The sequence below is a fragment of the Rhodococcus sp. MPR-R1B genome, from assembly GCF_058793255.1.
This window is the reverse complement of sequence record NZ_JBXAFO010000029.1, coordinates 1-55954: the sequence shown is the minus strand read 5'-3', so window position 1 is coordinate 55954 and position 55954 is coordinate 1. Positions and strand designations below refer to the sequence as shown.

Below are 55954 nucleotides of genomic sequence, written 5' to 3'. Positions count from 1 at the left end.
CACCGGTGTCGGGTACTCGGAATTGGTGACGACAAACCTGTTGTCGACGCCCAGACGTGCCAACTCGCGTGTGACGAACTTTCCGAAGGGATCGCTGCCTACGCCGGAGATCAGTGCTGCTCGCCGGCCGAGGCGTGCAGCCGCCACCGAGACGTTTGCTGCGCTGCCGCCGAGAAACTTGCCGAAGGTCTCGACGTCTTCGAGTCCGACACCGGTTTGAAGTGGGTAGATGTCCACCCCCGATCGGCCGATGGCAAGCACGTCGAATGGTGCGTCAGGGATGTGTGACCCGCTCTGGTGAGTGTTGATGCTTGTCAAGACTGACTCCCGAGAGTTCGTGGTGGGCTGCCCGCGCAGGGCACCGTTGTATGACTGAAACTGTGCGCCGCGACACAGCGATTGTCAATAGTTTGTCTGGACATTATGACTTGCGGTCAAGTGAATGTTAGTGTTCGCATACACTGCCGAGAGAAGTAGCGTCGATACGGCGCCTTCCCAAGACAGATCGGAGTTGACCGTGGTCGCAGCACTCGCCGTCGAGTTGGACCGCTCGAGCCCGGTGCCGCTGTATTTTCAGCTGGCCCAGGCAATCGAGGGCGCTATTCTCGGTGGCGAACTTGCCCCAGGTGATCGCTTCGAGAACGAACTGGCGTTGGCCAAACGGCTCAATCTCTCACGTCCGACCACTCGACGTGCGATCCAGGAACTGGTGGACAAGGGCCTACTTGTTCGTAAGCGGGGAGTCGGAACTCAGGTGGTGCAAAGTCCGGTGCACCGCCCGGTCGAGCTCACCAGCCTGTTCGACGACCTTGCGAGGGCCGGCCAGGCGCCGACGACCAAGCTGCTCGAGTTCACGGTGGGAGTTCCCGCCGAGGACGTTGCCGCGGAACTCAACCTCGAACCTGACGCCGAAGTGGCCACCATCAGGCGTCTGCGAAGCACCAACGGCGAACCGCTGGCAGTGATGACCAACTACATTCCGGTGGACATCGCACCCGATCCCGAGGAGTTGGAGACGCAAGGGCTGTACCAAACCTTGCGAACTCGCGGAGTTCACATCCGTGTGGCGCGGCAGCGAATCGGCGCTCGGGCGGCGACTCGCGAAGAAGCAGGATTGCTCGACGAGAAAGTGGGTGCTGCCCTCTTGACCATGAGCCGCACTGCATTTGACGATTCAGGTAGTGCCGTCGAGTACGGCAGCCACTGCTACCGAGCGTCGCGTTACTACTTCGACACCACCGTGGTCGACCGCTAGATCTCGATCCCGGTGACACGAGTACCCGCCTGACCGAGTCAGTGGGGGTGATTTGTGATCCCAGCATTTCTGCGATCCTTCGATCATTTGACCCGAACGGAGCCTCATGACAGGCATTTCAGTAGCAGTTGCCGGATTCGGATGGATGGGCCGCGTACACACGCAGGCGTATCTGCGTCTGCGGCAGCACTATCCCCAGCTTCCCGTGATCCGCCTGGCCGCCGTCGCCGACGAGGTGCCGGGCCGAGGGGAGGAAGCGGCGGACCAATTCGGTTTCGAAGCTTTCACCCAGGACTGGCGCGATATCGCAGCCGATCCGGCCATCGACGCGGTGAGCATCACGGCCCCGAACTTCTTGCACCGTGAAATCGGCGTCGCAATGGCAGAAGCCGGCAAACACATCTGGATCGAGAAGCCCGTCGGCTTGTCCACGGAAGACGCCAAAGCTGTTGCCGCAGCGGTCTCGAAGGCCGGTGTGCAGTCGACCGTCGGCTTCAACTACCGAAACGCGCCGGCTGTAGCCCTGGCAAAGAGCCTGATCGACTCAGGGGAGTTGGGCACGATCACGCACTCGAGGTTTCGTTTCCTCAGCGACTATGCGGCCCACCCTGAAGGCGCTTTGAGTTGGCGATACGAGCGTGAGCGCGGCGGCGCCGGCGTCCTGGGCGACTTGGCTTCGCACGGCATCGATCTGATTCGTCATCTTCTCGGTGACGTCGACGCTCTCGTTGCTGATACTGCGATCTTCATCCCGGAGCGTGCGCGTCCGTCCGCCGCTACCAGTGGACATGCCCGAGCCAGCGGCGGGGAGATGGGAGCTGTCGAGAACGAAGACTTCGTCAGCGCACTGCTGCGGCTCGGCTCGGGCGGCCGCTGCACCCTCGAAGCGTGCCGAGTCGCCGTGGGAGAGCAGAACAACTACGGATTCGAGATTCACGGTACGAAGGGTGCCGTGTTCTGGGATTACCGCCGGATGGGTGAACTGGGCACCAGCCTCGGCTCGAAGTATCAGGACCAATCCGTCACGACGGTTTTGGTCGGCCCCGAGTCGGGAGAGTTCGGCCGCTTCCAACCCGGCGCGGCCAACGCCATGGGTTATGACGACCTGAAGGTCATCGAGGCTCGCAATTTCGTCTCCTCGATCGTGGACGGAGCGCCGCAGGGCGCGACCATCGCTGATGCTGTCGCGTCGGCGCAGGCTCTGGACGCGATGGTTGCCTCGGTCTCCTCCGGTGGCTGGATTTCTCTCGGCTGATCGAGAATTGCTCCGAAAGGCTCTGGCGCAGTGACATTTCCCCGCGGACTGGCGTTGCTGGTGGCAGCAGCACTGTTCATGGAGATGCTCGATGCGACGATTCTCGCAACCGCACTGCCGTCGATCGCCCAATCCTTCGGAGTTGACGCCGTCGACGTCAATGTCGCCGTTTCTTCGTACCTCCTGGTGTTGGCCGTCCTGATCCCGGCGAGCGGATGGATGGCCGACAGGTTCGGAACGCGACGTGTCTTCATCTCTGCCATAGCCGTTTTCACGGCGGCGTCGGTGGGATGTGCACTGAGCACCTCCCTCCCGATGCTGGTGGGGATGCGCGCACTACAAGGGGTAGGCGGCGCCATGATGGTGCCGGTAGGGCGGCTCGCAGTATTGCGGGTGACGTCGAAGGCGGAACTCGTACGGGCTATCGCTTACTTGACGTGGCCGGCGCTCACAGCGCCGGTTCTTGCGCCCGCTGTGGGTGGAGCCATCGTGTCGATCGCTTCGTGGCGCTGGATCTTTCTGATCAACGTTCCGATCGGGATCGTCGGGTTTCTGCTGGCATTGCGCATGGTGCCCGACATTCGGCAAACACAGAAACGGAGCCTCGACTGGCTGGGATTGGTGGTGATCGGAGCAGGCGTCGCAGTGCTTGTCGTGGCGCTCGACAGCGTGCACAGTGCCGGAACCGACTGGCTACGAGTGGGCCTCGGGATCATTGCGGCTCTGATCTTGTTGAGCTTGGCCGTCATTCACCTCATCCGGTCGGATCACCCGCTCATCGCGCTCCACGTCCTCCGACTTCGATCGTTTCGGCTCGTCGCGTCGAGCGGCTCGCTGTACCGGCTCGTGATCATGGGCGTGCCGTTTGTGCTGCCGTTGTTGTTCCAAGTGGGATTCGGAATGTCGGCGTTCAAGGCCGGTCTGCTGGTGATGGCTCTGTTCGCGGGGAATATCGCGATCAAACCGCTCACCACTCCGCTCATGCGCAGATTCGGGATCAGACGAGTTCTGGTGGGAAACGGAGTTCTGTCCGTGGTGTGCTTCGGTGCGCTGGTACTGATCTCGTCGACGACACCGGACGTCGTTATCGCTGTCGCACTGTTTGTCAGTGGCGCGTTTCGATCCATCGGGTTCACCGCGTACAACAGCTTGGCGTTCGCCGACGTCGACTCGGATGAGCTGACCGATGCAAATACTCTGCATGCAACGCTGCAAGAGTTGGCATCCGGTCTAGGTATTGCACTGTCCGCGTTGGTGATCACGCTCTGCACACCGTTGGCGGAGTCGGAGGATCTGAGCGCCGGAGTGCCGTTTTCTCTGACGCTGGGTGTTCTCGGGGCCATGCTGGTGCCGACGGTGATCGAGAGTTGGCGGCTCCCACGCGATACGGGTGCTGTGGTGTTGGTGCGCCGATAATGAAGCGTCTTCCGCCACCTTCATCATAACGCGGGACCCGGGGCTTGCGGCAAGGCCCCGGTGATGGTGCACACTCGTCTGCTGCGAGCAAGCAAAAGCCTTGCCCGAAGGAGGGGATCGCATGAGTGACGTCATCATTGTCGGTGCTGGACCAACTGGATTGATGCTGGCAGGTGAGCTCCGGCTACAGGGCGTCGATGTCGTCGTCGTGGACAAGGACGAGGAGCCGACTCAGTTCGTCCGTGCCCTCGGCATCCATGTGCGCAGCATCGAAATCATGGAGCAGCGCGGGTTGCTGGACAAGTTCCTCGCGCACGGCCGCAAGTATCCGCTCGGTGGATTCTTCGCGGGGATCAGCAAGCCGGCACCTGCGCACCTCGATACTGCGCACGGGTACGTACTGGGAATACCTCAGCCCGAGATCGACAGGATTCTTGCCGAACATGCCACCGAAGTCGGCGCGGAAATTCAGCGAGGGAAGCGTGTCGTCGCGATCCGTCAAGACGCCGACAAGGTCACAGCGGAATTATCCGACGGCACAACACTTCACGCGCGTTACCTCGTGGGCTGCGACGGCGGCCGCAGCACTGTTCGGAAGCTGATCGACGTCGGGTTTCCCGGCGAGCCGTCGAGCGCCGACACGTTGATCGGCGAAATGGACGTGACCATGCCGGCTGATGAACTGGCCGCCGTTGTCGCCGAAATCCGGGAAACGCACAAACGATTCGGAGTCGGTCCCGCAGGCAATGGTGCTTTTCGTGTCGTGGTCCCTGCAGCCGAAGTTGCCGACGGTCGCGCAACACCGACCACCCTCGACGACATCAAACAACAGCTACTGGCCATTGCCGGTACCGACTTCGGTGTGCACTCGCCGCGGTGGCTCTCGCGCTTCGGCGACGCCACTCGTCTGGCGGAGCACTACCGGCGCGACCGGGTGTTTCTCGCCGGCGACGCCGCACACATCCACCCACCGATGGGCGGTCAAGGTCTCAATCTCGGTGTGCAGGACGCCTTCAACCTCGGCTGGAAGCTCGCCGCCGAGATCAACGGCTGGGCACCGGAGGGCCTGCTCGACACGTACGAATCGGAACGGCGTCCGGTGGCTGCCGACGTTCTGGACAACACGCGCGCCCAGGCCGAGTTGATCTCCACCGCTGCCGGACCACAAGCGGTGCGGCGCTTGATCTCCGAGCTGATGGAATTCGAAGACGTCAAGCGCTATTTGACCGAGAAGATCACTGCGATCTCGATTCGCTACGATTTCGGCGAAGGCGACGACCTACTCGGTCGGAGGCTGCGTAACATCGCGTTGACCCGCGGCAACCTGTACGACCTGATGCGATCCGGCCGCGGACTTCTTCTCGACCAGGGTGGCCAACTGTCCGTCGATGGTTGGAGCGATCGAGCCGACCACATCGTTGACACAAGCACTGAATTGGAAGTTCCGGCTTTCCTGCTTCGGCCGGACGGTCATGTGGCATGGGTCGGGGATACACAGGCGGAGTTGGATACTCAGCTGTTTAAGTGGTTCGGCCGGCCAACGGCGTAGGGCTATCTGGTTCCACCTCTAAGCCGACTGGTCGCTTAACACGCCGGCCAATGGGCTGTGTATTGATCCGATACTTCGTCGTGGTCGCGATAGAGCTGTTTGCGTTTGCGCGTTGGAAGTCGGTCGCCGAAGACAATGCCGTTGATGTGGTCGGTCTCGTGTTGGAAGCAGCGCCCGAGGGTGCCACCTGCAGTGATTTCGATCGGGTTGCCGTATTGATCGTTTCCGCGACAGGTCGAGAAGTCGGGTCGCGCGAGGTCTGTGTAGGCGCCGGGTAGGGACAGACAGCCTTCGCAGTAGTCGACTAGCTGCCGGTCGACTCCTTCAGGAAGGTCAACGACCGGATTGCAGACGACGCCGGTGCGTTGCGTCCCTACCTCGTCGGTGCAGTCGTAGATGAACACCGCGAGGTCGACGCCGATCTGTTGAGCTGCGAGTCCTGCGCCGTTTGCGGCGGTGTTGGTAGCGAACATGTCTGCCAGCAGATCTTGGAGATCGCTGCCGAATTCAGTCACTGGCCGAGCTGGCGTATGAAGGACAGGGGTGCCCCAGCGAATGATCGGTTGCGCGGTACCTAGGCGGAGAAGTTCGGAGACAGGCATGAGGTTCATGTTCCGCTCTGCTCCTGCCCAACGCAACGAGAGTGTTCGCGTTCGACCGCTACGTTCCTCACCGCCGTGCAGCGCCGGTTTACTCTCCCGCGTCGCGCGGACCGCTGTCTGAACATTGGATCTGGTGCAACTTTCAGTCAGCGTGCTTGACGGTCCCTTCGCCTCCACGCTGTCGAGCCCTACCGGGATTGATGTGGAGCCGAACACCCTCATAGGTGACTGTGTACGGCACATCGTCATCGTTGTCCGGGTCGCCGGAGTCCGCAGGATCCGGCAGTTCCGCGATCTGTTCGATGACCGTCTGTGCTCGCGCCGCACCAGGATCGAACATTTCCTGAAACGGCCCCACGAACGAGCCACCGAGTCCGCGGCGCTTCGCCCGAACAGCCGCCCACCCGAATGTCGCCAACGGGCCGATCATGGCGAACAGCACTAACAAGTCCCACCCCATGCTTCGAGCGTACCGACCGATCGGCATTAAGCGGCACAAGTCTCTTCAGTGCTGCCGTCCCTCAGCTCATTCGTCTCTCGGACTGTGCCTTCAGTAGATCGGCCAGTCGACCAGGTGAGATCCGCTCGCGAACCGCCTCCGTCACGAGTTCGGCCTGCGTCTGAGGCGCGAGGCCGTCGATCGGTTGGTCTCGGTCCAGATTGGTCGGGAAGGCGTAGCCCTCGGCCGAGGCGGCGACGGCGCACCGAACTGCCTCGTCGGACCCCGACTCGCTGAGAGCGAGCAGTGCCGGATAGATCGCGTTGACGAGTGCCTCCCGGTCGATGGTTCCGAGGGCTCGACCGAAGGCCGACGACACCTGGAGAAGATTTGCCATACGCAGGACGTCGGCGGACTTGTTGTGGCCTGCCGCGTGGAACAGCGCTGGGTTGAAGAAGACGGCATCTCCCTTCTTCAAAGGTAATTGGACGTAGTTGGCTTCGAAGAACTCCTTGAACTCGGGACGCTCGAACGCGAGGTATCCGGATTCGAATTGCTGCGAGTACGGCAGATACTTCGTCGGCCCCGTCTCGGCCGGCATATCCACGTGGGCGACTGCACCTTGCAAGGTGAGGGCAGGGGTCAAGCGGTGCACATGCGCCCGAAACTTCGCGGCTACGTCGCTCGACATGAAACCGAGGTGGTAGTCGCGATGTGGATTCTGTGCGGCGCCACCGGGATTGACGACGTTGACGTCCGACGTCACCTGATACATGGGGCCGAGCCACGCTTCCGAAGCCAAAGCGACAATGCTGTTTGCGTAGTAGTCGACGTAAGCCTTGGGATCTTCGAGCGCCAACTTCAGTTGTGCGCCCCAGATTCGGTCATTGGCACCAGGTTTGGCGAAGTGATCTCCGGACGCTGCACCGGATTCGTGTTGGCGCGCAATGAGTTCACGGAAGACCGCGCTGGCGCGATCCAGTATCTCCGCGTCGAATGCGCCTTGAAAGACTGTGATACCGGGGCCGGTGAGTAACGCCCGGGCGATCTCGTCTTGGATCTCGGCCCGGGTTTCAGGATTCGACGATTGCTCTACCAATGCTTCGGAGCGGTACAGAAGAACCCCGTCGGCCACTGAATGGGCGTACGGGTAGTCGGCAAGGGCGGTGTCGTGCGCGACCAAAGCGGCGAAGTCGTCGATGTTGCAGTCTTCTCGGTGCAACCTACCTGCGGACGGCACGGTGTGGTCGGTCAGTGATGGAGTCATTCGGGGCCTTTCCTGCGGTGTTCAAGATGCGCTGTACCTCAAAGACTGCCAAGGAGAACCCATCGAAACTACCCCTGAAATCCATCAAAAAGACATCAGAAACTTTCCCCCACGGGCTCGACCGAGACAGTTGCCCCCGCGGAGTGCATCGACTTGATCACGGCAGCTGCCACGAGATTTGCCCGCAGGCCGTCCGCGGCTGTGGCCAACGTCGAGGGTCTTCCGGTGCTCAATGCGTCGATCCACTCTTGAAGTTGGCGCCGATACGACTCGGCAAAACGCGGAATCCAATCCGCCGCATAGCCGTACGAGTGGGATCGATCCGCGTCGGTGTGGATGACCACCGGTTCGGCGAGACGAGCGGCGCCGATTTCGCCCACGACCTCGCACCGAGTGTCGTAGCCGTACCGCGCGTTGAGAAAGACCTCGACCGTGGTGAGAACGCCGTCGGCGGTGCGCAGCATGATTATCTGCGGATCCTGGCGATCGGTCACCAGCGAACTCGAGCGCCCGCAGTGCCAGCTGGCTGCGACGACGGGGGAGTTCAAGATCCACGGCACGATGTCGAGTTCGTGAATCGCGGAGTTGGTCACCGTGGATTCCGAGCTGCCACCCGGGTAGGCGCTGACAGTGCGACTCGAGCAGTGCACGATCAGTGGGTCACCGATACGGCCGGAATGTGTTTCGGCCTTCAGCGCCACGTATCCCGGATCGAAGCGGCGCATGAATCCGACGCTCACAAGGGGGCTTTCGGGGTTCTCGGCCGCAGCGACGCGTCGGCAGTCCTCTGCTGTCACTGCGAGGGGCTTTTCACACAGAACCGGTATTCCGGCTTCGACAGCAGCAAGCGTGAGGTCGGCATGCGTTGAATCATGGGAAGCGATGACTACGGCGTCCACACCGGCGTCGTTGATCAGTTTCAACGGATCGGTCACCCACCGTGCGCCGACTGCGGACGCTACGGACTTTGCTCGCTCTTGATCGAGGTCTGCAACCACAGAGACCGTTGCCCCGGAGACCGTGGAGTGGAGATTGCGGACGTGGTCGGCGCCCATGACGCCGGTTCCGATCACACCGACACGAATCGACATGAGGTTCCTACTTCCAGAGGATTGAAACGGACAACCTAATGTCCTTACATATTTCGAGATTCGACTCTACAGTTCGAGGCATGACTTCTTCTACAGTTCTGGAACTCCCTCGCACCCGGGTCCCCGATCCGGTCGACGCTCCGACTTTGCGCTGGGGGATCCTCGGGCCTGGCTGGATTGCACAACGCTTCGTGGAGTCACTGCAGAGAAATACAGCGCAGGAAGTCACGGCCGTCGCTTCGCGCGGACTCACCCGCGCTCAGGCCTTCGCGGACAATTGGGGGATCCGACGCGCTCACGGTAGCTACGACGCTTTGCTTGCCTCCGAGGATGTGGACGTCGTCTATGTCGCAACACCGCACACTGCTCATTTCGATTGCGCGATGGCGGCATTGGATCACGGCAAGCATGTCGTGGTCGAAAAGCCGCTGGCTTTGAACGCAGCGCAGGGACGGGCGATTCAGGAGCGGGCGACTGCGCTCGGACTGTTTTGCATGGAGGCGATGTGGACGTCGTTTCTGCCCAAGTTCGACGTGATCGACCAGATCCTCGAGGCGGGGCTGCTGGGAACCATACGTACGGTTCTGGCCGATCACGGCGAACGGTTCGAGACCGATCATCGTATCTACGATCCAGCGCTTGCGGGTGGGCCACTTCTCGACCTCGGGACCTATCCGGTCAGTCTCGCGTATCGGGTATTGGGTGTTCCTACTGCGGTTGCTGCCCTGGGCGAGCCGGCGAATGACATGGTGAACGGCCAGATCTCAGCGGTTCTGTCCTGGGCAGGCATTGCTCAGGCCAGTCTGAACACCACGATCCTTGCTGACACGCCCAACACGGCCTCGATCTGCGGCGACAAGGGGATGATCGTTCTGGACTCGACGTTCTACCGGCCCGGGGCCTTCACTGTCCGGCTAGGTGACGGAAGATCTGCGCGCTACGACGATCCGGTCGACGGATACGTCGGAGGTCTCGCGTTCGAGGCGGCCGAGGCGGCGCGGCGGATCACCGCCGGGGATATCGAGTCGCCGGTCCATCCGCTCGACGCGGCCATTGCGACGCTCGACATCCTCGACGAGATCCGCCGTCAGGTGGGGATCACGTTCCCGGGTGAGGGCTAGAGCGTGAAGGCCTTCCGGAAAGCAGTGAGTGCGGTGTCACTGTCTCCGGATGCCCAGCCCTCCAAACCGATCGTGCCGGTGTAACCCTGGTCGGCGAGCACGCGTGCGATGGCGGGGTAGTTGATCTCGCCGGTTCCGGGTTCGCATCGGCCGGGTACGTCGGCCACCTGAATCTCGCCGATGTTGTCACCACAACGCCGCACGAGTTCGATGAGGTTTCCTTCGCCGATCTGTGCGTGGTAGAGGTCGAGCATCATCTTGAAGTTGGGGTGTGAGACGGATTCCACCAGTGCCAGAGTGTCTTTGGCGCGGGCCATCGGTACGCCGGGGTGATCGACGATCGTATTGAGATTCTCGAGGCAGAAGACGACTCCGGCTTCTTCGCCCAGTCTCGCGATCTTCTCGAGAGCGCGTTGGGCGGTCAGCCACATCGCTCCCGTAGTTCGATACTGCGGGCGCGCAGCCTGTCCGTCGATCAGCTCGCCGGTATGGAAGTTCAGCCGGGGAACGCCGAGTTTCGCTGCCGGAGCGAGGCATAGCGCCGCTGTGCGTACCAGTTCGGCGCTGCCGGCTTCGTCGAACAAATCGCCGTGGAGATAGCCGGTCATCGAGGAGAACCGAGCTCCGGTGGCGACCAGAGCTTCGAGGTCTTTGTCTTGCCAACTCCAGATCTCGGCTGCGAACCCCGCCTCCGAGATCCGCCGAACACGCTCGACGACAGGGAGTTCGGTGAACGTCATCTCGGCAGAGACCGCCAAGTCGAAGGGGCTCACTGCGGCACCGCCAGCAACGAGACGGGCAGTCCGGTTTCCACGGATTCTTTTGCGGCCAGTGCGATTTCCAGGGCGTTGCGAGCATCGAGACCGTCGACCGACGGCGCGCTGCCGGAGCGGATGCAGTCTGCGAAGTGCGCCAGTTGGGCGACATAGGCGTCGTGAAACAGTTCGATGTTCACCCGAGGTGTGTCGGCCAGAACGCCCGGTGAGCTGTAATGACGCATCGCGGTCCGCGTGACCTCGCCTGCACTCACCATTCCACCGGAACCGAAAACTTCGCCGCGAACGTCGTAACCGTAGGTGGCTTGGAAGTTGGCCTCGGCCGACGCGAGGGCGCCGTTGTCGAAGCGCAACTGAACCATCGACGTGTCGAGGTGCCCCTGCTCCTTGTACTGCGGATGGATGAGAGCATCGGCCTGCGCGAACACCTCGACGACGCGTGCCCCGGGGTTGAGCCAGAGCAGAGCGTCGAAGTCGTGAATCAGTGTCTCGTTGAAGATCGTCCACGGCTTGACTCGGGAGGCGACGTCGGCGGTGATTCCTGGGTCGCGGGTCAGAGAACGAAGTAGCTGTGGGGTTCCGATCCCGCCGGCGGTGATCACGTCGTGGGCCGCGGTGAAGTCGGCGGCGAAGCGCCGGTTGAAACCGACTTGCAGCGCAACGTTGTTCGCGGCACACGCGCCGATCGCGCGATCGGCGTCCTCGAGTGTCAAGGCCATCGGCTTTTCGCAAAAGACATGTTTGCCGGCCTCCGCGGCGGCCACCACGAGATCGGTGTGAGTTGATGCGGGCGTACTGATGAGCACCGCTTCGACGGTCGGATCGGCAATCAGCTCAAGGGCGTCGGTGTACGCGCGGGCGTCGGGACTGACACGTTCGATCAACGACGCCGCAGCGCCGGGCGCAGGATCGGCGACGGCGACGAGACGGGTGCCGGGGATACGCAGCGCGACGGACTCGCCGTGGAAGCGGCCGATCCATCCGGCGCCGATGAGACCGACTGCAACAGAGGCAGACATGGGGGCTCCGTTCGGAGTGAGAATGAGGAACTAGATCGTTCTAGTCCATGCCAGTAAAGCGCCGGATGCGGCGCGCGTCAATGCTTCGGTGCTTATTCGCTGGAACGATCTAGTCTGTGGAGGTGAACAGTCGACGCCCCACCTTGCAAGACGTAGCAGACCTGGCTGGTGTGTCACGCGCTCTGGTGTCCATCGTCATTCGTGATGTCCCAGGTGCCAGCGATGCGACGCGGGTACGGGTCAAGGCTGCCGCGGACGAACTCGGCTATCGACCCGACAACGCGGCGCGACTGCTGCGCCAACATCGCAGCCGCCTGATCGGTGTCAGTTACGTTGCGGCGCAAACATTTCACGCGGAGCTGCTAGACGAAATCTATGTGGCCGCCGAACGGTCGCGCTACGACGTCGTCCTCAGTGCGGTCTCGGAGCGACGGCCGGATTCTCGTGCAACGCGGACCCTGCTCGACGACCGGTGTGAGGCGATCTTGCTGTTGGGTTCACAGGCGCCGGAAGCAGAGATCGTCGACCTGGCCGACAAGGTTCCCGTTGTCGTAATCGCGCGGAAGATGTCGTCAGTGCACGTGGATGTTGTCCGAACAGATGACGAGGCGGGCGCGGTGATGGCCGTGAATCACCTTGTCGAACTCGGGCACCGCTCGATCGCCCACGTCGACGGCGGGCGAGGCCCTGGTGCCCAGGAACGGCGTCAGGGCTACCGCAAGGCCATGCGAGCGGCAGGTCTGGAGCCGAGAATTCTTCCCGGCGGTCTCACGGAGGAGTTCGGCGCAGCTGCCGCCAGGTCGATGGTCGAGGGTGGGTTACCCGGGGCGGTCTTCGCTTTCAACGATCGCTGCGCGCTCGGAGTTCTCGACGTCTTCCTGCGTGCCGGGATCTCGGTGCCTGGCGACGTTTCCGTGATCGGATTCGACAACAGTGCATTGGCAGGTTTGGCGCACATCGATCTGACCAGTGTCGGGCAGGACACGGCGTTTCTGGGCGGCGCCGCGGTGGAGCGGATCTCCGAACGCCTCGACGGCGGAAGTGGGCCATTGGGCAAGGACATTGTCGCGCAGCCACAACTGGTGGTTCGAGGTTCAACTGGACCCGCAGGGCATTGACCTGCAGTTTCGACTTCAATCAGTTTGTTCGGTCTTTGATAAGCAGTCCTAATGTCAGAACAAACTATTGACATTCGACTGTGACGGGTATTACATCTTTCACATACAACCGAGCACCATCCGTTCGCGGGCCGTTGGTTGATGTCGAGAGGGAGTTCACATGTCGTTTCTCACGGGACGCAAGAGCGTTGCCGTACTGGCCGGAGCCTCAGTCGTGGTCTTGGGTCTGGCCGCCTGTTCAAGCACCGGCGGAAAGCCGGATTCTTCCGGATCCGGAATGGGCGCGGGTACGGCGGACACGCCCCGCGCCACCATTGCGATGATCACTCACGAAGTTCCCGGTGACACGTTCTGGGATCTGGTGCGCAAGGGAGCCGAAACCGCAGCGGCCAAGGACAACATCGAGCTTCGGTACTCCGCCGATCCCGAGGCGCCGAATCAGGCCAACTTGGTTCAGAGTGCGATCGACAGCAAGGTCGACGGGATTGCCGTGACCCTCGCGAAGCCCGACGCCATGGTTGCCGCGGTCCAAAGTGCCACCGCCGCGGGCATTCCGGTTGTCGCCCTCAACTCGGGCCTCGAGACCTGGAAGGACATGGGCGTCAAGGAGTACTTCGGTCAGGACGAGTCGATTGCCGGTGAAGCTGCCGGCGAGCGACTCAACACCGAAGGTGCCACCAAGGTGTTGTGCGTCATTCAGGAGCAGGGCAACGTGAGCCTCGAATCACGTTGTGCCGGAGTGAAGAAGTCGTTCAAGGGAACGACGGAGATTCTCAACGTCAACGGCAAGGACATGCCGTCGGTGGAATCGACCATCACCGCGAAACTTCAACAGGACCCGGCAATCGATCGAGTTCTCGCACTCGGTGCTCCATTTGCTTTGACGTCCGTGACGTCGGTCGGCAATGCGGGCAGCAAGGCGAAGGTCGTCACCTTCGACACCAACGCGGCGCTCGTCGACGCCATCAAATCCGGTGACGTGCAGTGGGCAGTGGACCAGCAACCCTTCCTGCAGGGCTACCTCGCCATCGATTCGCTGTGGCTTTACCTCAACAACGGCAACGTGATCGGTGGCGGCTTGCCGACCCTGACCGGACCCGCGTTCATCGACAACACCAACATCGACTCGGTCGCCGAGTACGCCAAGAACGGAACTCGCTGATCCAGGCGCACGGAGGGCTGAGAGTCCGCCCTCCGTGCGCCTGTCCAGCACGGAAGGGAAATCATGTCCACTCAGGCAGATCTCGACCTTGCCGCCCACAAAGTCGTGACCGATGAACGGGTGAAGGAGCAAAAGCGCATTCAGCGCCTACTGCTCCGCCCGGAGATGGGTTCACTTGTCGGCGCCATCGCCATCTTCATCTTCTTCTGTATCGTCGCGGCACCGTTCCGTACGCCGGAAGCGCTTGCGACAGTGCTCTACTCCAGCTCCACGATCGGCATCATGGCTTGCGCGGTCGCCCTGCTCATGATCGGCGGCGAGTTCGACCTCTCCGCCGGCGTCGCAGTCACCACGTCCTCGCTCGCCGCGTCGATGATCGCCTACAACCTGCACCTCAATCTGTGGGTGGGTGCGATTCTGGCGCTCGTCGTTTCGCTCGCAGTCGGATTCTTCAACGGCTACCTCGTCATGAAGACGAAGATTCCCAGCTTCCTCATCACCCTGAGCTCGTTCCTGATGTTGACCGGAATCAACCTGGCCGTCACCAAGCTCGTGAGTGGTCAGGTTGCCACACCCAGCGTCTCCGACATGGCCGGATTCGATTCCGCGAAAAAGGTATTCGCGTCGTCGTTCTCGGTCTTCGGGGTGTCCGTCAAGATCACGGTCGTGTGGTGGCTGCTGTTCACCGCGATTGCAACATTTGTTTTGTTCAAGACCAAGATCGGCAACTGGATCTTCGCGGTCGGCGGCAATCAGGACAGTGCCCGCGCGATCGGTGTGCCGGTGACCGCAGTCAAGATCGGTTTGTTCATGACCGTCGGCTTTGCTGCCTGGTTCGTGGGCATGCATCTGCTGTTCTCGTTCAATACCGTTCAGTCCGGTCAGGGTGTCGGTAACGAGTTCCTGTACATCATCGCCGCAGTCATCGGCGGTTGCCTGCTCACCGGTGGTTACGGAACCGCGATCGGTGCTGCGATCGGCGCATTCATCTTCGGTATGACCAACCAGGGCATCGTCTACGCAGGCTGGAACCCGGACTGGTTCAAGTTCTTCCTCGGCGCCATGCTGCTGTTCGCGGTCATCGCCAACAACGCATTCCGCAACTACGCTGCGAAAAGGTGACACATGAGTACCACAGCTGAAGTTCCGGCTCTCTCGAACTCGGGCGGCAACGTGCCACTGATCGAGCTCAAGGACGTCGGTAAGCAATACGGAAACATCATCGCGCTCAAGGGAATCAACCTGCGCGTCGGTGCGGGTGAAGTGACCGGTGTGCTCGGTGACAACGGCGCAGGCAAGTCCACGCTGATCAAGATCATCGCCGGTCTGCACCAGCAGAGCGAAGGCGAACTACTCGTTGACGGCGAACCGACAACGTTCCACTCGCCTAAAGAGGCGCTTGGCAAAGGCATCGCGACGGTCTATCAGGACCTCGCCGTTGTTGCGTTGATGCCGGTGTGGCGCAACTTCTTCCTTGGGCAGGAACTGCGCAAGGGTGGTCTGATCAAGTCGCTCGACGCCAACGCCATGCGCGCGACGACTCTTTCGGAACTGTCGAAGATGGGCATCGAACTGCCTGACGTCGACGCACCGATCGGTAGTCTCTCCGGCGGTCAGCGTCAGTGTGTTGCCATCGCCCGCGCCATCTTCTTCGGTGCCCGCGTGCTGATTCTCGACGAGCCGACAGCAGCGCTCGGCGTCAAGCAGTCGGGAATGGTGTTGCGCTACATCACCGCTGCCAAGGAACAGGGATTCGGCGTCATCTTCATCACGCACAATCCGCACCACGCGTACATGGTCGGCGATCACTTCGTGCTCCTCAACCGAGGCAGGCAGAAGCTCGACGCCAAGTACGACGACATCTCACTCGAAGAACTGACCAAGGAGATGGCGGGCGGTGACGAGCTCGAGACACTGACCCACGAGCTTCGCCGTTAGATCAAAACCTCGCGACTACAGCCTCGGTTCGAATCGAACCGAGGCTGTAGTCGTTTCGTCAGAGGATGGTCGTCGGCCGAACCCCGAGGCCGGAATGCATGTAGGCCTCGTCGATCATCGTCATGTTGGCTACCGCGTCGCCCGGTCCGATCGGCAGCGCCGAGACCCCGGACAGATGATCGGCGAACGCTTCGAGTTGCCAGGTGTACGACGACTTCGTGCCCAGATGCTCGATACTCGTGCGCCCATCGACAGTGACGGAGACACGGTCGTCGACGTCCGGCTGGAGGAAGTTGTGCACCAGGACGTCTCCGTTGGTTCCGAAGACCCGGAAAGTGAAGTGGTACTTCTCGTCCAACATCGTTGTCACAACGGATGCCCGCGCTCCGCCGGGATACTCGAGTTCGATGTCGAACCACGAATCGACCCCCGAAGCGTATTCCTCGTGGCGGGTCCCGGTCACCACCGGCGCACCACCACAGACGTCACTCAGCATCCGGGAAGCATGTAACCCGTAGCAGCCCAGGTCCATCAGTGACCCGCCTGCCAAGGCGAGCTCCCACCGCGGGTCATTCTCGGATGGTTTGGGCATCCGCAGTACGGTTTCCACCCGAGTGACCGCGCCGACTGTGCCGCTCCGAACCACATCCAGCAGGCGCCGGTTCACCGGATGAAAGAGGTAGTGGAACCCCTCGAGCAGCGTCACTCCGCTCACGCGCGCTGCCTCGGCTACAGCACGCGCTTCCACCGCGTTGCTCGAAAACGGTTTCTCCGTCAGCACGTGCTTGCCGGCCTGAACGGCGGCGAGATTCCACGGTCCGTGCAGGCTGTTGGGCAGCGCGTTGTAGACGACGTCCACCTCCGGATCCGAGATCAGCTCGGCGTACGAACCGACCACCCGTTCGATCCCATGCTGGGCCGCATAGGCTCTGGCCCGCTCGGGGCTGCGTGCGGCAACGGCCACCAGGCGGTGCCCGGTGGCCGTTGCAGGTTTGATCATCGCGTTCTCGGCGATGCGTGAGGCTCCCAGAATGCCTATCCGCAGCGGGGTAGGTGTCACAGAACCGACCGCAGATACTCGACGCTCGCTCGCACATCACGCACCGGTCCCTCGTCGGACGGAGCCTCGGTCAGAATGGTGTCCTGCTCGAGCACGTACCATCCGTCGAAACCGTGGCGCTGCAATATGGCTGTGACACCGGCGATGTCGACGTCGCCGCCACCGAGTGGACGGTACATTCCCGCCTTCACGCCGTCGGTGTAGGTGAGCTCACCACTGCGAACGCGTGATGCGAGGGCATCGTCGACGTCCTTGAGATGCACGTGGGTGATGCGCTCGGGAGCTTGACGCGCCAGGTCGACCGGATCGGTGCCGCCGATCAACAGGTGGCCGGTGTCCAGGCACAGTGGGATGGCCGAGCCGTCGAGCACTCGCAGGACCTCGTCGCGCTGCTCGATCATCGTTCCGACGTGAGGGTGGACAACTGCCCTGATTCCACGCTCGGCGGCGGCGTCGGTGAGGCGATCGAGATTGTGCAGCAGGGTTTTCCAACTCTGCTCGTCCAGTTCTCGGCGTGAATCGTAGCCGTCGGAACCCGTCGCGGCGGCCAGAACCAACACCTCGGCACCCGAGGCGACAAAACCGTCGAGGATGGGGGAGATGCCGGGCACCGGATCATGATCGTCATCGTGCAGCAGTACTGGTGCAAACCCGCCGACTGCGCTCAGGTCATGATCCGCGAGCACCTTGGCCATTTCGGCGGGTGCTGTCGGCAGAAAGCCCTCCGGTCCGATTTCCGTTGCCGCCAGACCGACTTCGCGCATTTCCCGGAGGACTTGCGCAGGGTCGAGTTGGTAGCCCCAGCCCGGGACTTCGCACACGCCCCAGGAGATCGGTGCGCCGGCGATGCGAGGAGTGCTCATGTGTGTGCCTCATTCTTGTCGTGAAGGAACAGATCTTTGACTTCGGTGATCGTGACGGGCCGACCCTCGCGCAGAGAGTGCGTTGCAGCTTCGGAGATCCAGGCCGACTCGACCGCATCTGTGGGCGTGCACGGTGATTCCCGACGCCCGGCGACAACGCCGAGGAATGCTTCGAGTTCCGCACGGTAGGCGGACGTGAAGCGGTCCATGAAGAACGTGTACGGCTCCCGCGAGGGGAACGATGTTCCGGGGTCGAGCGAGCGGAGTGGCAAGCGGTCGTCCAGCCCGGCAACGACGGAGTCCGCCGAGCCGAGTACCTCGAGTCGGCAGTCGTAGCCGCGGCCGTTGTAGCGGGTATTTGACACGACCGCGATGGTTCCGCCTTCGAAAGTGAGAACCGTTGCGGCGGTGTCGACGTCACCGGCATCGGCGATCCCGCGATCACCCTGATTCGAGCCGGTGGCAAAAACCGTGGTGACTTCGCGGCCGCTGACCCACCTGACGATGTCGAAATCGTGGATCGAGCAGTCGCGGAAGATGCCGCCGGAGTGTTCGATGTACGAGATCGGCGGGGGAGCGGGGTCGAGGGTGGTCGATCGGAGAGTGTGGATCCAACCGAGTTCTCCGGATCGAACTGCGTCGTACGCCGCCACAAATGACGGGTCGAATCGGCGCTGAAATCCGATCTGGACTGGTACCGACGTCTGCTCGGCAGTCGCGAGTACACGAACCGAGGATTCGATCGAGTCGGCTACCGGCTTTTCGCAGAACGTCGGGATGTCTCGTCGGACAGCGGCTTCGATCAGGTCGGCGTGCGAACTCGACGACGCGGCGATCAGAACACCGTCGATGCCTGACGCTAAAAGCGCGTCGGGATCGGCAGCGGACTCCACGTCGAGTTCGCTTGCCACGTCCGAGGTTCGACGTGCGTCGACGTCGGTGACAACCAGTGCGTCGACGCCGTCCGTCGTCAGCAGGTTTCGGGCGTGGTAGCTGCCGATTCGTCCGAGGCCGATGACTCCGATACGAGCGCCCATCAGTCCAGCCCTCCGAAGACGTTCTGGTCCCAGTCGATGATCGAGCCTGTCACGACTCCGCTGCGATCGGAGAGCAGGAAGACGACGAAGTCGGCGATTTCGTCGACCTGTCCGAGCTTGCCCATGGGGAGGGTGCTGCCCGCACGTTCCTGCCAGTCGTCACCGGCGTCGTGAAAAGCTCTCTGCGTGAGGTCTTCTCCCTCGGTCTGTGTCCACCCGATGTCGAGACCGTTGATCCGGATGCGATCCCAGCGATGCGCATGGGCGGCGTTGCGGGTCAGCCCCGCCAGCCCTGCCTTCGCTGCCACGTACGGCGCGAGATACGGTTGCCCGCCGAGTTCGGACGTAGAGATGATGTTGACGATGGACCCGGGGACCGCACGCTCGCGCATGTCCTTGACGGCTGCCTGCATCGTGAAGAACGGACCACGGAGGTTCACCGCGATGTGCTGGTCGAAGAGTTCCTCGGTGGTGTCGAGCAGCGTGCCGCGCGAGGTGAGTCCGGCAGAATTGACGAGGGCATCCACGCGGCCGAAATGTGAGATCGTCTCGGCCACGCTGGCGAGCGCGGAATCGGTCTGCGCCACATCGGCTTCGATGAAGTGGGTTCCCGGAAGTTCTGCCTCGAGAGCCTTTCCGACGTCCGGGCGTCGGCCGGTGAAAGCCACCTGAGCGCCCTCACGGACTGCGGCGCGTACGACGCCGGCGCCGACGCCTTGCGAGCCGCCACTGACCAGTACGACGGTGTCGGCTAGGAGTGCGGGCCTGGTTACGCCCGGCGGAGAAGTCATGGGTTTAGTCTGGCTGTGACGAAGACCTCGAGCAACAGCGAAAAACCATCAAATATCCATCATCGTGAGGTAGTTGTGGCGCATCGATTCAAAGTACGGGAGATCGCTCAGCAGTCGGGCCTGAGTGAGGCCACCGTCGACCGGGTGCTCAACGACCGTCCTGGAGTTCGCGACGGCACACGATCGGAGGTTCGCCAGGCGATCACGGACCTGGAACGTCAACGCTCGCAACTGAAACTGGTCGGGCGCACGTTCATCGTCGACGTCGTGTTGCAAACTCCCGCAAGGTTTTCCGACGCAGTCCGTGACGCGCTCGAGGCCGAACTGCCCACCCTTGCACCCGCTGTAGTTCGTTCCAGGTTTCACTTTCGTGAAACCGGTTCGGTCGAAGCGATGACGTCGACGCTCGACAAGATTCGCCGACGCGGATCCCACGGAGTCATCGTCAAGGCTCCCGACACTCCGGAAGTCGTGGCGGCGATCGACCGGTTGGTGGCGGCCAAGATTCCGGTCGTCACGTTGGTGACCGATGTTCCCGGTAGCAGGCGAGCCGCCTACATCGGCATCGACAACCGAGCCGCCGGAGCCACCGCCGCGTACTTGATAGATCAGTGGCTGGGGGATCGGGACGGCAACGTGCTGGTCAGCATGAGTAGCGGCTTCTTCCGTGGGGAGGAAGAACGGGAGATGGGATTTCGCTCCGCTATGCGCGTCTCGGCTCCGCATCGCCGTTTGATCGACATTCCGAACAGTGACGGTCTGGATCAGACGAGTAGGAAATTGGTGCGAGCGGCACTCGAATCCGATCCGCAGATCCGTGCCGTGTATTCGATCGGTGGTGGCAACCTGGCCACTGTCGACGCGTTCGAAGAACTGAACCGGGAGTGCAGTGTCTTCATCGCTCACGATCTCGACGGTGACAATCGAAAGTTGCTGGGGGAGAGGCGAATATCAGCGGTGCTCCACCACGATCTGCGGGCGGATGTTCGCACTGCCTGTCAGGTGGTCATGAAGGAACACGGCGCCATGGGCGCTCACTTCGGCTTTACGACGTCACCGGTTCAAGTCGTGACACCGCTCAACATGCCCCCGACATAGCTGTGCGCGGTTAAGGAGTCCGGAGACTCCCTAACCGCGCACAGGGCCGAAGGCCTGACTATCGAGCGAAGAGCAGAGCTCGCTTGACTTCCTGAATAGCCTTTGTCACCTGGATGCCGCGGGGGCATGCGTCGGTGCAGTTGAACGTGGTGCGGCAACGCCACACGCCGTCCTTGTCGTTCAGGATGTCGAGACGCTCGGAAGCGGCCTCGTCACGGCTGTCGAAGATGAACCGGTGTGCGTTGACGATGGCAGCGGGACCGAAGTAGCTGCCGTCGCTCCAGTACACGGGGCACGACGTGGTGCAGCATGCGCAGAGGATGCACTTCGTCGTGTCGTCGAAACGAGCACGGTCGTGCTGGCTCTGGATGCGCTCACGAGTGGGCTCGTTGCCACTGGTGATGAGGAACGGCTTCACGGCGCGGAATGCGTCGAAGAAGGGTTCCATGTCGACAACCAGGTCCTTCTCGACGGGCAGGCCCTTGATGGGCTCGACCGTGATGGTGACCGGCTTGCCGTCCTTGGGCAGCATGTCCTTCATCAGCAGCTTGCAGGCCAGACGGTTCACACCGTTGATCCGCATGGCGTCCGATCCACAGACACCGTGTGCGCAGCTGCGACGGAACGTGAGGGTGCCGTCGAGGTAACCCTTCACGTACAGCAGCAGGTTGAGCAGACGGTCGGTGGGCAGTGCCGGGACCTGGAAACTGTCCCAGTGCTGGCCTTCGCCCGATTCGGGATTCATCCGCGCGATCTTGAGAGTGACCATGACGGCCCCCTCGGGAACAGCGGGGAGTTTGGGTGCATCTACAGCAGGCGCAGACATCAGTACTTACGCTCCATCGGCTCGTAGCGGGTCTGGATCACCGGCTTGTAGTCCAGACGGATGTCGGAGAGCAGGCCGTCACCCTCCTTGTACGCCATCGTGTGCTTCATGTACTCGGCGTCGTTGCGATCCGGGAAGTCCTCACGAGCGTGGCCGCCGCGCGATTCCTTGCGGTTGAGGGCGCCGACGACGGTGACCTCTGCCATTTCGAGGAGGAAGCCCAGCTCGATGGCCTCGAGCAGGTCGCTGTTGTAGCGCTTGCCCTTGTCCTGGACCGTGATGTGGTTGTAGCGCTCCTTGAGAGCACGTACATCCTTGAGTGCCTGGGTGAGGCGCTCTTCGGTGCGGAAGACGGAGGCGTTGTTGTCCATCGACTGCTGCAGCTCGGTGCGGATGTCCGCAACGCGCTCGTGGCCGTGATCGGACAGGATGACGCCGACCCAGTCTTCGACCATCGCAGCCGGGGTTTCCGGCAGGTCGACGAACTCGGTGGAGTTCGCGTACTCGGCGGCAGCGATGCCGGCGCGGCGGCCGAACACGTTGATGTCGAGGAGCGAGTTGGTGCCGAGGCGGTTTGCACCGTGCACGGAAACGCAGGCACATTCGCCGGCGGCGTACAGGCCCTTGACGACCTCGTCGTTGTTGCGCAGAACCTCACCGTTGATCTTGGTGGGGATACCGCCCATGACGTAGTGGCACGTCGGGTAGACGGGCACGGGCTCCTTGACGGGGTCCACGCCGAGGTAGGTGCGCGAGAACTCCATGATGTCGGGGAGCTTCTCGTCGAGAACTTCCTCGGGGATGTGCGTCACGTCGATGTAGACGTAGTCCTTGTTCGGGCCGGCGCCGCGGCCTTCCAGAACCTCGAGGACCATCGAACGGGCCACGATGTCACGCGGAGCGAGGTCCTTGATGGTGGGGGCGTAGCGCTCCATGAAGCGCTCGCCGTCGGCATTACGGAGAATGCCACCTTCACCACGGACGGCTTCCGAGATCAGGATGCCGAGACCGGCGAGTCCTGTCGGGTGGAACTGGTGGAACTCCATGTCCTCGAGGGGCAGGCCCTTGCGGAAGATGATGCCCATGCCGTCACCGGTGAGGGTGTGCGCGTTGGACGTCGTCTTGTACATACGTCCCGAGCCGCCGGTCGCGAAGATGATCGACTTGGCGTGGAAGATGTGCAGCTCGCCGGTCGAGAGCTCGTAGCAGATGACACCGGTGGCAACCGGGCCGTCCTCGGTCTCGGTGATGGCGATGTCGAGCGCGTAGAACTCGTTGAAGAACTCGACGTCGTGCTTGACGCAGTTCTGGTACAGCGTCTGCAGAATCATGTGACCGGTGCGGTCGGCTGCGTAACACGCACGGCGGACGGGTGCCTTGCCGTGGTCACGTGTGTGGCCACCGAATCGACGCTGGTCGATCTTGCCTTCGGGCGTGCGGTTGAACGGCAGACCCATCTTCTCGAGGTCGAGCACCGCGTCGATGGCCTCTTTGGCCATGATCTCGACGGCGTCCTGGTCGGCGAGGTAGTCGCCGCCCTTGACGGTGTCGAAGGTGTGCCACTCCCAGTTGTCTTCCTCCACGTTCGCCAGTGCGGCACACATGCCGCCCTGGGCCGCGCCGGTGTGGCTGCGGGTGGGGTAGAGCTTGGTCAGTACGGCCGTGCGGGCACGGGGGCCAGCTTCGATTGCCGCACGCATGCCTGCGCCGCCGGCGCCGACGATGACCACGTCATAACGATGTTCCTGCATGAAGTCTGTGCTCCCCTAGCTCGCCGAGATATTGGGGTCGAAGGTGAAGATGACGTACGTGCCCAGGCCCATGATCAGGATCATCGAGAGAACGAGGATCGTGGTCAGCCAGAAGCGCGTGGAGTCCTTGCGGGAGTAGTCCGCGATGACCGTGCGCAGGCCGTTACCGCCGTGCAGCTGTGCCAGCCACAACATCGTCAGATCCCAGAACTGCCAGAACGGGCTGGACCAGCGACCTGCGACGAATGCGAAGTTCAGACGGTGAACGCCACCGTCGAGCATCAGCATGATGAACATGTGGCCCAGGACCAGAACGATCAGGGCGACGCCGGAGAAGCGCATGAACAGCCATGCGTACAACTCGAAGTTGTTCCGAGCCTTCGCGCGCGGGGACCGCGGGTTGTCCAGGCTTGCGGGACGGTCGTATGAGGTGCCCAGGCTCTTGGCTTCGGGTCCGTGAGTAGTCGCCATGTCAGTGCTCCGCAAACATGTTGATGAGGATGCGTCCGGCGCCTGGGATCATCACCAGGAACCAGATCGTCAGAATGGTCCAGAGCATGACGCGCTGGTACTTCGGGCCCTTCGACCAGAAGTCCACCAACATCACGCGCACGCCGTTGAGGGCGTGGTAGAGGACTACGCCGACGAGGCCGATCTCCATGAGGCCGACGAGGGGGTTCTTGTACGTGTCGATTACGGCGTCGTACGTATCGGGATTGACCCGAACGAGTGCCGTATCGAGAACGTGTACGAATAGGAAGAAGAAAGTAGCGACGCCTGTGATCCGGTGTAGAACCCAGGACCACATTCCGGGGTCGCCCCGGTAAAGCGACCTCGTGCGCTCCTTCTGAGGAGCGGCTTCAGTCGTAGTACTCATCGAGTGCTGTGCCTCCAACGTCATTGGTGGACGCGTCGAGCCTGCAGAGAGCTTCGATGTACCTCAGCCCGGGCTCGACGGGATCCTGAACCGACTTGACTCAGACTCTAAACCTATGTGAAACCGGGAACTAATCAGATGCGGGATTCGTACGCGTACCAAACTCTTTGTAAGGTTTGCCTTTCCAATCTCACCTAGCCGGTTTCGGCGTGGTTTCTGCATCCATTCAGTCGGCGTGATTGGATAACGAACCATGGGTGACATCGACTGGAAGTTGTTGCGGCACAACGCGCAAGTGGTCATGCGGCAGGCTTATGCACCGTACTCGGGCTATGCAGTGGGTGCAGCTGCCCTGGTAGACGATGGTCGGATCGTCTCAGGATGCAATGTGGAAAATGTCTCATACGGTTTGAGCCTGTGTGCCGAATGTGGACTCGTCGGTAACTTAGCCGCCACCGGGGGCGGGCGGCTGGTTGCCTTCACGTGCTGCGACGCGAAGGGCTCGATTCTGATGCCATGCGGCAGGTGCAGACAGCTTCTTCTCGAGCACGGCGGGGGTGAGATGCTTGTCGACACGAGCAGTGGGTTCAAGCCGCTGAGCGAGCTGTTGCCTGATGCTTTCGGGCCGGAACAAGCAGAGGGGCTCCGCCATGTTTGACGCAGTTTCCATCATCGGCGCCAAGCGTGACGGCCGCGAGTTGTCGGGAACCGAGATCGACTGGATAGTTCAGGCGTTCACCGAGGGGGTCGTCGGCGACGAGCAGATGTCGGCGCTCGCGATGGCGATCTATTTCCGAGGAATGTCACGAGCAGAGACCGGCCGATGGACCGAGGCAATGATCGAATCCGGCGGGAGGATGGACTTTTCGGACTTGCCGCTGCCCACCGTCGACAAGCATTCGACCGGTGGTGTTGGGGACAAGATCACCCTTCCGCTCGCGCCCCTCGTCGCGGCATGTGGTCTTGCAGTCCCGCAGTTGTCGGGACGCGGACTCGGCCACACCGGCGGAACTCTCGACAAGCTCGAGGCCATTCCAGGTTGGCGAGCCGAGCTCACGGCGACGGAGATGGTCGACATTCTCGCGGACCCGAAAATCGGCGCGGTGATCTGCGCTGCCGGAGCGAACCTGGCCCCCGCCGACAAGAAGCTCTACGCGCTGCGCGACGTGACCGGAACGGTGGAATCCATTCCGCTGATCGCAAGTTCGATCATGAGCAAGAAGATTGCCGAGGGAACCGGCGCCCTGGTGCTCGACGTCAAAGTCGGTTCCGGAGCGTTCATGAAGGACCTCGGCGACGCGCGAGAGTTGGCACGCACGATGGTCGAGTTGGGCAACGACGCCGGCGTGCGTACAAGTGCTCTCATCACCGGGATGGACACCCCGCTGGGATTGACGGCTGGCAACGCTCTCGAGGTGCGTGAATCCGTCGAGGTGCTGGCAGGCGGCGGGCCGTCCGACGTCGTCGAGCTGACCCTGGTCCTGGCTCGGGAGATGCTGTCCGCGGCTGGGATCGACGGTATCGACCCCGCAGACAAACTGGCCGACGGCACAGCCATGGACCGGTGGCGCGCGATGATCGCCGCACAAGGTGGGGACCCACACGCGACGCTGCCGGTGGCCCGGCACAGCGACGTCGTCACCGCGGACCGAGACGGCGTACTGACCCGACTCGACGCCATGGCGGTGGGCATCGCGGCCTGGAAGCTCGGAGCCGGACGCGAACGACAGGGCGAAGCCGTTCAGGCCGGTGCCGGTATCGAGATGCACGCGAAGCCCGGCGACGTGGTCCGCGCCGGACAGAAGCTGATGACACTGCACACCGACACTCCCGAGAGATTTGATGCTGCGCGGCGGAGCCTCGGCGGAGGCTGGTCGATCGGGGCCGATTCCGACACCGTTTCGCGACCGTTGCTCATCGAGCGAATTGTGGGTGATTCGCGTTAGCGTTGGCGAATGAACGCACCGGAGTTGACCACGATCCGCAGCGCACCCAAAGTTCTTCTCCACGATCATCTCGACGGAGGACTCCGACCCGAGACTGTCCTCGAACTGGCCGAGCAGTGTGGCTACGACGAGCTGCCGGCGAATACGGCATCCGAACTGGCGCAATGGTTCCGAACTGCCGCTGACAGCGGATCGCTCGAGCTCTACCTTGAAACATTCGCGCACACAGTCGCCGTGATGCAGACTCCCGAAGGGCTCGCGCGGGTCGCGCGCGAGTGCGCCGAGGATCTGGCCGACGACAACGTCGTCTATGCCGAAATCCGTTTTGCGCCCGAGCAGCACCTGGAACAAGGCCTGAGTTTGGACGAGGTCGTCGAGCACGTTCTCGAAGGTTTCCGGGCCGGCGAATCCGCTGCCAGGGTCGCGGGACGGGAGATCCGAATCGGGTGTCTTCTCACGGCGATGAGGCATGCCGCCCGGTCACGAGAGATCGCCGAACTCGCTGTGCGATTCCGGGACCGCGGCGTCGTCGGTTTCGACATCGCCGGTGCCGAGGCCGGTAACCCGCCGAGCCGGCACCTCGACGCTTTCGAATACATGCGTGATGCGAACGCCCACTTCACGATTCACGCGGGTGAGGCGTTCGGGTTGCCGTCGATCCACGAAGCCATCGCCTTCTGTGGAGCGGATCGGTTGGGCCACGGCGTGCGGATCGTGGACGACATCGACGTAGGTGGCCAAGGTGGGGCAGAACTGGGTCGACTCGCGAACTACGTCCGTGACATGCGCATTCCCCTGGAACTGTGCCCGAGTTCGAACGTGCAGACCGGAGCGGTAGCCGCCCTGGCGGACCATCCGTTCGGACTGTTGGCGGACTTGCGCTTCCGCGTGACCGTCAACACTGACAACCGGCTGATGAGCGACACCAGCATGAGCCGGGAAATGGCCGCGTTGGTCGAGACCTTCGGTTACGGCTGGACCGATCTGGAACGCTTCACTATCAACGCGATGAAGTCGGCCTTCATCCCGTTCGACGAGCGCCTCGCGTTGATCGACGACGTCATCAAGCCGGGTTACGCCGTGCTCATCGGCTAGCTGACGTGCACCCGACTACTCAGATCGCAGCCGGGCCTCGAACTCACGCTCGAGTTCGCGCCAGGCCTCGGATTCCTTGGTGAACGGCGCACTCGGAGCCATCCGCGACGGATCGGGGTTGAGGAGGTACGAGACGTACCAACCCAGCTCGTTCGACGCGGACAGAGCCTCCTCGGTGGAGTCGTCGTCGGCGAAATCCGCTGCATCGGTGAACAATTCGACGGCAAGTTCCAGTTGCTCGGCGTCGACGACATCCGGGCCCTGGGCGAGGTCGTCGGCGATGCCGGGCAGAACGTAGACGTTCTCGTCCGTGACCTCGATTTCGAGTGAACCGTCGACGGCAGCATTCTGAATTTCGCCGTACGTGCTGACCTGCGAGAGATCGTGTTCGTGGTTGTCGGCGAGGTAGCGAGCGAGTGCGCGCTCGCTACGGAAAACGGTGATCAGTCCGTCCTTGCCGAGGAAGATCGCCTGATCGCCCATGTAGCAGCGCAGAGTGTAGAACGTCTCGGCTGAGGTGATGATGCGGATCGGGTCGACACCGACCTCGCCCCAGAAGGTCTCGACTTCGTCTTCCTCCTCGTCGAGGTCGTCTTCGTCGAATTCCTCGTCCTCGCCCTCCTCAGCGACATCGTCGGCGTCGACGGTGTTCTCGGCGGCAGCGAGCAGTTCAGCTTCGGCGACCGCGACGGCAGCTGCATCGACCTTCGGGGAGGTGACCACCTTGTCGATGGCGTCGAGAACGGCGTCCCAGTCCTTGACGATCGCAGCGCCGACCTGGTCCCACAGCTCCAGGCCTTCGCGACCTTCGAAGGTGCCGGCGCCGGTCGCAAGCGCGCCGAGAACCGGATGGCCGCTGAAGAAGCGGATGACCGCGTCCAGTTCGCACACCTCGCCGATGTTGCGAGCCATGTTCAAGGTGTCTTCGAGTTCCGAGACCGCCAGTGCCTCAGGATCACCTGCGGCCAGTTCCGGCACGCCGACGAAGTCGAAGGTGAAATTCTCTTCCGGTTCGAGCTCGGCTGCCGACAGTCCGGAGACGACGGCCCACGCCGGATGCTCGACCAGGTCGTTGTCGGAGTCCGTTCGGATGAAGGCCGCGAGTTCTGCGACGGAGGAGAACCCGTACAGGTCTTCCTCATGGCCGAGGAACGCTTCCCACTCGTCGTCGCCCTCGCGCCAGCGGGGTGCCCACAAAGTGACGAGGTCTCCGTCGGTGAGTCCGATTTCGATAGGGACGATGTCTCCAGCCATAGGCGGAAGCCTATCCACCGCAGAGCGAAAGGCATAGCGGGGGTTCGTCACGTTTGTTTCAGTGCCACTCGGAGCTCACTGACCAGTCGCTCTCGTTCGTCGTTGGACTGTCGAACTGCCTGGTGAATTGTTGCGACAGTCAATGCGGCCACAGTGCGAGAATTCATCGTGGTGATTGCGTCGGTAATCCGTAGGTCGACCAGAGCACCCAGCCCGTCGACAGTCGCCGTGACTATCCCACCCTCGCTCGAGACGACCGCCCGCAGAGCGCCGACCCCGTCGACGGCGTCCTGCAAGAGTCCGGTCCGGTGTTTCGCCAGCTCCATGATTCGATCAATCTCGCTCATATCGAACGCATCCAGCTCGACGGAAGGATCTGGCCCTCGGCGGCATCGACATCGGCCAGTTCGTCTCGGGTCGCGAGACCGAGCCGATCGAGGATCGCTGCCGGGACTCCGGTCTCTTCGAGCTCCACACGATGGCGGGCGCCGGCCTCGATTGCTGCTTTCGAGCACAGTGTGAGTATCTGTTGCGCCAACCGTTCCCCGCCGTACCGCAGTTCCTCCTGGCTGATCCGCAGGTCCACGGGAATGGCGTGTTCCGTGGCGCGGACCGCGATGGTTCCAGCGCGGTTGACGGAGACGGCTGTGATGATCGGCGGTGATTCCCGCATGTTCTCGTTCATGTTTCCTGTCATTCTGTCGGACGGTAGAAACCGTGAAAGCCCATGCCGCTGTTCGTGGTTCGGATGGCGCTGATTTCGACTGGGTCGCCGGCTTCGATCATCTGGCCGCCGCCAATCACCATCGCGACGTGGCCGTCCCAGACCGCGAGGTCGCCCGGCATCAGATTGTTCTGATCGACCTGGTTCCCGATTCCCTGTTCCTGAGCCAACCTCGGAATATCGACTCCGGCCTGGCCGTACGCCCATTGCGTCAGACCACTGCAGTCCAGACCGACTCCGGGTGTCGTGCCTCCCCAGGCGTACGGGACACCCTGTTGAGTAAGCGCGTTGCGTACGGCAGCAGCGGCCTCGGCGTTCGGTGCGGTGGCAATCGAGCCGTCGGGAAGTTCGACCTCTACTCCACCGACGGAACCAGAACCACCGACGGAACCAGAACCACCGACGGAACCGGAACCACCGACGGAACCAGAACCACCGACGGAACCTGAACCACCGACGGAACCGGAACCACCCACCGAACCGGAGACTCCAGGTGCGGGATCGGGTATCGGGACGGACGGGACGAGTGCGGACATCTTGTCGGTCGACCCCGCCAGCTCACCGCGTACCCGCTCGATAACCGATACCGCGCGTCCGAGGTGCTCCAACGCGGCCGACAACAACATCAATTGGCCCGTCGGTGTCATGAGCGTCGGCCCGGCCTTGATCGCGAGTGTCAGAAACGACTGGAGAATCTCACCGAGTTCGGTCATTCCCGCGTACACGGACGTTGTTGCTTCGTCCACGACGCCGGCGATGTCGGTCCCACGATCGGCGAGGTTTCGCGTCGACGTCTGCGTCTGCTCGGTTTTGGTCACCGCAGCGGTGAGTGCCGTGGACGAGCTCTGAGAGGACGCCAGTTCGCTCAGAGCAGCGCTTCCCAATTGGTATGCGATCTCGAGGGCGTCCGTAGCGATTCGGATGCCGACGTCGGGTCCACTTGCGCTGGGGACGCCAGTCCCGACAATGTCGACCAGATCGATGATCGGTCGTGCGAGTGCGTCGACGTCGATCATGAGCGTGCGGCTTCAGCGAGAGTCGTTCGTACCGATTCCTCGGAGTCGAGATAGACGGCGTGAGCGTCGCGGGTGGCTGACTGGACGCTGGAGATCACAGCGGACAGTCGATCGATGTCGTCGATGTGCGCTTGCTGTGCTCGGCTCGCGACATCGACGAAGTCGCCGCCGATCAGCCCCAGCACAGCGGACAGAGCCAAGTGATCGCCACCCGCCGCGTCCTGTCGAGCTTGCGCGACGTTGTCGGCAACAGTGCCCAACCGCGTGGCGAACTCCGCGATGCTTTCAGTGTCCAGATCCAGATTTGTCAACTTGTCTTCCCCCCGTTGCGCTTACTCCTTCTTGGACGCCGCGCGGGGTGCTCCGGTTCCCGAGGAACTATTCTGATGGTCATGCAAACGCACGTAGTCGACCATCCGCTCGCGGCGGCCCTCTTGACGACAATGCGTGATGCACGCAGTGAGAACGCAACTTTTCGTTCCGCACTTCGCAGGCTCACGCACATGCTGGTCTACGAGGCCATGCGTGACGCGGAGGTCGAGGAGTTTCCGGTCGACACCCCGGTAGCAGCGACGACGGGCATCCGGCTCGCGAAGCCGCCGTTGTTGGTACCCGTGCTGCGGGCCGGTCTGGGCATGGTCGAACAGGCGAGTGCGCTGATTCCGTCGGCCGGCGTCGGCTTTGTCGGAATGGCACGTGACGAAGAGACTCATCAGCCGGTTCCGTACCTCGAATCCCTGCCTGCGGATCTGTCTGGTATCCCGGTGTTCGTGCTCGATCCGATGCTCGCCACCGGTGGCTCGATGGTGCACACCATCGACTTGCTGGTTGCGCGTGGCGCGACGGATGTCACGGCAGTGTGCGTCGTGGCCGCTCCGGCCGGCGTCGACGCGCTGGCAGCGTCCGGCCACCCGGTTCGTCTGGTCATCGCGAGCATCGATGACGGACTCGACGAGAACGCTTTCATCGTCCCCGGTCTCGGTGACGCCGGCGATCGGCAGTTCGGACCCCGCTAGAGCGAAAGGGCGAAGGTTCGGAGTTCCGCCAGCCGGGCCTTCGCCTGCTCTAGTGCGTTCGCGAGGTCGTCGCGGTTCGCCACTGGGACGACAACTTCGAGATAACACTTGAGCTTGGGCTCGGTTCCGGACGGTCGAACAACCACGCGGATCGACGGCCCGTCGAATATCACTGCGTCGGTGCGCATACCACCGCGAACCAGGGACAAGTCCTCGGTCGTGACCGGCTCACCCGCGAGTTGGCCAGGAGGATCGGCGCGTAGTCGTTTCATCATTTCGGCGATGTCGCTCAAATCCTCGACGCGGCGGGATACTTGGTCCCCGCGATGCAGTCCGAATTCGACGGCATAGTCGCCTAGAACGTCCAACAGGGTTCTGTTGCTGCCCGCGAGGGTGGCAGCCAAGTCGGCCACCAGAACGGCAGCTGAGATTCCGTCCTTGTCCCGCACCACATCCGGATCGACGCAGTGCCCGATCGCTTCCTCGTAGGCGTAGACGAGTCCGTCGCCGGCGCGCGTGAGCCACTTGAATCCGGTGAGTGTCTGCGCAAACCTGGCTCCGCGAGCTTTCGCCAACTTCGAGAGCAGAGTCGAGGAGACGATCGTCGTCGCCACCAACGAATCTCCGGGCGCCGTGTGCAGTACGTGGTCGGCCAGGAGCACCCCGGTTTCGTCGCCGCGCAACATGCGCCACTGATCACCGTCGCGAACTCCGACGGCGCAGCGGTCGGCATCCGGGTCGAGTGCGATCGCCAGATCCGCGTCGACACTTCGGGCAAGGGCGAGCAGGCGGTCTGCGGCGCCAGGCTCTTCGGGATTGGGGAACTCGACGGTCGGAAACGTGGGGTCGGGATCGAACTGCTCCGCCACGACGTGCAGATCGTCGAACCCTGCTGCTCGCAGAGCCGCTGTCGCAGTCTCCCCGCCGACGCCGTGCATTGCCGTGAGCGCAATCCGGATCGAGCGGGCGTCGCCGTGCGGGAGGGTCGCGATGCGGGCGATGTACTCCTCGACCAGAGAATCGTCGGCCGGAATCACCGATGCCCGGGCGACGTCGGCGGCACCACCGATGCGGGCGATCTCGCTCTCGATTTCACGATCGGCGGGGGAGACGAGTTGCGCTCCGCCCGAGAGATACACCTTGTAACCGTTGTCGGCGGCAGGATTGTGGGAGGCGGTGATCTGGATACCTGCCGCTGCCCCGAGCCTGCGCACCGCGAACGCCACCAGCGGTGTCGGCAGTGGGCGGGGGAGCAGGGTCACCTCGAACCCGGCCGCTGCCATGACCTCGGCGGCGGCGAGAGCAAATGCCTCTGAACCGAGCCGGGCGTCGCGGCCGACCACAACGCGGGACCCGCCCTGGCAGCGAGCTGTCAGCCAGGCCGCCAGACCGGCCGTGGTCCGGATGACGACCGCGAGGTTCATGCCGTTGGGCCCGCCGCGCACCGGCCCGCGAAGCCCAGCAGTGCCGAACGTCAGTGGTGCGGAAAAGCGTTCGGTCAGTTCATGTTCGGAAAGGGCTGCTAATTCTGCGCGGGTAACTGGGTCCGGATCGGCGTCGATCCACTCGGTGACGTTCAGTGGTGTCACAGCTGCTCGACCAGTTGACGCAGCAGCACTCCCATCCGGGCCGCCGAGGCTTTGCCTGCCGCCAGCACTTCCTGATGGTCGAGCGGGGCGCCCGTGATTCCGGCGGCCAGATTGGTGACCATGGAGATGCCGAGAACGCGGGCGCCGAGCGCGCGAGCCGCGATGGTCTCGTGAACCGTCGACATGCCGACCAGATCGGCGCCGAGTGTACGAAGCATTCGAATCTCGGCCGGAGTCTCGTAGTGCGGACCGGGAAGCCCGGCGTAAACACCCTCGGCAAGGTCCGGGTCGATCGAGCGAGCCAGCGCGCGCAGTTCCGGCGAATAGGCGTCGACCAGGTCGACGAACTCTGCGCCGACGAGGGGAGAGCGGGCCGTCAGGTTCAGGTGGTCACTGATCAGCACCGGTTGCCCCACTGCGTAGTCCTCGCGGATACCGCCGGCCGCATTGGTGAGGATGACCGTGTCGGCGCCGGCAGCAATGGCTGTCCGGACCGGGTGGACGACGGTACCGAGATCGTGGCCCTCGTATGCGTGCGCGCGCCCGAGCAGCAGCAGAACTTCGGTGTTTCCGACGCGCACCGAACGAATGGTGCCCGCGTGACCGAGCGCGGACGGTGGGGCGAAGCCAGGAAGATCCGCCATCGAGACTTCGGCTGTCACGTCCGCACCGGCGTCGCCGAACACGTCTGCGGCATCGGTCCACCCCGACCCGAGCACGATGGCGACTGACGGTGACGAAGAGCCAGTCATGGCGGACAGAGCAGCGGCGGCGGCCTCGGCGATCGTTCCCATGTGAGCAACCCTACTGAGGAGTCGGGTCGGTTCGCCGGGTGAGTTGGCGGGCGTTACTCTCCCATCCATGCCTTATCTCGAACGCGACGGCGACGTATTCATCCTGTACCTCGGCAACGAGGGCGAAACGGACAACGAGAACCGCTTCGGCCCTGAGTGGATCGACGCTGTTCACAGCAAGTTGGACGAGGTCGAAGCGCACGAGGGACCCGCAGCCCTGGTGACGACGGCGACGGGCAAGTTCTACACGAACGGCCTGGACACGACGTGGATCTTCGGCAATCTCGACGGTCTGCCCGGCTACCTGGACAAGGTCCACACCATCTACAGCCGTTTGCTGACCTTCCCGATGGCCACAGTCGCGGCCGTGCAGGGGCACGCGTTCGGCGCCGGCGCCATGCTCGCGTCCTCACACGATTTCCAGATCATGCGCGCGGACCGCGGCTTCTACTGCCTCCCCGAGGTCGGACTGAACATGCCGTTCACTGTCGGCATGTCAGCACTGTTGAACAGTCGTCTGCCCAAGCAGACGGCAGTCGACGCGATGACGACGGGGCGTCGATTCGGCGGCGCCGACGCGCTTGCTGCCGGCATCGTGCAGGAAACGGTCGACGGCGACGGAGTACTCGCCGCAGCAGTGACCAAGGCGTCGGCACTGACGTCGACTCACGGCAAGAACTTGGCGGGAATCAAGGCAGGCATCCACCGCGATGCGCTTGCGGACCTCGCTCAGGTGACTGACAAGAGCAACTTCTCCTTCGGGTGAGACAATGATCGCGTGAACCAGAATGTCGACAGCGCAGTCAGGTCCGTAGAGGCCGATCTGATTGCGCTGTCGCATTCGATTCACAGCGATCCGGAACTTGCCTTCGAGGAGTTCCGCAGCGCTGCCAAAGTGTCGGACCTGCTGGCGCAGCACGGTTTCGCGGTCACTCACGGGATCGTCGATCTGCCGACGGCATTCGATGCCACCTACGGCAGCGGAGAGTTGGTCATCGCGATCTGCGCCGAGTACGACGCGCTGCCCGAGATCGGTCATGCCTGTGGGCACAACATCATTGCCGCCGCCGCGGTCGGGGCCGGCATCGCGTTGGCTACCGTGGCCGACGAACTGGGGATCACCGTCCGAGTGATCGGTACTCCCGCGGAGGAAACCGGTGGCGGCAAAGTTCTGATGCTCGAGCGTGGTGCATTCGACGGCGTCGGCGCGGCCATGATGGTTCATCCAGGACCGATCGACATCATCGGTGCCACCTCGCTGGCCCTGGCGGACATCGCCGTCAGCTATCACGGTCGCGAAGCGCACGCCTCTGCTGCGCCGGAATTCGGTCGCAATGCCGCTGATGCAGCGACGCTCGCGCAGGTGGCGGTCGGACTGTTGCGCCAGCACCTCCAGCCAGGGCAACAGATTCACGGAATCGTCAGTGATGGCGGCACGGCTCCCAACATCGTTCCGGCTCGGTCCGAACTGCTGTACTACCTGCGTGCCGAGACGGCCGCGTCGTTGGCCAATCTGTCCGAGCGTGCCGACGCCTGCTTCGCCTCGGGCGCACTCGGCACCGGATGCACCCACGAAATCCGCACGGTATCGCCCACTTACACCGAGTTGACCCCCGATCCGTGGCTGGCGGCGGCGTACCGTGAACAGATCGTCGACCTCGGGCGGGTGCCACTGGCAGCGGAATGGGAGCGCTCCCGTCCACTGGGTAGTACGGATATGGGTAATGTGACCAATGTGATTCCGGGAATTCACCCGGTCATAGGCTTGGATTCATCGGGGGCAGTGACACATCAGCCGGAGTTCGCGGCCGCGTGTATCACCACCTCCGCAGATCGAGCGGTAGTCGACGGTGCAATTGCGTTGGCCCGCACTGCTGTCCGGGTAGCGTCCGATCCAGAACAACGCACCCGTCTGTTGGAAGGGGTAGATCGCCGGTGAACGCGGCAATCGACACGTGGATTCACGCGCACACCGACGACCTCGTCGCGTGGCGTCGACACATCCATGCCAACCCGGAGTTGGCTCGCCGCGAATACGCGACCACCGAATTCGTCGCGACCCGCCTCACCGCCGCTGGGCTGTCGCCGAAGATCCTTCCCGGTGGCACCGGGCTCACGTGCGACATCGGACCTGAGGGGCCGCGAATCGCACTTCGCGCCGACATGGACGCTTTGCCGATGCAGGAGGCGACCGGGGCGACGTACTCGTCCACGGTCCCCGGTGTGTCTCATGCATGCGGGCACGACGCCCACACCACCATCCTGCTCGGCGCCGGATTGGCTCTGGCCACGCTGCCCGAACTTCCCGTCGGGGTTCGGCTGATCTTCCAGCCCGCCGAGGAAGTCATGCCTGGTGGTGCACTCGACGTCATCGCTGCCGGCGCGCTCGACGGCGTGTCCAGAATCTTTGCTCTGCACTGCGATCCGCGACTCGAGGCAGGCCAGGTCGGAATGCGTCTTGGCGCGATCACCTCTGCTGCAGACACGATCGAGGTCGTTCTCGACTCTCCGGGTGGGCACACGTCGAGGCCGCACCTGACCACGGACCTCATCTACGCACTCGGCACAGTCGTGACCGGGCTGCCGGGAATGCTCAGCCGTCGTATCGATCCGCGTACCGGCACCGTGATGGTGTGGGGTGCGGTCAGTGCAGGTCAGGCGCCCAACGCGATTCCGCAGACCGGCATGATGACGGGCACGGTACGTACCGGCGATCACGACACGTGGGAGTTGCTCGAACCGCTCGTGGAAGAAATCGTCCACGGACTGCTCGCGCCCACCGGAGTTCGCTACCAACTCAACTATCGTCGCGGAGTGCCACCGGTCGTCAACGACGAGGTGTCCACTCGGATGTTCGAGGACGCCATCGCGACCGTCGGACAAGATGCTTTGGCGGACACCCCGCAATCCGGTGGTGGCGAAGACTTTTCGTGGTACCTCGAAACCGTGCCGGGTGCCATGGCGCGGCTCGGCGTGTGGTCGGGTGAAGGCGATCAGCTCGACATCCACCAACCCACTTTCGATCTCGACGAGCGTGCACTCGGCGTCGGTGTGAAGGTTCTGACGAGCCTGGTTCTGGGATAGTTCCGGTTCCCGTCGGGGGTACCGTTTTTCGTGTCGTTCGAGTGAAGGTACGGGCATGTCCATAGGTGTGGGAGTGCGAATCGGCACATTGGTGTCGACGGCTGTAGTTGCGTCCAACGATCCGGGTTCGGCCGATCCGGTGGTGTTGGTCAGGGACACGATTCTCAATCAACGCAAGGACGGAACGACCGTGCTCGGCGGTACCGAGCAATTGGGTGCCGGCCGTGAATTCTCGGAATCATGGTCAGGTTTTGTCGGCCGTGTGGGGGACCCGAGTGGCGTCTCCGGAACGGCCGATACCCGTTACCGCGCCGAGGATTTGGTGGCGACGTCGATTCGCTGCCTATTGCAGGAATGCGAGCCGCTGCCCGATCGTGGTGGTCAAAGTGGGGGAGCGCCCGACATCGTCGCGACCTACCCGTCGCGCTGGGACTCGTCCACAGCGGCCCTCATGCAGGATTCACTGGTCTATGCAGGCCTCGAGCGGGTCACTCTCGTCTCGGACGCCGAGGCGGTCTCGGCGTGGTTCGAGTCGGAAATCGCGGCACTCGCCGGCACGCTCATCGGCATCTATCACGTCGACGACACCGGGGCAGCGGTCACGCTGGTGCGTTCGGGCGTCGCCGCCGGCCGCGCATTCGGCTTCGCCGGCGACGGGAGTTCACCGAGTTCACGCCTCGCGACGGCACTGGGTGCGTTCGGTTGGATGCCGGAGAACCTGGACGCCGTAGTCGTCACCGGTGACGGAGAACCGGCGACAGACAAAGCAGCCATGATGTCCATAGCGGCCGGAATCGCCGAAAAGCTCGGTGTCAGATGTGAACTCGGGCCCGGACCGGAGCAGTCGGCCGCGCTGGGGGCCGCAATTCTGGCTGCCGGTTTCACCTCGACGTCGCACACGATCGTTCCGATCGGTTTGCCGCCTTCACACGACGTGACGGAGGTGTTCGACACTCTCGGACGTGAGAAGGTGGCGGCTGAAACTGCAACCGGGGTGGCAACAGTCGAGCCGGAAACTGCAGTTGCCGCAGGCGAATCGGAGTCACGCGGTTCCAAGCGTGTGCTCATCGGCCTGACGATTGTGGTGGTACTCGCAGCACTTGCAGTGCTCGCGTATTTCCTGCTGCTTTGAGCAGGACAGCTATCTAATCGGTAACACCGTTACCCGGACCCACGTTGCGGCTGTTTCTCGTCCGCAACTCTCGCACGTACTCGGCCGGCGCTCCGGCAATCTCGGCGGCGTCGGCCATCACGCCGATGTAGCGGGCCGACGGCAGCCCGCCTTCGTACGCATCCATGACGTAGAGCCAAGCGAGCACCGCATCGCCTGCGGTGTCGACCCGCACGCGGATCTTGCGGTGCAGACCGAGTTCGGCACCTTCCCAGCGGTCCAGACTCACTTCGTCCTCTTCCGGGACGTCGTAGAGGACCACGAAAACACTGGAATCGGGGTCTTCGACCACGGTGGCGAGAGCCCCCTCCCAGCCGAGGTCCTCGCCGCTGAAGGTCAGGCGCCAGCCTCGCAGCCACCCTGTCCCGGACATGGGCGAGTGTGGGCAGCGCAACAACATCTGCTCGGGATGCATGTTGGAACCGTAGGCGGCATAAATCGACACGGGCGCAAGCCTAAACCGTGGTCCGAGGGTGTGGCGAAGCGGACCACCGGACGCAAGTAATCTGGTACAAGCACTGCGCGACACGTGGTGCTCGAATAGCGTGACACTGGTCGACGGGAGACCCCTGCCGGCCACGCGAGGACTTGGAGGACACATGACCCGGATCGTGATCATCGGTGGCGGACCCGCCGGCTACGAGGCGGCACTGGTAGCCGCGCAGCACGGGGCCACGGTCACCCTGGTCGATTCGGACGGCGTCGGCGGCGCGTGTGTGCTGTTCGACTGTGTCCCGTCGAAGACGTTCATCGCGTCCACCGGAATCCGCACCGACATGCGTCGTGCATCCGACCTCGGCATCACTCTGGATCCGGAGCAGGCTTCGGTGTCACTGCCGAAGATCCACTCCCGAGTCAAGAGTCTCGCGTTGTCCCAGTCCTCGGACATTCGCGCACGGTTGCAGACGGTCGGCGTCGAGGTTCTCTCCGGCACCGCCGAACTGACCGATCCGCTCCTCGGTATGGCAGCACACCAGGTTCGCGCGACGCTCGGAAGCGGCGAGCAGAAGACCATCGACGCAGACGTCGTGTTGATCGCCACCGGCGCCAGCCCCCGCATCATCCCGGGAGCCGAGCCCGACGGTGAGCGAATCATGACGTGGCGTCAGCTCTACGACTTGGACGAGCTGCCCGAGCACCTGGTCGTGGTCGGTTCCGGTGTCACCGGTGCCGAGTTCGTCTCCGCCTACACCGAGATGGGCGTCAAGGTCACACTCGTGTCCAGTCGTGACCGTGTTCTGCCCGGCGAGGATGCCGATGCGGCGCTCGTGCTCGAGGACGCCCTCGCCGAGCGCGGTGTCACCCTCGTCAAGCACGCCCGCGCAGACGCCGTCGAGCGCACCGAGAAGGGCATCATCGTCAAGCTCTCCGACGGCCGCACGGTCGAAGGAAGCCACGCTCTGATGACCGTCGGTTCCGTCCCCAACACCAACGGTCTCGGCCTGGAGCGCGTCGGCATCGAGTTGGACAAGGGTGGATACCTGCGTGTCGACCGGGTCTCGCGCACCACGGTTTCCGGTATCTACGCCGCCGGTGACTGCACCGGACTGCTCCCGCTCGCGTCGGTGGCTGCGATGCAGGGACGTATCGCGATGTACCACGCACTCGGTGAAGGCGTCAGCCCGATCAAGTTGAAGACCGTCGCATCGGCCGTCTTCACGCGCCCCGAAATTGCAACGGTGGGTGTTTCGCAGGCCGCGATCGACAACGGAGAGGTGCCTGCTCGCACCGTCATGTTGCCGCTCAACACCAACCCGCGCGCCAAGATGTCCGGTTTGCGCCGCGGCTTCGTGAAAATCTTCTGCCGCCCGGCTACCGGCGTGGTCATCGGCGGTGTTGTGGTCGCGCCCACCGCTTCGGAACTCATCCTGCCGATTGCGATCGCCGTGCAGAACAACCTGACGGTCAACGACCTGGCTCAGACGTTCTCGGTGTACCCGTCGCTGACCGGATCGATCACCGAGGCAGCTCGTCAGCTCATGCGTCACGACGACCTGGACTGAGAACGGACCAGAGTCTTCTTACAATGTGAGAAGTCTGTTTCACATACTGAAGTATTGGTGAGATAGTCGAGATGCCGACCGAATCAAGGGTCGGTATCTCGGCGCTCTCCCGCCCCGTTGACCCAGGACGGCTCAGGGTGTTTTCCTCTGACCTTCATTCTGCGTGCCTGGGAGCTTCACATGACACACGCCGCGCTGTCCGCTCGTATGGACGGACTCCGTAGTTCTGCAATTCGCGATCTGCTCACCTTGACTGCCCGACCCGACGTCATCAGCTTGGCCGGCGGACTACCCGATCCTGATTTCATTCCGCGGGAACGAATCTCGAAGGCAGCCCACGACGCACTCGGTGACCCCTCGTCCGTTCAATACGGCGAGACGTCAGGCCTGCGGCGCCTCCGTGAGGTGATTGCCGAGCGCGAATCCTCCAAGATCGGGCGGGCACTCGACGTGTCCGAAGTTGTGATCACACACGGTTCTCAGCAAGGTTTGAGCCTGCTCGCGCAGGTCCTCCTCGACGCCGGTGACGTTGTGGTCGTGGAGGAACCGGCATATACCGGTGCGCTGCAGGTCTTTCGGACGGCGCAGGCTCGTCTCGTTCCCGTCCAGTTGGACGAGGACGGAATGGACACCGACGCGCTCGAGGCGAAACTCGCCGCCGGTCTTCGGCCCAAAGTTGTGCACACCGTGAGCAATTTCCACAACCCGCGGGGCGCGGTGCTTTCGGCGCAGCGGCGAGCGCACTTGGCGGCGCTGGCGGACCGATACGGGTTCTGGGTTCTCGAGGACGACCCGTACGGCGAACTGTACTTCGGCGAGAAACCGCCCGCACCGCTGGCGGCGTTGTCGGACAGGGTGATTCGGCTGTCCAGTGCTTCCAAAGTGTTGGCACCGGCGCTGCGCGTCGGCTGGCTGCACGGCGACCGAAAGGTCTGCGAGGCGGTCGAACTGATCAAGCAAGGCGCTGACCTGTGCGGGTCTTCGCTCACCCAGCAGATCGCCGCAGACCTCTTCTCCGACGTCGAATGGTTCGAAACGCACCTCGACAAGCTCCGGGAGGGTTACGGCGCCAGAGCGAAGGCGTTGGTCACGGCCGCCGAGACGGAATTGAGTGGGCGTGCACGCTTTTCCGAGGTCCGCGGCGGGATGTTCTGTTGGATGGATTTCGTCGACGACGTCGACACCACCGAACTCCTGGGTGCCGCGCTCGAGCACGGCGTGGCATTTGTCCCAGGTTCGGCCTTCGCGGTCGAAGCTGACCTCGGTCGAAGCGCTCGACTGTGTTTCGCGACGTATCCCGAAGCCGTGCTGGTCGATGCCGTCGGCAGGCTCCGGAAGAGTGTTACCGCAGGTACAGCCTGACCTTGTCGATAGTGTTGCGGAGCAGATCGATCTCCGTGCTCGATGGTGGGGTGGTGATGGTGACGTGCTCGGCGACGGCGAGGTCCCATCCCGTCGACTCTCGGACTTGATCGACCGAGATTCCCTCGTGGACGCTGGTCAACTCCAATTCGCCGCCGGGGCCCTGGTGTGTCAGGACGCCGAGGTTGGTGAATACCTTGGTCACTCCTGCACCTGCCGGCATGATGCCCTTACCGCTGGCGTGGGCGCGGGCGGGGCTGGGTGAGGTGCAGAAGTCGAGCTCGGCCGGAAAGGAACTGAGATCGTGGCGACGCATCACGACGAAGATCTCGGCGGCGTTCGCGATGATCTCGACGGCCCCGCCCGCTCCGGGCAGTCTGACCGTCGGGTTCTTCCAGTCACCGATGAAACTTGTGTTCAGACTGCCCGTTCGATCGATTTGAGCGGCCCCGAGAAATCCGACGTCGACGTTGCCACCTTGCAGGACGTAACCGAAGAGCGCGGCCATGCTCAGCACGGATTCGGCACCGGAGACAACCACGGAGTCCGCGATACCCTCGGCCATTGCCGACGGATGTGCACCGCACACTCCGGATTCGTAGATCAGCTCGACGTCCGGATTCGACGTGTGCCGCGCGAGATCGACTGCGAGCGTGGGTAGCCCAACTCCGGCGAAGACCCGGCGCTTACCCGCCAATTCGCGTGCCGCGACGGCGACGATCGTTTCGGTGGAGGTGGTGTTACCGGTGTCGATCGTGGTGGTCATAGTCTGCTCCCGTAGTCGACTGGTGTGGAGAGTTTTGGTCCGACCTCGAGATCCGACCAGTAGTCGGCTCCGAGTTTGGCGAGATACTCGCCGTGACTGTCGAGTGCGTACACCCATTCGTCGAGCCAATTTCTCAGCCGTGAAGGGTCTTTGGAGATTTCGGTCCAGCGTCGGTAGAAGCCGCAATCGCGGTCGTAGTATCCCTGCGCGTACGACGGGTGTGCGCCGCGCGGGCAGACGACAACCGCGTCGACTGCATGCGAGGGAATCAGAGTTCGGCTCGGGTCTGACCTGATGACCTCGTCGTCGACCAGTTCTTCGACAACGACGATTGCCTTCTTCGCGGCGTACACGGCCTCTTGCTGCACCCCGGCGATGCCCCAGATCTGCGCGTTCCCGGACGAGTCCGCTCGCTGTGCGCCGATGATCGTGACATCCGGATTCAATGGCGGCACAACGTAGACGCTCCCGCCGCCGTACGGGTCCTCGACGAGTCTCAGTTGTGGGTTGAGTGCGGGTAGATCACTACCGGCGTACGACCGTAGCGGGAAGAAGGGAAGCCTGGCGGCTCCCGCCTGATACCGGCACACCATGCCGTAATGGCTGTATTCCTCGACTTCGAGGGGGAGCGGGTCCTGGTTCTCGATGCGTCTGCGTAACTCGTACAGAGAACCTGCGGAGCCGCTGGCGAAGAACGAAGCGACCAGCTTTCGGACGCAGCCGGCGGCGACGAGTTGATCGGAAACGATGTCCGGCGTCATCCGGCACAGCGTGAGGTCCTTCCTGCCCTGCCGGATGATCTCGTGTGCCGCGGCAAATGGAATGAGATGCGAAAAGCCCTCCAACGCAACAGTCATTCCGTCGCCGACGTATCGACCGATGGCCTCTTTCATCGAGAGCGTCTTGTCCACGTGTGTACCTCTTCTTACGTTCTCGCGCACTTGGTCGGTTTCGGAAACTTGACATGGTCGGCCGGTGTGGCGCAACAATGTCGGGTGGAAATTCATCAGATCAACGCATTTCTCGCGGTGGCTGAGGAGCTACATTTCGGCCGTGCGGCTCAGCGCCTTCGGATTGCGCAACCGCCGCTGAGTCGAACGATCAGGCAATTCGAGAAACAGCTCGGTTCGCCGTTGTTCGATCGAAGTACTCGAACTGTGCGGTTGACTGCTGCCGGTGAAGCACTGCTGCTTCCGGCGCGCGAAATTCTGGACGCGTGCCGGATGGCCGAGATCGCGGTATCCGCGGCAGGCCAGGGAACGACAGGTCGCGTTCGCCTGGGCTTCGCGGGAACCTCGTCGCACCTACTCGTCGGGCGGTGGGCGAAATTGGTGAGAAAGACGAATCCCGGTATCGAATTTGTGCTCGACAGTTCCGCTTTCGCGAACGAGGCGTTGTTGATGTTGCTCGATCGACGCCTCGACATCGGGATGGTCCGGTGGACCGTCCCGCCGCTCGGGATCACGTCGAGATTGATCGCCGAGGAGAACTTTCTGGTTGCCATGTCGAAAGACCATCCGTTGGCGTCGAGGGAATCGGTTCGGTTGATCGAATTGGAGTCCGAGAATTGGGTGACGCTTCCGGCGGAGCCGGGTTCGATTCTGCGGGAGTCTCTGCTCACTGCATCGAAGAACGCAGGGTTCCTGGCTCGAATCGTGCAGACGGCACCGGATTCGATGTCGTTGATCGCGCTGGTGTCCGCGGAAATCGGATGCTCGTTGACTATTTCGTCGGTGGCCCAAAGCATCGTGAACCCTGATGTTGTCTTTGTTCCCGTCATGGATCCACCTCCTCCCCTTCAACTGCGTATCGCCTGGCGAGATGGAGACGACAGACCTGCTCTTCTCGAAGTGTTGAAATTGTCCGAGCAGGCGCTGCCGTCCCTGGCTTAGACGGTTGCCCGACCGGTAGGAATTTCACCCGCTTCGGACTTCGGCGAGTTTGCAGTATCGGCAAGAGCGTTCTCGAGTTCGAGCTCGTCGTAATCCGCTTGCTCGGCCGTCGAGAGTTCGCTTGCGTTGTAGCCGGTACGTCGGAGCAAGAGAAGGGTGCAGATCAGCGAGACAAGTGCGTACAGTCCGGACACGATCGCGACCCCGACGATGTTGCCTGACGTGTTGAGCATCCACTGCGCCAGTACCGGAGTTCCGCCGCCGACGACAAGGGAACACAGTTGATACGCCGTCGACAGACCCGTGTAACGGATGTTCGCAGGGAAGGCGCGAGCGAGAACGCCGGCGATGGCGCCGTAGAACATCGAGTGCGGGATCGTGGCGAGACACATCGCAACGACTGCGATGGTGAAGTTCCCGGTTCTGATGGCAAAGAACATCGCGGGCATGAGAACGAACTCCGGTATCACCATCAGGCACATGGCCTTCCGCATGTCTATCTTGGAAACCAGAACGGCCCCGAACGGTTGGACGATGAACTGCACGACAAGTGCGATCGCGATAGCGGCGAGGAATGTGCCGCGGTCGTATCCGAGTTCTTTTGTAGCCCAGGACAATGCGAAGGTGTTCTTGAAATAGGTGACCTGGGCGAGGGGGAGTGCGCCGGCGCCGAGGAGAACCAGCACCCAGTGCTTGCGCAATACTTCGGCGAGCGGAAGTTTGACGACCTTCTTGCGGGCGAGAACGGCCTTCATCTCGTCGGACTCTTCGAGTTTCAGGCGAATGATCATGCCGAGGATGACCAGGCCTGCCGAAACGAGAAAAGGGATTCGCCAGCCGTAGGGAAGGAATGACGGCGTCGGCATCGAGGACAGCAGGAAGAATGCGATGGTAGCCAACAGATTTCCCGCGGGCGAGCCCTGCTGAGCGAACGCGGAGTAGAGGATGCTCTTGCCCTTCGGTGCGTTCTCGCTGGCGATGAGTACCGCGCCACCCCACTCACCACCGACCGCAATTCCTTGGATCACGCGAAGGGTGACCAGACCGATCGGGGCCCACATGCCGACCTGCGCGTAGGTGGGGAGGAGTCCGATCCCGACAGTGGCGACGCCCATCATCATCAAGGTGATGACCAGGGTGTTCTTGCGCCCGATCCGGTCGCCGAGATGGCCGAAGATGATCCCGCCGATCGGCCTGGCGAGGAAGCCTGCCCACAGGGTGATGAAGGCGAGGAGCGTGCCGACTCCGTTCGGCAGTGTGTCGGAGAAGAAGATCTCGCCGAATACCAGGGCAGCCGCGGTGCCGTAGATATAGAAGTCGTACCACTCGATGGTGGTTCCGATGAATGAAGCGATACCGGCTCTTCGTGCCTTGGCGTTGATCTCCTCGGAACTGCGAGTGGGTGAACTCATGCGTGGCGACCTTTCTCTGCAACATTCGCGGCGCCGAAACGTGGCGCGCCTGAATGAGATTCGCAGAGTGGTGTAGGTCACGTCCAATACCAACTTGGTCGCCTATTGATACCTCAGGAGTATCAATAGGCGACCATGATCAGCTCTTCCGGTATGGAAGGATCGGGGTGATTACTCGGACCAGTTGTACGTCCGCTCGACGGCCTTGTTCCACTCCGCGTACAGCCGTGACCTTTCGGACTCGTCCATCGCCGGTTCCCAGGTTTGGCCGACGGCCCAGTTGTTGCGGATGTCTTCGGTGTCGGCCCAGTAACCGATGGCGAGGCCCGCTGCATACGCAGCGCCGAGTGCTGTCGTTTCGTTGACCACCGGGCGGATGACGGGAACTCCGAGGATGTCCGACTGGAACTGCATCAGGGTTTCGTTGACCACCATGCCGCCGTCGACCTTCAGCGCGGACAGTTCGACTCCCGAATCCGCACGCATGGCGTCGATGACCTCACGGGTTTGGTATGCCGTCGCCTCGAGCGCCGCGCGAGCCAGGTGTCCCTTGTTGACGAACCGCGTCAGGCCGACGATGACACCCCGTGCATCCGGTCGCCACCGGGGTGCGAACAGTCCGGAGAACGCGGGTACGAAGTAGGCGCCGCCGTTGTCGTCGACACTTGCGGCGAGTGGCTCGATGTCCTTGGCGTTCTGAATGATTCCGAGATTGTCCCGAAGCCACTGGACCAAGGAACCGGTCACCGCGACGGAACCTTCGAGTGCGTAGACGGCGGGGGCTTCGCCGAGTTTGTAGCAGACGGTCGTCAGCAGTCCGTGCTTGCTGTGCACCGGCTTCGTTCCGGTGTTGAGAAGCATGAAATTGCCGGTGCCGTAGGTGTTCTTGGCTTCACCCTCGGAGAGGCAGGCCTGGCCGAATGTGGCTGCCTGCTGGTCACCGAGGATTCCGGCGACCGGCACACCGGCGAGATTGCCGCGAGGACGGCCGGTGCCGTAGACCTCGGACGAACTACGGATTTCCGGGAGCATCGACATCGGGATTCCGAAGTCCGCGCAGATCGATTCGTCCCACTGAAGGGTCTCGAGATCCATCAGCATCGTGCGTGACGCATTGGTGACATCTGTCACGTGAACACCGTCGGTCAGGTTCCATACGATCCACGTGTCGACGGTGCCGAAGCACAATTCTCCGGCCTCCGCTTTGGCTCTCGCGCCGTCCACGTTGTCGAGAATCCACCGGATCTTCGGCCCGGCGAAGTAGGTCGAGAGCGGCAGCCCGGTCTTGTCTCGGTACTTGTCCGGACCCTCGTCGCCGCCCAGTTCGACACACAGTTGATCCGTGCGCGTGTCCTGCCACACGATCGCGTTGTAGATCGGCTTGCCCGTCGAACGCTCCCAAACGACGGTCGTCTCACGCTGATTCGTGATTCCGACGGCCGCGATGTCGGCCCGCGTGAGGTCGACCTTCGCGAGAGCGCCGGCCACCACCTCCCGGGTGTTGATCCACAGCGCAACCGGGTCGTGCTCGACCCAACCGGCACGCGGGAAAATCTGCTCGTGTTCTTTCTGCGCAACGCTCACCACGGCGCCGTCGTGATCGAAGATCATGCAGCGGCTCGACGTCGTGCCTTGGTCGATGGCGGCGATGTATTGATTCACTGTGCTCCTATGTTCGGGCGCGTTCGCAGTTATCCGTGCGCTGTCGCAGTATGTGGATCAAGCTACTAGCCTGTAAACGGATTCGTCGTCGACTTACAGGAGACCGGGTTGAGTAAGCAGCAAGGTGCGCAGTTTCTCGGCCCGCAGCAGCGTGAAGCTGCTTGGGAACAGCTTCAGACCGAGCAATTCGACGTCGTCGTTGTCGGCGGCGGTGTTGTCGGTGTCGGAGCTGCGCTCGATGCGGCCACCCGCGGACTCAAGGTTGCGTTGGTCGAGGCCCGTGACTACGCATCCGGCACGTCCAGTCGCTCGTCGAAGATGTTCCACGGCGGTCTCCGCTATCTAGAGCAACTCGAATTCGGCCTCGTTCGTGAAGCATTGCGTGAGCGCGAACTCTCGCTGACCACGCTCGCTCCGCACCTGGTCAAGCCGCTGAAGTTCCTGTTCCCTCTGGCTCACCGAGTGTGGGAGCGCCCGTACATGGCGGCGGGAATCTTCCTCTACGACCGAATGGGCGGCGCAAAGTCGGTCCCCTCCCAGAAGCACTTGACGCGGGCGGGCGCGCTACGCATGTCGCCGAGCCTCAAGCGCAGTTCGCTGACTGGTGGCATCCAGTACTACGACACCGTCGTCGACGACGCTCGGCACACCATGACCGTCGCACGGACCGCTGCACACTACGGCGCGGTCGTCCGAACGTCGACGCAGGTCGTCGGCTTTCTGCGGGAAGCGGATCGGGTCTCGGGAGTTCGTGTTCGGGACTGCGAAGACGGCCGTACCGCCGAGGTCAAGGGTCACGTCGTCATCAATGCGACCGGTGTCTGGACGGACGAGATCCAAGCGCTCTCACGTCAGCGCGGACGGTTCCGGGTGCGAGCGTCGAAGGGCGTACACATCGTCGTCCCGCGCGATCGCATCGTCAGTGAAGCCGCCATCATCCTGCGTACCGAGAAGTCGGTGCTGTTCGTCATTCCGTGGGGCAGTCACTGGATCATCGGCACCACTGATACCGACTGGAACCTGGATCTCGCACATCCGGCGGCAACCAAAGCAGATATCGACTACATCCTCGGCCACGTGAACTCCGTCCTGGTCACGCCGTTGACGCACGCCGACATCGACGGTGTGTACGCCGGCCTGCGCCCGCTGCTTGCCGGTGAAAGCGACGAGACGTCGAAGCTCTCGCGCGAGCACGCCGTTGCCCGTGTGGCTCCAGGTCTGGTCGCCATCGCCGGCGGAAAGTACACGACGTATCGGGTCATGGCGGAAGACGCCGTCGACGTCGCAGCAGAAGACATTCCGGCGCGGGTTGCGTCGTCGATCACGGAGAAGGTGCCGCTCGTCGGCGCCGACGGATACTTCGCGTTGATCAACCAGACCGTGCAACTGGGCGAGCAGTACGGCTTGCATCCGTATCGCGTCAAGCACCTGCTCGACCGCTACGGTTCGCTCATCACCGAGGTCCTCGAACTCGGCCGGCAGACACCGGAGTTGTTGCAGCCCATCACGGACGCGCCCGATTACCTTCAGGTCGAAGCTGTGTACGCCGCCGCGGCCGAGGGGGCACTGCACCTCGACGACATTCTGGCCCGCCGTACGCGTATCGCAATCGAATATCCGCATCGTGGTGTCAACTGCGCACAGCAGGTCGCCGGATTGGTTGCCCCGATTCTCGGTTGGGATGCCGCCACCGTCGAACGCGAAGTCGACACGTACCGAGCGCGTGTCGAAGCCGAAATCGAGTCTCAGACCCAGCCGGACGACGAGTCGGCGGACGCATTGCGCGCCGCAGCGCCGGAGTCGCGGGCCGAGATCCTCGAGCCCGTCGTCGTGGTGCCGGATCGGGTCTGAGTCGCCTGTCGTTTGTTCTCGGTCTGTCGCGGGTAGGCGGATGGCGAATCACCACCCGTGTCAGCACAGACCGGTCGAGCGTCACCCAGGAGGATCTCAATGTTCGGTAATCGGTCGCGATCTGCTGAGGAACACATAGCTACCGGCTATCTGGTCACTCACCTGTGCGGGGCGATGGTGGGGCTGCAACTCTCGCGGTCACTCTCGGACTCGTACGGCGTCTGGGCCGACGGTGAGCTGGATTCGTTGCCGGGCGAGCTCGAGTACGAGATCGAGCAGCTGCTGCAACTGATCGAGGACACCCAGGGCATTTCTCTGCCGCGGTACTCCAAGATCGACGCGACAGTCAATCGGATCAGACGTCTCGTCCATGTCGACGCCATCTGGCGTAATCGCCTCGTGAAGTTGGCAACGCTCGAGATCATGCGGACCGCGCTGTGCGGCAAGAGTGCGATGTGGGAGGTCCTGCGAGACATTCCGGCCGGGGAGACCGAGGAGCAGTACCGCGAACTCAACGACCTGGTGTCCAAGCAGATCACCACGGTCACGGCGCTGCATCACCGCGCAGCTACGGAGGCTTTTCAGGGGACGGACGGGCGGGAATCGGCGAGCGGCGGCGACCCCATCAGGTCGAGTAAGTAAGGTTTGTACCGTTCGATGAAGAATTCGATGAACGGTAGACCCCGAGGTGTATGGAGATGGCTGAGCGCGACCAAGCACTGACAGAACCCAAGGCAGTGTTCGCGGCGTTGGCGGAGATCCTCTACTCCGCGGCAGACAGCGCCGAGGTGTACTCCGCGATCTGTTCGGCGGCTGTCGAGTTGATTCCCGGTTGCGACCACGCAAGTCTGATGCTGCGACGTGGAAACACCAACGTCACCGTAGCGGCGAGCGACGAGATCGCCGATTATGCAGACGATCTCGAGCGTGCCACCGGTGAGGGGCCGTGCATCGACGCCCTCGATACGGAGGCGCCGCAACTCGAGTCGGACCTTCGCACCCCGAATCAGTGGCCCGAGTTCGCTCGGAAAGTAGTGGCAGAGACACCCATTCGCGGATCGATGGGGTTCCGGCTGATGGTCGATCGTCAGAAGTTCGGTGCCCTCAACCTCTTCTCGGACACTCCGGGGGCTTTCACCGAAACCGTTGCCGACCACGCGATCATGTTGGCGTCATTTGCATCCGTGGCCGTCACTGCGCTGACGCGAGGCGAGGATGCCGACTCGCTGCGACGTGGTCTGGCAAGCAGCCGCGAAATCGGTCAGGCCGTCGGTCTGCTGATGGCACTGCATCGTGTGTCCGACGACGAGGCCTTCGACATTCTGGTGCGAACCTCACAAAACATGAACGTCAAGATCGCCGAATTGGCGCGCAAGGTCATCGTCCAGCATCGTTCGACTCTGGACTGAGCGCTTCGTTCGTCCCGGGAGAACCGAGGAGTTGAGATCGCTTGCGATCCACCGTCTCTCGAAGAGCTGTCACCACCGCTGCGACCTCCGGGCGTCGCAAGGATTCCGAACGGGCCACCAACCAATAGGAAAGTCTCACCTCGATGTGAGCCGGTAGAACGCGAATCAAATCGTCGTGCTGCTCGGCCATGAAACAGGGGAGAAGGCCGATGCCGGCACCCGCGCGCGTTGCCTCGATGTGGACGAACACGTTGGTGGACGTGACGGCCTCGGGCATGGAAACTGTGAGCTTGCGAGCCAGATCGAGTTCGTCGACCTGCAGCATCGAGTCGATGAAGTACACGAGCGAGTGATCGGCCAGATCTGCGGCACTCTCGGGAACAGCATTCTGACGTAGATAGTCTCGGGACGCGTACAAACCCAGCGCGTAGTCGGCCAGATGGACTGCTTCGGCGCGGTGAACCTGAGGCTTGCCGACCACAACCTCGATGTCGAGGCCCGAGCGTATCTGCGACGCCTTTCTGGTTGCGACAACAATCTCGACGCTGACGCGGGGATGGCGTCTGCGAACCGCGGCGCCGGCGGGCGCCGCGATGTATGCGCTGAATCCGTCGGTCGCCGAGACTCGCACGACGCCGTCGAGTTGCTGCTGACCGGTGGAGTCGAGCGCCAGTTCGTTCACCGCGGCCTCGATGCGCTCGGCCGCGCTGAGGGCTTGTCTGCCCAGGTCGGTCAGCTCCCAGCCGCCGGACGAGCGAACCAGGACACGGCCGCCGAGACACTTCTCGAGCGAGGAAATGCGGCGCGAGATGGTGGTGTGATTGAGGCCGAGGTCGTCGGCGGCGGTGTTGAAGCGACCGGTGCGACCGACCGCGAGAAGCACTAGTAGGTCGTCCGGGCTCAGTCCGAGAGTCATATCTGCATTTTTGCACCTATATGGTGCGAGATTTGTCATTGTCGTGCCATCAATCTGCACTGATACTCATCGAGTCACAAAAAATGTGCGAGCGGTCACATTCCTGATCGTGAAGAGCAGGCGAATCGCGAACTGAAGACGAGGGAGTCCACGATGAGCGTCGACAACATGCCGAAACCTGAGAGCCAAGCCCCACCATCGGGGCTGAAGAAGGTGGTCGGCGCCTCGATGGCGGGCACCGTGGTCGAGTGGTACGAGTTCTTTCTGTACGGCACGGCGGCCACGCTGGTCTTCAGCAAGGTCTTCTTCCCCGGCGGCGGCAACGAGCTGGATGCGATCATCGCGGCTTTCATCACCTACGCCGTCGGATTCGCCGCCCGGCCACTCGGCGGAATCGTCTTCGGATACTTCGGAGACAAATTCGGCCGAAAGCAGTTGCTGCAGTTCAGTTTGCTGTTGGTCGGCGCCGCAACGTTCTTGATGGGCTGCCTGCCTACCTACGGTCAGATCGGCTACTGGGCGCCGGCAATGCTGGTCACGCTGCGCTTCATCCAAGGATTCGCGGTCGGCGGCGAATGGGGTGGGGCGGTACTCCTGGTCGCCGAGCACAGCCCGAATCGATCGCGCGGATTCTGGTCGTCGTGGCCTCAGGCCGGCGTGCCGATGGGCAACCTGGTGGCGACGGTCGTGCTGTTGATCCTGACGTCGACGCTCTCGGACGAATCCTTCATGAGTTGGGGCTGGCGCGTTGCCTTCTGGCTCTCCGCGGTGATCGTTCTGGTCGGGTACTACGTTCGGACCAAGGTCACCGATGCTCCCATTTTCATTGCGGCGCAGAAGGAAGCAGAACTGGTCAAGGCAACCTCGTACAGCGTTTTCGAGGTCGTCAAGCGTTACCCGCGCGGAGTGTTGACCGCGATGGGCCTGCGTTTCGCCGAAAACGTCATGTACTACCTCGTGGTGACCTTCTCGATCACTTACCTCAAGGTCGTCGTTCATGCGGACACGGCGCACATCCTCTGGTGGATGCTGATGGCACATGCCGTGCACTTCGCAGTGATTCCGTTGGTAGGCAAACTGTCCGACACGATCGGTCGACGCCCGGTGTACATGATCGGCGCCGTCACCGCCGGAACGTGGGGATTCTTCGCCTTCCCGATGATGAACAGCGGGCACAATGCAGTCATCTTGTCGGCAATCATCATCGGGCTCGTGTTCCACGCGTTCATGTACGCAGGCCAACCCGCGATCATGGCCGAGATGTTCCCGACTCGGATGCGCTACTCCGGTGTCTCCCTGGGTTATCAGGTCACGTCCATCGTGGCGGGTTCACTGGCTCCGATCATCGCGACCGGATTGCTGAGCAAGTTCGACTCCTCGGTCCCCATCGCGATCTATCTCCTGCTGGCATCCCTGGTCACCATCGTCGCAGTCGTTTTCGCGCGGGAGACCAAGGGAATCTCGCTCGAGTCCGTCGACGCCGCTGACGCCCGTGTTCTCGCCGACGAGCGGGCCGGTGTGTCTGTATGACGCTGACCGGAAAGTCTGCTCTGGTCACCGGTGGTGCCAGCGGGATCGGCGAGGCGTGTGCTCGACTCCTCGCCGCCCGCGGCGCGCACGTGACCGTCGCCGATCTCGACGACGTCGCCGCGAAGTCGCTGGCCGAGGAGATCGACGGCACGGCGTGGGCCGTCGATCTCCTCGACACCGACCAACTCGTGGATCTGTCACTCGAGACGGACATACTCGTCAACAACGCCGGCATTCAACGGGTCAGTCCTATCGAGGATTTCGACGTCGAGGACTTCCGGAAGATTCAGCGCCTCATGGTCGAAGCGCCATTCCTCCTCGCTCGGGCCGCCCTGCCGTACATGTACCGCAACAGTTTCGGTCGCATCGTGAACATTTCCTCGGTCCACGGGCTCCGCGCTTCGGCATTCAAGAGTGCATACGTCACGGCTAAGCACGGACTCGAAGGACTGTCGAAAGTTGTTGCGCTCGAAGGCGCCTCACACGGTGTCACCAGCAACTGCGTCAATCCGGGCTATGTCCTGACGCCACTGGTGCGATCCCAGATCTCCGACCAGGCAAAGGTTCACGGAATCAGTGAATCCGAGGTTGTCGAAAAGGTGATGCTCACCGAGAGCGCAATCAAACGGATGGTCGAGCCTGCGGAGGTGGCATCGCTGGTGGGCTGGTTGGCATCGACCGATGCGTCGATGGTGACGGGGGCGTCGTACACCATCGACGGAGGGTGGAGCGCCAGCTAGACCACGCGAGCTGCTGGGTTTTTCACGCTTCGGGGATCTCGATTCCGAACTTCTCGCGAGTGATGACCTCGGGTTCGGGACCACCGCGAACTCCGGTGTCGAGTGCGTCGATTGCGGAGAGTTCTTCGGCGGTGAGTTCGAAGTCGAACACGTCGAAGTTCTCCGCAATGCGTGAGGGAGTCACCGACTTGGGGATCACCTGGCGGCCCTGCTGGAGGTGCCAGCGGAGCATCACCTGTGCGGGAGACTTGCCGTGAGAGGAAGCGATAGCACCGATGGTGGCGTCCTCGAGGGTTGAGCCGTGAGAGCCGTCGCGATAGAACGTGATTCCGCCGATCGGTGACCATGCCTGAGACAGAATGCCGTGATCGGCGTCGGCCTCGAGCAAGGTCGACTGCCTGAAGTATGGATGGACCTCGATCTGGTTGACCGCCGGCACTACGGACGTTGCGTCCAATAGTCGGGTGAGGTGATCCGGCATGAAGTTACTGACTCCGATGGCACGAACCTTGCCGTCTGCGAGAAGTGTTTCCAGGGCCTTGTATGCGTCGATGGTGCGCTCGAACTCGCTCGGCAACGCCTGGTGAAGGATGAGGAGGTCAAGTTGCTCGACTCCGAGTTTGCCTGCGCTCTTGTCGAAGGCGTGCAAGGTCTCGTCGTATCCGTAGTCGGTGATCCAGACTTTCGTTTCGACGAAGATCTCACCGCGATCGAGACCGGATCGCCGGATCGCCTCGCCGACACCCTTCTCGTTGCCGTAGGCCGCAGCCGTATCGATATGGCGATAACCCACCGAAAGCGCGGACTCGACTGCGGCGACAGTTTCGTCCGGCGGGGTCTGGTAGACGCCGAAGCCCAGCGCGGGGATGTCGACGCCGTTGTTCAGTTTCAGGCTCGGGATGCTCATGTCGTCCACGGTAGCGGCGGCCACTGGTTCGGTGGGAGTGACTGCTCAGCCGGGTAACGGCAGTACCTCCCTCAACCGGCAGTACTTCAGCTCGGTTGGCAGGTGCCGCCAATGGGTAAAGCCTGCGCTCGTTCGCCTACCCAGCGGCCGATGTCGCTGAGCATCGCAGTACCGTCGGCGAAAGTGCCCGAGTCCGGCTTGGCTGCGATGGCGACAGCGAGTTGTCCGGTGCCGCTGCTGATGATCCCGAATTGGCGGACCAGATAGCCGCCGTCGTCGTCAGGCCCCCACCCACCCTTGAATCGAGCGGTTGGGATCACTCCCAGGCCCCAATGTTGGTCGGGGCTGATGCTGCCCATGAGCCCGAAGACTTCGATGGCGTCGCTCCGGCATGGCAGGGTGGCGGCGAATTGCGCTTGGACGGCAAGTGGCCATTGTGTTTGACCGAACGAGCTGAATTCTGGTCGTAGCGTGCGTGATTCCACGGTGGTGGACATATCGCCGGAGGCCACGAGGACTGACTCGACCTTCGCTGCGGCAGTGGTCGGATCGCCGAGGCCTCGCCACAGTTCTTCGGCTGATTCGTTGTCGGAGGTGGTGATCGCCTGCTCGACCGTGGTGAGTTGTGTGTTGTCGGTTTCGTGGAGGGCTGCGATGGACAGTGGGACTTTGATGGTGGACCAGGCGACTCCGTTCTGCCACTCGCCGGCAACGAGTGACTGACCGCCGCCGACGGGCACGAGTGCGATACCCACGGCGCCGCCGAGGGTGTTGCCCAGAGCCTCGAATCCGGCGAGCGGGCCGACACCGTTGCCCGGGGCGGCAGGAGTCTCTGTCGGCTCCGGTGGAACGACGACGATCTCGGTGATCGTCTCGACCTTCTCCGACGGCTCGTCTCGCGTCGGAATCGTGCAGCCCGCGAGGGCTGCTGCAGAAGCAGTGGCGAGTGCAACCGCCAGGAGTCGTCGGCGCGTCCCGCTACGAGCCTCGACGCACTGCTCAATAGACATAGACCACCGCGTTGTTTCCGCCGGTACACGTGACGACTTTGTTGCCGGCGCAGTTCATCGAGTACCGAGTTCCCGTGACCGGACTGACCGCGCTGATGGAGACCGGGCCGCCGCGTCGGCCCTGGCTCACGTACTGGTAGCGCACTTCTTCGGCGAACTCACAAGACGTCACGCTGGTGCCGACGGCGGACGTTGTGAATTCGTTGTTCGATAACACCGATCCACAACGCGCTGCGCTGGCAGGGACCGACTCGTTGGGCGCGGGTGTGACGACGCCGTTTTGCGGCGCGGCCGCGGGTGAGGTGATCACCACGGTTTCCGTGCGTGCGGTGTTCTCGTCGGAATTGTCGTTCAAGACAAGAGGGAGAACCCATACGTAGACCACGACGGCGACGAGTGCGACTGTGACAACTCCCAGTAAGACCCACAGCCATGCATACGATTTCGGCGGGCGGGGAGGCATCGGCGAATATCCAGTGCCTTGACCGTATGGG

At 62.7% G+C, this 55954-nt stretch carries 56 protein-coding genes and 1 pseudogene (1 of these 57 cut by a window edge); 26 read left to right on the top strand and 31 right to left on the bottom strand.

What is annotated here, in order from left to right; all coding sequences use genetic code 11:
- A protein-coding gene (gene iolC, locus AC1Q61_RS27800) for a 5-dehydro-2-deoxygluconokinase (RefSeq protein WP_175413811.1) crosses the window boundary here: on the bottom strand, nt 1-318 show its start. The gene continues 687 nt to the left of window position 1, outside the view; the window shows 318 of its 1005 coding nt (coding positions 1-318); it begins with the start codon at nt 316-318; the stop codon falls past the left edge of the window.
- Between the two features lie 199 nt (nt 319-517).
- Here iolC and AC1Q61_RS27795 point away from each other — a divergent pair, with 199 nt between their 5' ends.
- From AC1Q61_RS27795 to iri, 4 genes are all read left to right on the top strand, one after another.
- Nucleotides 518-1255, top strand: coding sequence for a GntR family transcriptional regulator (locus AC1Q61_RS27795; protein ID WP_003941006.1), 738 nt, complete (start codon nt 518-520; stop codon nt 1253-1255).
- 106 nt (nt 1256-1361) lie between these two features.
- Complete coding sequence (locus tag AC1Q61_RS27790) at nt 1362-2510, top strand: Gfo/Idh/MocA family protein (RefSeq protein WP_046378299.1); 1149 nt, start codon at nt 1362-1364, stop codon at nt 2508-2510.
- A gap of 30 nt (nt 2511-2540) precedes the next feature.
- Nucleotides 2541-3926, top strand: coding sequence for an MFS transporter (locus AC1Q61_RS27785; RefSeq protein ID WP_492651002.1), 1386 nt, complete (start codon nt 2541-2543; stop codon nt 3924-3926).
- Between the two features lie 121 nt (nt 3927-4047).
- Nucleotides 4048-5475: a rifampin monooxygenase Iri gene (gene iri / locus AC1Q61_RS27780; protein WP_492651003.1), complete on the top strand. Its 1428-nt coding sequence runs from the start codon at nt 4048-4050 to the stop codon at nt 5473-5475.
- Between the two features lie 35 nt (nt 5476-5510).
- Here the strand turns inward: iri and AC1Q61_RS27775 are convergent, their stop codons facing one another.
- The 4 genes from AC1Q61_RS27775 to AC1Q61_RS27760 all read right to left on the bottom strand — a co-directional run bounded on the left by AC1Q61_RS27775 (nt 5511) and on the right by AC1Q61_RS27760 (nt 8874).
- On the bottom strand, nt 5511-5990 hold the full coding sequence (locus AC1Q61_RS27775; protein ID WP_230091127.1) for a peptide deformylase: 480 nt from the start codon (nt 5988-5990) through the stop codon (nt 5511-5513).
- A gap of 229 nt (nt 5991-6219) precedes the next feature.
- Nucleotides 6220-6537: a hypothetical protein gene (locus AC1Q61_RS27770; RefSeq protein ID WP_046379858.1), complete on the bottom strand. Its 318-nt coding sequence runs from the start codon at nt 6535-6537 to the stop codon at nt 6220-6222.
- A 61-nt stretch (nt 6538-6598) separates the two neighbouring features.
- Complete coding sequence (locus tag AC1Q61_RS27765) at nt 6599-7783, bottom strand: phytanoyl-CoA dioxygenase family protein (RefSeq protein ID WP_020907007.1); 1185 nt, start codon at nt 7781-7783, stop codon at nt 6599-6601.
- A 95-nt stretch (nt 7784-7878) separates the two neighbouring features.
- Nucleotides 7879-8874, bottom strand: coding sequence for a Gfo/Idh/MocA family oxidoreductase (locus AC1Q61_RS27760; protein WP_492651004.1), 996 nt, complete (start codon nt 8872-8874; stop codon nt 7879-7881).
- A gap of 80 nt (nt 8875-8954) precedes the next feature.
- Here AC1Q61_RS27760 and AC1Q61_RS27755 point away from each other — a divergent pair, with 80 nt between their 5' ends.
- The gene (locus tag AC1Q61_RS27755) at nt 8955-9995 is read left to right on the top strand and encodes a Gfo/Idh/MocA family protein (protein WP_492651005.1); all 1041 of its coding nucleotides are present in this window, start codon (nt 8955-8957) and stop codon (nt 9993-9995) included.
- Here AC1Q61_RS27755 and AC1Q61_RS27750 read toward each other — a convergent pair.
- Both AC1Q61_RS27750 and AC1Q61_RS27745 read right to left on the bottom strand, forming a co-directional pair.
- Nucleotides 9992-10768 carry a TIM barrel protein gene (locus AC1Q61_RS27750; RefSeq protein ID WP_243617091.1) on the bottom strand — a complete coding sequence of 259 codons (777 nt, stop codon included), beginning with the start codon at nt 10766-10768 and terminating at the stop codon, nt 9992-9994. The genes AC1Q61_RS27755 and AC1Q61_RS27750 overlap by 4 nt on opposite strands.
- Nucleotides 10765-11790, bottom strand: a complete 1026-nt coding sequence (locus AC1Q61_RS27745) for a Gfo/Idh/MocA family oxidoreductase (protein ID WP_492651006.1) — start codon at nt 11788-11790, stop codon at nt 10765-10767. The genes AC1Q61_RS27750 and AC1Q61_RS27745 overlap by 4 nt, the downstream gene beginning before the upstream one ends.
- 116 nt (nt 11791-11906) lie before the next feature.
- Here AC1Q61_RS27745 and AC1Q61_RS27740 point away from each other — a divergent pair, with 116 nt between their 5' ends.
- From AC1Q61_RS27740 to AC1Q61_RS27725, 4 genes are all read left to right on the top strand, one after another.
- Nucleotides 11907-12908 carry a LacI family DNA-binding transcriptional regulator gene (locus tag AC1Q61_RS27740; RefSeq protein ID WP_019747686.1) on the top strand — a complete coding sequence of 334 codons (1002 nt, stop codon included), beginning with the start codon at nt 11907-11909 and terminating at the stop codon, nt 12906-12908.
- Between the two features lie 160 nt (nt 12909-13068).
- On the top strand, nt 13069-14070 hold the full coding sequence (locus AC1Q61_RS27735) for a substrate-binding domain-containing protein (protein WP_007727338.1): 1002 nt from the start codon (nt 13069-13071) through the stop codon (nt 14068-14070).
- A gap of 63 nt (nt 14071-14133) precedes the next feature.
- Nucleotides 14134-15192, top strand: coding sequence for an ABC transporter permease (locus AC1Q61_RS27730; RefSeq protein ID WP_003940759.1), 1059 nt, complete (start codon nt 14134-14136; stop codon nt 15190-15192).
- 3 nt (nt 15193-15195) lie between these two features.
- Nucleotides 15196-16008, top strand: a complete 813-nt coding sequence (locus tag AC1Q61_RS27725) for an ATP-binding cassette domain-containing protein (protein ID WP_007727336.1) — start codon at nt 15196-15198, stop codon at nt 16006-16008.
- A gap of 58 nt (nt 16009-16066) precedes the next feature.
- On the opposite strand, the gene AC1Q61_RS27720 is transcribed toward AC1Q61_RS27725, so the two are convergent.
- Genes AC1Q61_RS27720 through AC1Q61_RS27705 form a run of 4 tightly spaced genes read right to left on the bottom strand, consistent with a single transcriptional unit; the run spans nt 16067 to nt 19759 of the window.
- Nucleotides 16067-17068, bottom strand: coding sequence for a Gfo/Idh/MocA family protein (locus AC1Q61_RS27720; protein WP_492651007.1), 1002 nt, complete (start codon nt 17066-17068; stop codon nt 16067-16069).
- Nucleotides 17065-17931: a TIM barrel protein gene (locus AC1Q61_RS27715; protein ID WP_492651008.1), complete on the bottom strand. Its 867-nt coding sequence runs from the start codon at nt 17929-17931 to the stop codon at nt 17065-17067. The genes AC1Q61_RS27720 and AC1Q61_RS27715 overlap by 4 nt, the downstream gene beginning before the upstream one ends.
- Nucleotides 17928-18968 (bottom strand): Gfo/Idh/MocA family protein, encoded by a 1041-nt coding sequence (locus AC1Q61_RS27710; protein WP_492651009.1) that lies wholly within the window; start codon nt 18966-18968, stop codon nt 17928-17930. The genes AC1Q61_RS27715 and AC1Q61_RS27710 overlap by 4 nt, the downstream gene beginning before the upstream one ends.
- On the bottom strand, nt 18968-19759 hold the full coding sequence (locus tag AC1Q61_RS27705; RefSeq protein WP_047890271.1) for an SDR family oxidoreductase: 792 nt from the start codon (nt 19757-19759) through the stop codon (nt 18968-18970). Before AC1Q61_RS27705 ends, AC1Q61_RS27710 begins: the two co-directional genes overlap by 1 nt.
- A 75-nt stretch (nt 19760-19834) precedes the next feature.
- Here AC1Q61_RS27705 and AC1Q61_RS27700 point away from each other — a divergent pair, with 75 nt between their 5' ends.
- Nucleotides 19835-20857 (top strand): LacI family DNA-binding transcriptional regulator, encoded by a 1023-nt coding sequence (locus tag AC1Q61_RS27700; protein ID WP_492651029.1) that lies wholly within the window; start codon nt 19835-19837, stop codon nt 20855-20857.
- Between the two features lie 58 nt (nt 20858-20915).
- On the opposite strand, the gene AC1Q61_RS27695 is transcribed toward AC1Q61_RS27700, so the two are convergent.
- The 4 genes from AC1Q61_RS27695 to sdhC are packed head-to-tail and all read right to left on the bottom strand — an operon-like array spanning nt 20916 to nt 24311.
- Nucleotides 20916-21683 carry a succinate dehydrogenase iron-sulfur subunit gene (locus AC1Q61_RS27695; RefSeq protein ID WP_003940925.1) on the bottom strand — a complete coding sequence of 256 codons (768 nt, stop codon included), beginning with the start codon at nt 21681-21683 and terminating at the stop codon, nt 20916-20918.
- On the bottom strand, nt 21683-23434 hold the full coding sequence (gene sdhA / locus AC1Q61_RS27690; RefSeq protein WP_019747692.1) for a succinate dehydrogenase flavoprotein subunit: 1752 nt from the start codon (nt 23432-23434) through the stop codon (nt 21683-21685). The genes AC1Q61_RS27695 and sdhA overlap by 1 nt, the downstream gene beginning before the upstream one ends.
- Nucleotides 23435-23449: 15 nt before the next feature.
- Entirely contained in the window at nt 23450-23905 is a 456-nt protein-coding gene (locus AC1Q61_RS27685; RefSeq protein ID WP_003940699.1) for a succinate dehydrogenase hydrophobic membrane anchor subunit, read from the bottom strand.
- A gap of 1 nt (nt 23906) precedes the next feature.
- Nucleotides 23907-24311 (bottom strand): succinate dehydrogenase, cytochrome b556 subunit, encoded by a 405-nt coding sequence (sdhC, locus tag AC1Q61_RS27680; protein WP_020969155.1) that lies wholly within the window; start codon nt 24309-24311, stop codon nt 23907-23909.
- A 253-nt stretch (nt 24312-24564) separates the two neighbouring features.
- On the opposite strand from sdhC, the gene AC1Q61_RS27675 reads away from it, so the two are divergent.
- From AC1Q61_RS27675 to AC1Q61_RS27665, 3 genes are read left to right on the top strand one after another with little or no spacing between them, the layout of a single operon-like run.
- Nucleotides 24565-24969, top strand: a complete 405-nt coding sequence (locus AC1Q61_RS27675; protein ID WP_019747693.1) for a cytidine deaminase — start codon at nt 24565-24567, stop codon at nt 24967-24969.
- Nucleotides 24962-26257, top strand: a complete 1296-nt coding sequence (locus AC1Q61_RS27670; protein WP_021332521.1) for a thymidine phosphorylase — start codon at nt 24962-24964, stop codon at nt 26255-26257. Before AC1Q61_RS27675 ends, AC1Q61_RS27670 begins: the two co-directional genes overlap by 8 nt.
- A 9-nt stretch (nt 26258-26266) precedes the next feature.
- Complete coding sequence (locus AC1Q61_RS27665; protein WP_021332522.1) at nt 26267-27352, top strand: adenosine deaminase; 1086 nt, start codon at nt 26267-26269, stop codon at nt 27350-27352.
- A 15-nt stretch (nt 27353-27367) separates the two neighbouring features.
- Here AC1Q61_RS27665 and AC1Q61_RS27660 read toward each other — a convergent pair whose 3' ends face one another.
- From AC1Q61_RS27660 to AC1Q61_RS27640, 5 genes are read right to left on the bottom strand one after another with little or no spacing between them, the layout of a single operon-like run.
- Entirely contained in the window at nt 27368-28606 is a 1239-nt protein-coding gene (locus AC1Q61_RS27660; RefSeq protein ID WP_020969158.1) for a SatS C-terminal domain-containing protein, read from the bottom strand.
- Nucleotides 28607-28653: 47 nt separating this feature from the next.
- Nucleotides 28654-28953: a YbaB/EbfC family nucleoid-associated protein gene (locus AC1Q61_RS27655; RefSeq protein WP_021332523.1), complete on the bottom strand. Its 300-nt coding sequence runs from the start codon at nt 28951-28953 to the stop codon at nt 28654-28656.
- Nucleotides 28950-29303, bottom strand: a complete 354-nt coding sequence (locus AC1Q61_RS27650; protein ID WP_021332524.1) for a hypothetical protein — start codon at nt 29301-29303, stop codon at nt 28950-28952. Before AC1Q61_RS27650 ends, AC1Q61_RS27655 begins: the two co-directional genes overlap by 4 nt.
- Nucleotides 29300-30346: a C40 family peptidase gene (locus AC1Q61_RS27645; RefSeq protein WP_084325067.1), complete on the bottom strand. Its 1047-nt coding sequence runs from the start codon at nt 30344-30346 to the stop codon at nt 29300-29302. Before AC1Q61_RS27645 ends, AC1Q61_RS27650 begins: the two co-directional genes overlap by 4 nt.
- A complete protein-coding gene (locus tag AC1Q61_RS27640) occupies nt 30343-30657 on the bottom strand; it encodes a type VII secretion target (protein WP_029255007.1) in 315 nt (104 codons plus the stop codon). The genes AC1Q61_RS27645 and AC1Q61_RS27640 overlap by 4 nt, the downstream gene beginning before the upstream one ends.
- Before the next feature lie 81 nt (nt 30658-30738).
- Here AC1Q61_RS27640 and upp point away from each other — a divergent pair, with 81 nt between their 5' ends.
- Entirely contained in the window at nt 30739-31362 is a 624-nt protein-coding gene (upp, locus tag AC1Q61_RS27635; protein ID WP_007727319.1) for a uracil phosphoribosyltransferase, read from the top strand.
- Here upp and AC1Q61_RS27630 read toward each other — a convergent pair.
- A complete protein-coding gene (locus tag AC1Q61_RS27630) occupies nt 31359-32951 on the bottom strand; it encodes a phospho-sugar mutase (protein WP_042951363.1) in 1593 nt (530 codons plus the stop codon). The genes upp and AC1Q61_RS27630 overlap by 4 nt on opposite strands.
- A complete protein-coding gene (locus AC1Q61_RS27625) occupies nt 32948-33745 on the bottom strand; it encodes a purine-nucleoside phosphorylase (protein WP_007727315.1) in 798 nt (265 codons plus the stop codon). Before AC1Q61_RS27625 ends, AC1Q61_RS27630 begins: the two co-directional genes overlap by 4 nt.
- 67 nt (nt 33746-33812) lie before the next feature.
- Between AC1Q61_RS27625 and AC1Q61_RS27620 the strand changes: the two genes are divergently transcribed.
- Genes AC1Q61_RS27620 through AC1Q61_RS27605 form a run of 4 tightly spaced genes read left to right on the top strand, consistent with a single transcriptional unit; the run spans nt 33813 to nt 37961 of the window.
- Nucleotides 33813-34511, top strand: coding sequence for an enoyl-CoA hydratase-related protein (locus AC1Q61_RS27620; RefSeq protein ID WP_019747702.1), 699 nt, complete (start codon nt 33813-33815; stop codon nt 34509-34511).
- A gap of 12 nt (nt 34512-34523) precedes the next feature.
- Nucleotides 34524-35684: a M20 family metallopeptidase gene (locus AC1Q61_RS27615; RefSeq protein ID WP_020969164.1), complete on the top strand. Its 1161-nt coding sequence runs from the start codon at nt 34524-34526 to the stop codon at nt 35682-35684.
- Complete coding sequence (locus AC1Q61_RS27610; protein ID WP_003940741.1) at nt 35681-36829, top strand: M20 family metallopeptidase; 1149 nt, start codon at nt 35681-35683, stop codon at nt 36827-36829. Before AC1Q61_RS27615 ends, AC1Q61_RS27610 begins: the two co-directional genes overlap by 4 nt.
- Before the next feature lie 55 nt (nt 36830-36884).
- Complete coding sequence (locus AC1Q61_RS27605) at nt 36885-37961, top strand: hypothetical protein (protein WP_492651323.1); 1077 nt, start codon at nt 36885-36887, stop codon at nt 37959-37961.
- A 13-nt stretch (nt 37962-37974) separates the two neighbouring features.
- Here AC1Q61_RS27605 and AC1Q61_RS27600 read toward each other — a convergent pair whose 3' ends face one another.
- Nucleotides 37975-38445: a gamma-glutamylcyclotransferase family protein gene (locus tag AC1Q61_RS27600; protein WP_003940753.1), complete on the bottom strand. Its 471-nt coding sequence runs from the start codon at nt 38443-38445 to the stop codon at nt 37975-37977.
- A 154-nt stretch (nt 38446-38599) separates the two neighbouring features.
- Between AC1Q61_RS27600 and AC1Q61_RS27595 the strand changes: the two genes are divergently transcribed.
- Entirely contained in the window at nt 38600-40003 is a 1404-nt protein-coding gene (locus AC1Q61_RS27595; protein WP_020969166.1) for an NAD(P)H-quinone dehydrogenase, read from the top strand.
- 180 nt (nt 40004-40183) lie between these two features.
- Entirely contained in the window at nt 40184-41365 is a 1182-nt protein-coding gene (locus AC1Q61_RS27590) for an aminotransferase-like domain-containing protein (protein WP_019747706.1), read from the top strand.
- Here the strand turns inward: AC1Q61_RS27590 and AC1Q61_RS27585 are convergent.
- Complete coding sequence (locus AC1Q61_RS27585; RefSeq protein ID WP_211917052.1) at nt 41346-42131, bottom strand: CoA-transferase subunit beta; 786 nt, start codon at nt 42129-42131, stop codon at nt 41346-41348. The genes AC1Q61_RS27590 and AC1Q61_RS27585 overlap by 20 nt on opposite strands.
- A complete protein-coding gene (locus AC1Q61_RS27580; protein ID WP_019747708.1) occupies nt 42128-43042 on the bottom strand; it encodes a CoA transferase subunit A in 915 nt (304 codons plus the stop codon). Before AC1Q61_RS27580 ends, AC1Q61_RS27585 begins: the two co-directional genes overlap by 4 nt.
- A gap of 84 nt (nt 43043-43126) precedes the next feature.
- Between AC1Q61_RS27580 and AC1Q61_RS27575 the strand changes: the two genes are divergently transcribed.
- Nucleotides 43127-44023, top strand: a complete 897-nt coding sequence (locus AC1Q61_RS27575) for a LysR substrate-binding domain-containing protein (protein ID WP_020907047.1) — start codon at nt 43127-43129, stop codon at nt 44021-44023.
- On the opposite strand, the gene AC1Q61_RS27570 is transcribed toward AC1Q61_RS27575, so the two are convergent.
- Together AC1Q61_RS27570 and glpK are read right to left on the bottom strand one after the other, a co-directional pair.
- On the bottom strand, nt 44020-45435 hold the full coding sequence (locus AC1Q61_RS27570) for an MFS transporter (RefSeq protein WP_492651322.1): 1416 nt from the start codon (nt 45433-45435) through the stop codon (nt 44020-44022). The genes AC1Q61_RS27575 and AC1Q61_RS27570 overlap by 4 nt on opposite strands.
- Before the next feature lie 171 nt (nt 45436-45606).
- Complete coding sequence (gene glpK / locus AC1Q61_RS27565; RefSeq protein WP_019747711.1) at nt 45607-47097, bottom strand: glycerol kinase GlpK; 1491 nt, start codon at nt 47095-47097, stop codon at nt 45607-45609.
- A 108-nt stretch (nt 47098-47205) separates the two neighbouring features.
- Between glpK and AC1Q61_RS27560 the strand changes: the two genes are divergently transcribed.
- The 3 genes from AC1Q61_RS27560 to AC1Q61_RS27550 all read left to right on the top strand — a co-directional run bounded on the left by AC1Q61_RS27560 (nt 47206) and on the right by AC1Q61_RS27550 (nt 50357).
- The gene (locus tag AC1Q61_RS27560) at nt 47206-48948 is read left to right on the top strand and encodes a glycerol-3-phosphate dehydrogenase/oxidase (RefSeq protein ID WP_047890264.1); all 1743 of its coding nucleotides are present in this window, start codon (nt 47206-47208) and stop codon (nt 48946-48948) included.
- Nucleotides 48949-49047: 99 nt separating this feature from the next.
- On the top strand, nt 49048-49590 hold the full coding sequence (locus AC1Q61_RS27555; protein ID WP_019747713.1) for a hypothetical protein: 543 nt from the start codon (nt 49048-49050) through the stop codon (nt 49588-49590).
- A gap of 50 nt (nt 49591-49640) precedes the next feature.
- The gene (locus AC1Q61_RS27550) at nt 49641-50357 is read left to right on the top strand and encodes a GAF and ANTAR domain-containing protein (RefSeq protein ID WP_019747714.1); all 717 of its coding nucleotides are present in this window, start codon (nt 49641-49643) and stop codon (nt 50355-50357) included.
- On the opposite strand, the gene AC1Q61_RS27545 is transcribed toward AC1Q61_RS27550, so the two are convergent.
- The gene (locus AC1Q61_RS27545; protein ID WP_172933442.1) at nt 50326-51273 is read right to left on the bottom strand and encodes a LysR family transcriptional regulator; all 948 of its coding nucleotides are present in this window, start codon (nt 51271-51273) and stop codon (nt 50326-50328) included. The genes AC1Q61_RS27550 and AC1Q61_RS27545 overlap by 32 nt on opposite strands.
- Nucleotides 51274-51426: 153 nt before the next feature.
- Here AC1Q61_RS27545 and AC1Q61_RS27540 point away from each other — a divergent pair, with 153 nt between their 5' ends.
- Both AC1Q61_RS27540 and AC1Q61_RS27535 read left to right on the top strand, forming a co-directional pair.
- Nucleotides 51427-52803 carry an MFS transporter gene (locus AC1Q61_RS27540; RefSeq protein ID WP_041815787.1) on the top strand — a complete coding sequence of 459 codons (1377 nt, stop codon included), beginning with the start codon at nt 51427-51429 and terminating at the stop codon, nt 52801-52803.
- The gene (locus AC1Q61_RS27535) at nt 52800-53543 is read left to right on the top strand and encodes a 3-hydroxybutyrate dehydrogenase (protein ID WP_060938853.1); all 744 of its coding nucleotides are present in this window, start codon (nt 52800-52802) and stop codon (nt 53541-53543) included. Before AC1Q61_RS27540 ends, AC1Q61_RS27535 begins: the two co-directional genes overlap by 4 nt.
- A 22-nt stretch (nt 53544-53565) precedes the next feature.
- On the opposite strand, the gene AC1Q61_RS27530 is transcribed toward AC1Q61_RS27535, so the two are convergent.
- The 3 genes and pseudogenes from AC1Q61_RS27530 to AC1Q61_RS27520 all read right to left on the bottom strand — a co-directional run.
- Entirely contained in the window at nt 53566-54450 is an 885-nt protein-coding gene (locus AC1Q61_RS27530) for an aldo/keto reductase (RefSeq protein ID WP_029537905.1), read from the bottom strand.
- An 86-nt stretch (nt 54451-54536) separates the two neighbouring features.
- The gene (locus AC1Q61_RS27525; RefSeq protein WP_020969176.1) at nt 54537-55460 is read right to left on the bottom strand and encodes a hypothetical protein; all 924 of its coding nucleotides are present in this window, start codon (nt 55458-55460) and stop codon (nt 54537-54539) included.
- Nucleotides 55450-55954 (bottom strand): annotated as a pseudogene (locus tag AC1Q61_RS27520) (hypothetical protein); the annotation flags it as partial. The gene AC1Q61_RS27525 and the pseudogene AC1Q61_RS27520, both read right to left, overlap by 11 nt.

Excerpts from the sequence above, each read along its gene's own strand:
- AC1Q61_RS27660 (WP_020969158.1), bottom strand. The coding sequence starts at position 28,606 with ATGGCTGGAGACATCGTCCCTATCGAAATCGGACTCACCGACGGAGAC.
- AC1Q61_RS27665 (WP_021332522.1), top strand. The coding sequence starts at position 26,267 with ATGAACGCACCGGAGTTGACCACGATCCGCAGCGCACCCAAAGTTCTT.
- upp (WP_007727319.1), top strand. The coding sequence starts at position 30,739 with ATGCAAACGCACGTAGTCGACCATCCGCTCGCGGCGGCCCTCTTGACG.
- AC1Q61_RS27550 (WP_019747714.1), top strand. The coding sequence starts at position 49,641 with ATGGAGATGGCTGAGCGCGACCAAGCACTGACAGAACCCAAGGCAGTG.
- AC1Q61_RS27535 (WP_060938853.1), top strand. The coding sequence starts at position 52,800 with ATGACGCTGACCGGAAAGTCTGCTCTGGTCACCGGTGGTGCCAGCGGG.
- AC1Q61_RS27645 (WP_084325067.1), bottom strand. The coding sequence starts at position 30,346 with ATGATCGACGTCGACGCACTCGCACGACCGATCATCGATCTGGTCGAC.
- AC1Q61_RS27755 (WP_492651005.1), top strand. The coding sequence starts at position 8,955 with ATGACTTCTTCTACAGTTCTGGAACTCCCTCGCACCCGGGTCCCCGAT.
- AC1Q61_RS27765 (WP_020907007.1), bottom strand. The coding sequence starts at position 7,783 with ATGACTCCATCACTGACCGACCACACCGTGCCGTCCGCAGGTAGGTTG.
- AC1Q61_RS27545 (WP_172933442.1), bottom strand. The coding sequence starts at position 51,273 with ATGACTCTCGGACTGAGCCCGGACGACCTACTAGTGCTTCTCGCGGTC.
- sdhA (WP_019747692.1), bottom strand. The coding sequence starts at position 23,434 with ATGCAGGAACATCGTTATGACGTGGTCATCGTCGGCGCCGGCGGCGCA.
- AC1Q61_RS27650 (WP_021332524.1), bottom strand. The coding sequence starts at position 29,303 with ATGACAGGAAACATGAACGAGAACATGCGGGAATCACCGCCGATCATC.
- sdhC (WP_020969155.1), bottom strand. The coding sequence starts at position 24,311 with ATGAGTACTACGACTGAAGCCGCTCCTCAGAAGGAGCGCACGAGGTCG.
- AC1Q61_RS27620 (WP_019747702.1), top strand. The coding sequence starts at position 33,813 with ATGCCTTATCTCGAACGCGACGGCGACGTATTCATCCTGTACCTCGGC.
- AC1Q61_RS27625 (WP_007727315.1), bottom strand. The coding sequence starts at position 33,745 with ATGGGAACGATCGCCGAGGCCGCCGCCGCTGCTCTGTCCGCCATGACT.
- AC1Q61_RS27710 (WP_492651009.1), bottom strand. The coding sequence starts at position 18,968 with ATGGGCGCTCGTATCGGAGTCATCGGCCTCGGACGAATCGGCAGCTAC.
- AC1Q61_RS27555 (WP_019747713.1), top strand. The coding sequence starts at position 49,048 with ATGTTCGGTAATCGGTCGCGATCTGCTGAGGAACACATAGCTACCGGC.
- AC1Q61_RS27695 (WP_003940925.1), bottom strand. The coding sequence starts at position 21,683 with ATGTCTGCGCCTGCTGTAGATGCACCCAAACTCCCCGCTGTTCCCGAG.
- AC1Q61_RS27605 (WP_492651323.1), top strand. The coding sequence starts at position 36,885 with ATGTCCATAGGTGTGGGAGTGCGAATCGGCACATTGGTGTCGACGGCT.
- AC1Q61_RS27655 (WP_021332523.1), bottom strand. The coding sequence starts at position 28,953 with ATGAGCGAGATTGATCGAATCATGGAGCTGGCGAAACACCGGACCGGA.
- AC1Q61_RS27735 (WP_007727338.1), top strand. The coding sequence starts at position 13,069 with ATGTCGTTTCTCACGGGACGCAAGAGCGTTGCCGTACTGGCCGGAGCC.
- AC1Q61_RS27525 (WP_020969176.1), bottom strand. The coding sequence starts at position 55,460 with ATGTCTATTGAGCAGTGCGTCGAGGCTCGTAGCGGGACGCGCCGACGA.
- AC1Q61_RS27570 (WP_492651322.1), bottom strand. The coding sequence starts at position 45,435 with ATGAGTTCACCCACTCGCAGTTCCGAGGAGATCAACGCCAAGGCACGA.
- AC1Q61_RS27745 (WP_492651006.1), bottom strand. The coding sequence starts at position 11,790 with ATGTCTGCCTCTGTTGCAGTCGGTCTCATCGGCGCCGGATGGATCGGC.
- AC1Q61_RS27595 (WP_020969166.1), top strand. The coding sequence starts at position 38,600 with ATGACCCGGATCGTGATCATCGGTGGCGGACCCGCCGGCTACGAGGCG.
- AC1Q61_RS27590 (WP_019747706.1), top strand. The coding sequence starts at position 40,184 with ATGACACACGCCGCGCTGTCCGCTCGTATGGACGGACTCCGTAGTTCT.
- AC1Q61_RS27715 (WP_492651008.1), bottom strand. The coding sequence starts at position 17,931 with ATGAGCACTCCTCGCATCGCCGGCGCACCGATCTCCTGGGGCGTGTGC.
- AC1Q61_RS27530 (WP_029537905.1), bottom strand. The coding sequence starts at position 54,450 with ATGAGCATCCCGAGCCTGAAACTGAACAACGGCGTCGACATCCCCGCG.
- AC1Q61_RS27725 (WP_007727336.1), top strand. The coding sequence starts at position 15,196 with ATGAGTACCACAGCTGAAGTTCCGGCTCTCTCGAACTCGGGCGGCAAC.
- AC1Q61_RS27670 (WP_021332521.1), top strand. The coding sequence starts at position 24,962 with ATGTTTGACGCAGTTTCCATCATCGGCGCCAAGCGTGACGGCCGCGAG.
- AC1Q61_RS27675 (WP_019747693.1), top strand. The coding sequence starts at position 24,565 with ATGGGTGACATCGACTGGAAGTTGTTGCGGCACAACGCGCAAGTGGTC.
- AC1Q61_RS27585 (WP_211917052.1), bottom strand. The coding sequence starts at position 42,131 with ATGACCACCACGATCGACACCGGTAACACCACCTCCACCGAAACGATC.
- AC1Q61_RS27540 (WP_041815787.1), top strand. The coding sequence starts at position 51,427 with ATGAGCGTCGACAACATGCCGAAACCTGAGAGCCAAGCCCCACCATCG.
- AC1Q61_RS27685 (WP_003940699.1), bottom strand. The coding sequence starts at position 23,905 with ATGGCGACTACTCACGGACCCGAAGCCAAGAGCCTGGGCACCTCATAC.
- AC1Q61_RS27705 (WP_047890271.1), bottom strand. The coding sequence starts at position 19,759 with ATGACTTCTCCGCCGGGCGTAACCAGGCCCGCACTCCTAGCCGACACC.
- AC1Q61_RS27790 (WP_046378299.1), top strand. The coding sequence starts at position 1,362 with ATGACAGGCATTTCAGTAGCAGTTGCCGGATTCGGATGGATGGGCCGC.
- AC1Q61_RS27760 (WP_492651004.1), bottom strand. The coding sequence starts at position 8,874 with ATGTCGATTCGTGTCGGTGTGATCGGAACCGGCGTCATGGGCGCCGAC.
- iri (WP_492651003.1), top strand. The coding sequence starts at position 4,048 with ATGAGTGACGTCATCATTGTCGGTGCTGGACCAACTGGATTGATGCTG.
- AC1Q61_RS27770 (WP_046379858.1), bottom strand. The coding sequence starts at position 6,537 with ATGGGGTGGGACTTGTTAGTGCTGTTCGCCATGATCGGCCCGTTGGCG.
- AC1Q61_RS27730 (WP_003940759.1), top strand. The coding sequence starts at position 14,134 with ATGTCCACTCAGGCAGATCTCGACCTTGCCGCCCACAAAGTCGTGACC.